Here is a 52,161-nt window from a genome sequence, read left to right on the forward strand (position 1 = left end):
CAGCACTCGAAGATGTTCGGGCAGCCGGCTTCCTCGCAGACGGTGTGCAGGCCTTCTTTTTTCACGAGGTTCTTCAGGCCCACGAATTCCGGGCCCATCTGGACCTTGGCCTTGATCCACTCGGGCTTGCGTTCGACCGGGACGGCTTTGTTGCGCTGTTCAACGCGCAGCAGCTTACGGCCTTCAGGTGCCAGGGTCATGAGGAACTCCATAATTCAGGTGGCGCGGACGCACCACGATGATTCGGCTCCTCCCCGCTCTGTATTGGACCTGAGAGTTTCCGCGTTTCCGCCTCGCGGCTTGACGCTTGCACCGTCGGTGAGTCCGGTTGCCCGGGCTGCTTTCCAGAGTTGCCTTGCCGCGGCGGTACGTGGGCCTGAGAGATTCCTGGGGAGGATTTGCTCCTACGGCGCCTGCTGAAACGTACCGGCAGGGCTCTCCCGCCGCAGATCATAAGCACGTGCCGCCTTTCGGTGACACGTCTCACATGGTATCCGGTGCCGGTGCGGCACGCAAAGGGCGGGCCGTTCCAGCCGAGGTTCCCGGGACTTGGCTGGGTGGCGTTCAGTGTTTCGCCTTGGCTTCGGCAGGGCCAATACCATACCCCCATCACGCAGTGTCAAGGGTTTTGCTCTTGCTTGAGTGGTCGATACGCAAAATTGAGTGCTCGAAAACAATAAATTGAGTGGTGTTTGGGCTGGGGATTGAGTATTGGAGAACATCTAGAGGTCAAAATTGTTGAGTTCCGATTCTAGAATTCCGCGATAAAGTCCTCCGACCTGTTTAATAAAAGGTCTTGCTTAATTTGTATTTCCTGCATAATTTAATCGTGAAGCATTTGCCTCACCGGGCGCCCCTCGCGATAACACTCGCCGGAGGGCAGTGTGAACCGAAAGTCAAGAACCTTAAGAATGTCCGGTGCAGTTGCCGCCAGTTACTGGTCGCCAGGGCCGAAACTCGCGTGTCCAGGTCCTCTGTTGTAGCGGTATCCGATCTCATAACGGGAGTAGATGACACCTCTGGCGTACTCATGCTTGATTTCCTCGGCGAACTCTTCCGCCTCGTCTTGAGATGCGAAGACGCCAAGCACGGCATTAAATGGTTCCTCTTCATCGTGTTGGACGATCCACACCGCAGCCATGCTGACAGGGTACCTGAAAACTTGAGCGCCTTGACCTTTTTATAACGCCCGGCGGTCTCCCCGGACCATTTTTCGCATAGCAAATAGCAAAGGAGCGCCATGAAGAAAATATCCGTACTTGCCACGTCAGCCCTGTTGCTGGCCTCGTTGTTCGCGGCAGGGCCGTCAACTGCCCGGTGTGGGATCAACTAGTAACTCAAGGAGCCATACAAGCTGGACGCCTTCATTGCCCCACCAAATATCTGCCGCTAGATCCTGCGATAACTAAGGTCGAAGATCATGCGTCCGGCCTCGTGGGCCTTGTTTTCAAAGCTGGTGCGGATGCGGCCATGGAAGCGCGGGGCCCATCCGCCCACATGGTCCACTCCCTCGTTGGGGCCGGTGTGCTCGGTGCTGACCGGTGCGCGGCCTTCCTTGACGGGTGCCCCGCCCACCATGGATTCGACTCCCGATTCCCACACTTGGGTGAGGGGGCTGTCTGCGCCTGTCCGCTCGCCGTCGTGCAGGTTTTCAAACTCGCTGGAGCCGGCAAGGACCTCGCGGACGTGGATAGCGTAGTTGGACCAGTCGGTGGCGATCCGCCACAAGCCACCCTTCTTGAGGGACCGCGCAGCGAGTTCGGCGAACGCGGGCTGGATGAGGCGGCGCTTGTGGTGCCGGGACTTGTGCCATGGGTCGGGGAAGAAGACCCAGAGCTCGCTCACCGAACCCGCAGGGAGCATGGTGGCTAGGACCTCGGGGGCGTTGGCTTCCACGACGCGTACGTTGCTGAGCCCGCGGCTGTTGATCTTGATCATGGTGTTGGCCAGGCCGGGGGTGTAGACCTCCACTGCGAGGAAATCCTTGTCCGGGTTTTCCTCCGCCGCGTGGCACACGGCGTCCCCGAGTCCCGAACCGATTTCGACGATCAGGGGTGCCTTGCGCCCGAACTCCGCTTCGGCGTCGAACACATAGTCCGGGTGCACGGAGGTGTTGGCAACATGCCGAGGAACCTGGATGGCCCAGCGGTCCGAGTGCTCTTCCCACGCCGCCTGGCGGCGGCCCTGAAGGCGCGTCCCGCGGCGCACGAAACTGACCGGCCGGCCGCCATAGGTGCCGAAGGAGGCCTGGCTGCCGGGGGTCACGGGGCGCGAAGACTGCGGGGTTTCAGGGGAATCTGGGGTTTCACTCATCTCCTCCAGAATACCGTTGCGCCGTCAAAGCCCCGCGGCGGAGTCGGCGTATGTGGACAAACTGCCAGAATGGGTTGGTGACCCCCGCTTCAAGCGCCTCCAAGAACACCAAGCCACACTCCGGCATCGCCGAGATCCTCGTAGACGCCGAGATCGACGAGCTTCCCGCCGCCGAGCCCACCCAGGTCAGGACGCGCGGCGGACTCGTCTTCCTGGGGATCTGTCTGGTGCTTATCGGCCTGAACCTGCGGACGGTCTTCTCGAGCTTTTCGGCGGTTCTTCCGGAAGTCATAGCCGACGCCGGCCTGCCGGGCTGGGCGGTAGTTGTCCTGACCACTGTGCCGGTGACCTTACTGGGTGTCTTCGCTCCGCTGGCGCCGATCCTGGCCCGCCGATTCGGTGCCGAGAGAGTATTGCTCGGCGCGATGGCAGTGCTGACAGCGGGGCTGCTGATCCGACCCGTGGACCTCGCCGGAGCGGGGCACTTGCCCGCACTGCTCACTGGAACCGCGGCCTGCGGCGCCGCGATCGCCCTGTGCAACGTGCTGCTGCCCGGCGTGGTCAAGCGCGACTTCCCGCATCGACTCGGACTCATGGGCGGCCTGTATACGACGGCGATTTGCGCGTCTGCCGCGCTTGGCGCCGGTTTCACCTACCCCGTCTTCACGGCGGCCGGGCACTGGACCTCGGCGCTGTGGTTCTGGGTGCTGCCCGCCGCCGTCGTACTTTTGCTCTTCTTGCCGCTGGCGGTCCGCCAGCACCCTGTCCGCCACAACCCGGCTGACGGCGGTGCGAATGTCTGGCGTTCCGCCGTCGCCTGGCAGGTCACCATTTTTATGGTGTTGCAGGCGATGATGTCCTTCAGCGTATTCGCCTGGTTGGCGCCGATCCTGCGTGATCGCGGAATCGACGGCGGGACGGCCGGCTTGATCGTGTCCGTGTCGATTGTGCTGCAGATGCTGGGTTCGTTCGTCGCCCCGGGGCTTGCAGCCCGATTCAGGGACCAGCGCGTCATCAACACCACGGTGGCGCTCATGACCGGCGGCGGCTTCGCCTTGAGTATTTTCGGCCCCACGAATTTGATTTGGGTGTGGACCGGGCTGTTGGGCCTGGGCCAGGGGAGCCTCACGGCCGTGGCGTTGACCATGATCATGCTGCGTACCCGTGATTCGCATACGGCCGCGCACCTTTCCGGCATGATGCAGGGCGTCGGCTATGGCTTGGGCTCCACGGGAACCCTGATGGTGGGCCAGTTGCACCAAGCGACGGGCGGCTTCGCGGCTGCCGGCATCCTGTTCCTCGTCGTGGGATCCCTGGCGGCCTTCTTCGGTTTCCGGGCCGGCCGGAACCGTTACGTGGACTAGCCAACTGACTCGCATTTGTTGTCGTTATGCGAGCTCAAAACGACAACAAATGCGAGTCAGTTGGGTCCAGGCAGGGGCGCTTAGTGGGTCAGGTCCTTGCCCTTGGTCTCCGGGATCATGAAGGCGAACGCGATTCCAATGGCCAGCAGGATCACGGCGTAGACGTTGAACATGTTGGCCTGGCCGATGCTGCCGAGCCAGGTCTGCAGGTACGGAGCCGTGCCGCCGAAGACCGCAACGCAGATGGAATACGGGACGCCGACGCCCACGGTGCGGATCTTGGTCGGAAACAGCTCGGCGTACACGGCAGGGACAATCGAGGCGCTGCCGGCAATGAAGAACAACATCACAGACATCGAAACGGCCAGCTGCCACGGGGAATCCTTCAGGAGCCACGTCATGGGGAAGTGCAGCAACGCCGCCCCTGCAGAGCTCACGATCAGCACGGGCTTGCGGCCGATACGGTCGGACAGCTTGCCCCAGAACGGCAGCGACGCGATGAACGCAATGTTGCCGATGACGCCGGCCCACAGGGCGGCCCCGCGGTCCATCTTGAGGGTGGTTGCCGCATAACTCGGCGCCACGACGCCCCAAATGTAGTAAACAACGGTGAGGCCGACGGTCAGTCCGATCACCTGCAGGGCCTGCTTGCGGTACTTGACGATCTGCGGCCACATCGGCTCACGCTTTTCTTTCGGAGCTTCGGCTTCGAACGCCTCGGTTTCCTTCATCTTGGCCCGCATGACCAAGGCGTAGATGCCCAAGGCGCCGCCCACCAGGAAGGGGATACGCCAGCCCCAGGCGTTCATGTCGGCCTTGCTCAGCACACCGGTCAGGATGGCACCCAGCAAAGTTCCTGCGAGGATGCCGGCGGTGCCGGAAGTGTAGATCAGGGTCGCCCAGAAGCCGCGCCTTTCCTTGGGTGCCATTTCGGACAGGTACGTTTGCGACGACGGCAGCTCGCCACCGTGGGCGAGGCCCTGGATGAGGCGGGCCACCAGGAGCATCACGGAGGCAAGGGCTCCAACAGCCTGGAATGTCGGGGCGATACCGATCAGCAGGCTGCCGACAGCCGCGAGGCCGACGGCGAACGTCATGGACGTCTTGCGGCCGATCCTGTCGCCGATCCATCCGAAGACAAAACCGGCGAACGGTCGGGCCACGAATCCGACGGCGAAGATCGCCAGAGTGGAGAGGACCGCGGAGGTAGGGTCGGCACTGCTGAAGAGCGCGCTGGCAATGAAAGGTGAGAACGTGGCGTAGATTGCCCAGTCGTACCATTCGACGGCGTTGCCGATGCCGGTGCCGATGAGGGTTCGCAGATGGGACTTGTGAACCTGGACTGTGGCGGAAGAGCCTACGGTGGCGGTCATGTCTTGCTCCAAGGTTTGGGGTGGTGGTTAGTTGCCGGCGGCGAGGGTGGCGATGCGGGAGACCGCGAGCTCTGCATAGAGCGCCGCACCGTCGGACAGGACGCCGTCGTCGAACGTGGCGTAAGGGGAGTGGTTGAACGGCGAGTTGGTGTGGTCCACGCCCCGCGGCACGGCGCTGAGGCCCACGAAAGTTCCCGGAACTTCGGCCAGGACCCTGGAGAAATCTTCCGAGCCACTGATCGGCGTGGCCCAGCGGGAGAGCCGGGAATCGCCGAACATGTCCGAGATGACGTTCTCGGCAGTGTGCGTCTCGTCCTCGTCAGTGACAGTCATGGGGTATTCGCCGCGGTAGTCGACGTCCACCTCCAGGCGGTGCGCTGAGGCGATGCCCTTGAGGAGCTGGGGAATCGCGGTCATCATCCGGTCGCGGGAGGCTTCCGAGAACGTGCGGATGGTGGCTTCGAAACGCGCGGATTCGGGGATGACGTTGCGCTTCGTACCGGCTTGCAGCACGCCCACGGTCAGGACGACGGGATCGAAGATGTTGAACTGCCGCGTGATCATGACCTGCAGGGCCGTCACCATTTCCGCGGCCGCAGTCACGGGGTCCTTGGCCGCATGCGGCGCCGAGCCGTGACCGCCGGCACCGAGGACCGTGACGAAGAGTCCGTCGGAGGCGCTCATCATGACGCCCGGCTTGGTGCAGAACTGGCCATACGGCTCCAAGGAGGAGAAGACATGCATGCCGTAGGCGGCATCAACACGGCGGCCTGCGGCATCCAGGACTCCTTCGCGGATCATGTGGCCCGCGCCGTCGAAGCCTTCTTCGCCCGGCTGGAACATGAGGACGACGTCGCCCGCCAGCTGATCGCGTCGCTCGGCCAGCAGGGTTGCGGCCCCGGCGAGCATGGACGTGTGGAGGTCGTGGCCGCACGCGTGCATGGCGCCGTCGATCTTCGAGGAGAACTCGACGCCGGTGCGCTCCTGGACGGGAAGGCCGTCCATGTCGGCCCGGAGCAACACAGCCGGTTTCCGGGCTGGTTCCGCGCCAAGCGCACCGGGAGCGCGGCCGCGCAAGACCGCGGTGACCGACGTCGTGCTTTCGCCCAGGGTGATTTCGTACGGGAGTCCGTCGAGCGCCTTGAGCACCTTTTCCTGGGTGCGCGGGAGGTCCAGGCCGATTTCCGGTTCCTGGTGGAGCTCGTGACGGAACCGGGCGATTTCTCCCTGCATCTCTTTGGCGTCTGCGGCGATCGACATCTGTTCTCCTGTTTCCTGAACGTTTGGTAGGTATCCATAGCCATTGTGGAGTGATTAGCCTCACAATCTTCCAAAGCCATGAAAAAATTCAGGATCATGCCAAAATTAACAAGAATCATGCATCACCCAGGAGAGGATCGCTGATGGAACTCAGTGAAGAGGACCTTCGGCTGATCAATGCCCTCCAGATCTCGCCGCGGATCAGTTGGTCCGACGCCGCCGAGGTCCTGGACGTCCACGCCACCACGTTGGCCTCCCGATGGGAGCGCCTGCGCGAGTCCGGAGCCGCCTGGACCACGGCGCACCTCATGGGCGACCCCAAGCATGCCTGCCTTGCCCTGTTGGATGTGGACTGCGAAATGCACCTCAGGCCCGAGGTCACGGCCGCGCTCGCGGCGATTCCGGAGATCATCACGGTTGAGGAGGCGGCCAGCAACCGGGACCTCATGCTCACCGTGATCACCCAGGACCTGGGCGAGTTCAGCAGCCGGCTATTGCCCCAGCTCAAGGAAATCCGGGGGCTCACCAAGTACCGGACATCGCTCTGCACCCGGATCCACACAAGCGGCTATGCGTGGCGGCTCAACGTCCTGAGCCGGGCGGAGCAGCAGGCGCTGCGCGCCCTCGCCGGACCGGAAGCGCTCAATCCGTCCGCCCCCTACGCGCAGGTCACCCCGCTGCCGGAGAGCCATATGGCACTCTTTCCTTTCCTCGCCCGGGATGGGAGGGCCTCCGCCGCGGAGATCGCCCGCGCCCTGGGACGACACCCTGCCACGGTGCAGCGGCAGCTCGGCCGGGTGCTCGCGAGCCGGATGCTGTCTTTCCGCTGCGAAATCGCCCAGCAATTCTCCGGCTATCCCATGACGTGCCAGTGGTTCGCAAATGTTCCAGCAGGCCAGCATGAAGCCGCAGCCGCCGAACTGCGGGCGGTCAGGAACGTCAGGTTCACGGCCTCCACCACCGGCAGCACCAACTTTGTGATCATCATGTGGCTGCGCTCGCTGGCCGAGGTGCTGGAGATGGAACTTGCCATCCAGCAACGCATTCCCGGGATCGAACTCGTCGAAAGCGTCGTGATGCTGAGCACGGCCAAGCGGGTCGGCTGGATGCTGAACCCGGACTCGACGGCGACTGGCGCCGTCGTACCGACCGCCGCCGTCGGCTTGGCTTAGAGGCCGGCGTTGTAGACGTCTAGTCCGAAGCGGTTCAGCCCAGGGGTGCCTGCGTAGCCGAGAAACGGGAGGCCGAAGGTGTCTTCAATGCTGGCCAGCAGACTGTAGTGGTTGTAGGGCGTGGTGGACGAGGTGCCGCCCTTGGTGAAGGGGGAGATGACCAAAGCGCCGACCCGGCCGCCGCCCTGTCCGACAATCCCGGGAAGCGGGGAGCTGGGCCCGGGGCCCTCGCCGCAACACGCGGAAGCGTCTGATTGGGGGCTGTCGGATTCGTCGAAGGTGATCACCAGGACGCCGTCCTGGCGGAAGGCGGGAGACGAGGTGACCAGCGGAACGTACTGCTTCAGCCAGGCATCGGCGCTGGTCAGGCCGCCCGGCTGTCCGTCAACGCAGGGAGAGTCGTGTCCGTCATGGCAAAGGTTCGGCGTGATCATGGACAGGCTGGGCGTGGTGGAAACCGAAGCGAGATCGGTCTTCAGGGCTCCGAGGTCCACGTTGTTCTTCGCACAGTCCGGCGACCCCGTGATCCCCGCGAAGTAGACAAAGGGGTTGTGGCGGGCCGCGTACTGGTCCCCGACCCTTGCTTTCTGGGTGTCATCGGGTGCGCCGAGGGCCGGGTGGCGGCACGGCGTGCCCATGTCCTCCATGTAGCCCTTCCAGGTCTTGCCCGCTGCCGTCAATTGGCCTGCCACCGTGGGCACATCGGCGGGGAAGACGCAGCCGTCCCCAACGGCCTGGCCGGGATCTGCTGTTCCGGTCTTCGCGAACGGGGAGTACGTCTGGCAATCGGCCTGCATCTGCGGGTTGGGTCCTTGACCGGAAATCTGGGCGACGTAGTTCGGCTGCGAGTTGTGTGCCGTGCCGAAATACTGGTTCAGCAGGACGCCTTGGTTGCGCAGTGTGGTGGAAAGGTACGGTGCCGCCGAACCCGGTCCCCACGTGGTGTCGTACCCCTTGTTCTCGAGGTTGATCACGAACACGTGCTTCGCTCCCGGGAGGTACCCGGAGCTCTGGACGGTTTGGGGTTCGCTCGCTTGTGCCTCCGTCTGCTGCAATCCAAAGGCGATGCAGGAGGCGCCCAGCAGGACGACCAGCAGCACAGCGAATCCGAGCCGCATCCTGGAAATGGCGAAGTTCTTGAAGGTCATGGCAGGGTCCATCCGTCCGCAAGTGCTTTTTGTTTCAGGCCGGCCCACTCTTCCTCCGCCGGCGGCCCGACACGCGAACAGGCCGGTCCGGCGGCATAAGGCGGCACGAGGTACGTGGGAGCGGTCAAATTGGGTCCTGATTGGAAATCAAGCACTTCGGCGATGTTGCGCGCGGCATTGTCCCGAGGCGTCAGGGCTTGAAGCCCCCAGCGCCACTCGATGGCCTTCAGGATTGAGGTGTGGTCGTAGGTATCGTGCGCCACGAATTGCCTGCGGGCGCGCGGAGAAATGACCATGGACGGGACGCGGAAGCCGCGCCGGGCGGTATCCGGATTGCTGTCCGGTGCCGTTTCCGGTGGCACGTGGTCGTAGAACCCGCCCCATTCGTCGTAGTTGACCACCAGCATGGTGTTCGCCCAGTTGGGGCTTTTGGTCACGGCGTTGTAGACCTCCGCCAGGAAGAGCTCGCCCGAGCGGATGTCGGCGTGCGGGTGGTCGTCGCCGGAGGTTCCGCTGGACTCATCCGTGAAGCGCGGATCCACGAAGGACACCGAGGGGAGCTTGCCGGAACTGCAGTCGCTGAGGAACTCGGCGTAGGGCCTGGAGATGCCGAGGTACTTTGTTCCCCAGAGGGCGGTAAAGGGAACGTCGCCGTAGTAGTACTTTCCCTGAACGCCGGCGGCTGCCAAGCGGTCCCAGATCGTGGGCAGGGTGCTGGTGACGGTCGAGTTATGGAGCCTGTCCGTGGCCGCAGAGTGCTGGTAGAAGCGGTTCGGATACGTTTCGGCGAGGGTGGCTGCGAAATAGCGGTCGCAGACGGTCCAGTCGGGACCCGCTTGACGCCAGAAGTCGAGGTCGCTCGAATCGTAGTATCCCACGGCGAATTCATCGTTCTCGCCTGCCCGCAGCCAGCCGTCGTTCTTGCCGTTGTTGAACTGGATCCGGCCGCCCTCGTAGGAATGGTCAGGGTCCGGATGCCCACAGCCCTGGAAATCCGTCAGGTGGTGGGTTGTATGCGGAATGCCGTAGCGGTCAACGAACGTCAGTCCGGCCTGTTTTCCGTCCGCGCCAGGCATCCAGCCAAGGAAATGGTCGAACGAGCGGTTTTCCATCATCACCACGATGATGTGGTCGATGCCTGAGGAACCGGGCTGTGGGAGTGCGGTTGCGGCGGGCACGGTCCTCACGGTGGCGCCGCTGACAAGCGTCGCAGCCGTGGCAGATCCGGCAACGGACAGGAAGTTGCGTCTTGTGAAGTTCACGCCAAGCAGTGCATCACGGAATGATTACGGGAACAACCGATAGTCGGCTATTTAGTACAGAGTTTGCCCAGAGTTAATTTCAGGTGAATATTAATCACTTGAATGGATTTTGAAGGTGGCCCCAAACTCGTTTGGGCTTCTAGGCTGGGATGATGACAAGCCACGACGCAACAGCCGGCATACTGCAACGCCCCTATCTCTTGGCGACGGCGGGTGCCTGTGCGTTGGTCTTCCTGGCAGCGTTCGAATCCATGGCCGTCACTACCATCATGCCGCTCGTGAGCCGCGATCTGGACGGTGCCGGACTCTATGCGTTGGCCTTCGCCGGTCCGCTCGCCACGGGCGTGATCGGCATGGTGGCCGCAGGAAACTGGGCGGACAGGCGTGGGCCGGCCGCCCCGCTGTACGCATCCGTTGCGCTGTTCGCGGCCGGGCTGCTCATCGCCGGTACCGCGCTTTCCATGCAGATGCTCGTGGCCGGCAGGCTGGTCCAAGGCCTCGGCGGAGGCGCCATGACCGTGGCGCTGTATGTGGTGATCGCCCGGGTCTACCCCGCCAGGTTGCATGCCCAAGTCTTTGCCGCGTTCTCGGCGGCCTGGGTCATTCCCTCGATGATCGGTCCCTTCGCCGCCGGCGTGGTTGCCGAGTTGAGCAGTTGGCACTGGGTGTTCCTCGGGGTCGTGGGTTTGGTGGTTCCGGCCTTGGCAATGATCCTTCCCGCCATGCGGGGGGTGCGGTCCACGCCGGACGCGCGGGAGGCGGGCTCCTCGGAGCCAGGCTCCCCCAAGGCGGGCGCCGGAGAGGCGAAGCCTGGAGGCGCCGATGTTCCTTGGGCCTTCGGCCGCATGGGGTGGGCCGCGCTCGCTGCCCTTGCGGTTCTCGGCCTGAACCTCTCCGGACAGCTGCCCGGCGTCGGATGGGTGATTGCCGCCGTCGCGCTCGTCATCGCCATGCTGGCAGTGCGGCCGCTGGTCCCGCGCGGCACGCTCGGCGCGCACCGCGGATTGCCAAGCGTCATCCTCATGCGCGGAGTTGCCTCAGCAGCCTTCTTCGGTACCGAGGTTTACGTGCCGTACCTCCTCACGGAGCGGTACTCGTTCTCCCCGGCATTCGCCGGACTTGCGCTGACGGGATCGGCGATTGCCTGGGCAGCGGCGTCCGCAGTCCAGGGCCGCATGGGTTCCCGGCTCGGCAACGCCCTTGCAGTCAAGATCGGGTCTGCGCTGGTGCTCGGTTCGGTGGTCATCGTCCTCGTGACCACGGTGCTCGCGTGGCCCGCCGGAGTGGCGATTGCGGGCTGGCTGTTCGCGGGCGCCGGGATGGGCCTGATGTACCCGCGGTTGAGTGTCATGACCCTGGCGCTCTCCAAGCCCGAGGATCAAGGCTTCAACAGTTCTGCGATGTCCATCTCCGATTCCCTCGGCGGCGCCCTCTCGCTCGCCGTGACGGGTCTCGTCTTCAGTGCGCTGACGACGACGGCGGGTTCCTTCGCGGGGGTGTTCGTCCTGACGTCGGCCATCGCCGTCGTCGGGCTCGTCATTGCGCCACGGGTCGCGGCCCGGCGGCCTTCTGGTGCTGAACATGCGGTGGACGCCGAGGCGCACCGCGCAGCCGAAGCGGACGACGTGCGGGCCTAGGACGTGTGAGCCCCGGATGTCCGGGTGGCCCGGAGCACGCTGTCGATGGTGGTGGCGTGTTGGCCGTCAGGGCCCGTCACCGCGCGTTCGCGGGAATCGGCAACGTTGATCCGCCACGTCCCCGGACCGTTTGTGAGCGCCTCGACCAAGTCCTCGGGAGTGAAGAACTTGTCTTTCATGTCCTTGTGCCCGCTCCACGGAGTCAGGCCATCCGGATGATGCCCGACAACCAACAAAGTGCCGCCGGGAGCCACGGCCGCCGCAGCCGAGGCCAGGAAATCGCGCCACGGAAGAAGCGGAGAATGCAGGAATTGGGAGGACACCAGATCGAAGCCCGCTTCCGGGTGCCACGAGCCGAAATTCCGTTGCAGCCACGTGATCCGGTCCGGTAGCCCGACGTCGACGGCATGGGCTTCTGCCCGTTCGAGCGCGACGGCGGAGACGTCCACCGCGGTCACCGTCCAGCCATGCTGGGCGAGCCAGATGGCGTCCGCACCCTCCCCGCAGCCGAGATCCAGGGCGGTGCCGGGAGCCAGTCCCTTGGCTTCCGCGATGAGTTGCGGATTGGGATTCCCGCTCCACCTCTTCGCCTTCTCCCGGTAGACCTCGTCCCAAAACTGCGCCGGGTCGGCGTCCTGGTCAGGGTTGCTGTGAAGGTGGGCTCCGCTGTCGTGGATTTCGCCGTGAAGGTGGGCTCCGCCGTCGTGCTGGTGCGTCATGGCTCAAGCCTGCCCCGAGGTGCCCCCGCGAGGCAACGCCTGTACCCACCCAACTGACTCGCAGTTGTTGTCGTGATAAGCCCTCAAAACGACAACAACTGCGAGCTAGTTGGGGGACGGGGCCCGCGTGAAGGACCCCGTGGAAAGGCCGGCTGTCCGCGGATGCTAGAATAGATCTACTTGATGTGCAGTGATGCCCGCTTAGTCCCCGAATTTGGCTTGGTTCCAGACTTGGGAAGTGGGCTTTTTTCATGTGAGAGGCACATCCTGCGTCGATGAACGCGTTTTCTCTGGTCCCGGCCACGGCTTATTGCCTACCGGTCGATCACTGACTTTTTCCTCGGCGAACCCTTGGCCCAACCGGCGTCGGGGGACGATGTCCGTTGGACACCGCCAGAAAGACCCTTGAAACACATGACTACTTTTGCTGCCCTTGGCACGCCCAAGGCCATCGCCGAGTCCCTCGCTGCAGATGGCATCGAAGAAGCTTTCCCCATCCAGGTCAAGACCCTCCCGGATACGCTCGCAGGCCGCGACGTCCTGGGCCGTGGCCGCACCGGCTCCGGCAAGACCATCGCTTTCGCTATCCCGCTCGTGGCACGTCTCGCCGAGCGCGAAGCCAAGCACTTCCGCAAGCCCGGCCGCCCGATGGGACTGGTCCTCGCACCGACCCGCGAGCTGGCCACCCAGATCAACGCCACCATCGAGCCGCTGGCCAAGGCCATGGGCCTGAACACCACGGTCATCTATGGCGGTATCTCCCAGGCCCGCCAGGAAAAGGCGCTGCGCGCCGGCGTCGACATTGTCATCGCCTGCCCGGGCCGCCTCGAGGACCTCATCCGCCAGCGCATCCTGACCCTCGAAGCCGTCGAGATCACGGTCTTGGACGAGGCCGACCACATGGCCGACCTCGGCTTCCTCCCGGTGGTCAAGAAGCTCATGGACATGACCCCTACCCAGGGTCAGCGCCTGCTCTTCTCCGCGACGTTGGACAACGGTGTTGACAAGCTGGTCAACCGTTACCTGTCCAACCCGCTGACCCACTCGGTGGATGACCCCCAGGCCGCCGTCACCACCATGGAGCACCACGTCCTGGTGGTCAACGACCAGACCGTCAAGAAGCAGCTGATCGTGGAGCTGGCGTCCGGCGCCGGCCGCCGCCTTCTCTTCATGCGGACCAAGCACCACGCACGCAAGTTGGCCAAGACCCTGACCGATTGCGGCATCCCCGCCGTCGATCTCCACGGCAACCTGTCGCAGAATGCCCGTGACCGTAACCTCGCCGAGTTTGCCAGCGGCGAGGTCCGGGTCCTGGTGGCCACCGACGTCGCTGCCCGCGGCGTCCACGTCGACGACGTCGAACTCGTCATCCACGTCGACCCGCCCACAGAACACAAGGCTTACCTGCACCGCTCCGGCCGTACGGCCCGCGCAGGTTCCGACGGCACCGTGGTCACGCTGACGCTTCCCGAGCAGCAGTCCGACGTCAAGAAGCTCATGAAGGCTGCCGGCGTCGACGTCTCGTTCGAGCGCGTCACGGCCAACTCCCCGTTGATAGCCGAGCTGGTGGGCCAGGTTGCCGACAAGGTTGACCCGCGCACTCGTGCGGCATTGCTTGCGGCGAAGACCCAGCAGCCGGGCGGCGGTGCCTCCACCGGTGCCAACGCCCAGCGCAAGCGCAACCGCCGTTCCACCCAGGCTGCACCCACTGCGGGTGGCCGTGGCGGTCGCGGTGGCCGTGGCAAGGTTGCGGCTGAGCCCGTGCGCACCGACATCAACCGCGCTGATCGCCGCGCAGCAGCGAACGACGACGTCGCCCGCAGCTCGCGTGGACGCGGCAACGCTGCTTCCGGTCACCGCAACGACGTTCCAGGCGCACAGGGCCAGGGTGGTCGCAGCGGACGTCCGGCAACCGGTCAGCGTGCATCTGGCGGTAACCGCTCGGCGTCGGCTCCGCGCACGGAATCCGCTACTTCCACGCGTACCAGCGGCAACAAGTCCGTATGGTCCTCGAACACGGGTGGCAACTCCGGTGGCTCCTACGGCTCTGGCTCAGGCAACTCGGGTTCCGGCCGTCCGGCCCGCAGCGGCCCGCGCCGTGCCTCGGCTCCCGCGTCGAACGAACGCCGCGGCCGCTAAGCAGCGCGGGGTCCAAGGCAGTCCTAGGGACTACCAGCCGCGCTCGCGCCATTCCGCAAGGTGTGGCCGCTCTGCACCGAGCGTGGTCGGATCTCCATGGCCAGGATGCACCACGGTGTCGTCCGGGTAGGCCTCGAACAGCCGTTCGCTCACGTCGTTCAACAGCGACGTGAAGCGCGCGGCATCGTTCTGCGTGTTGCCGACACCCCCGGGGAACAATGAGTCGCCGCTGAAAATGTGCGCGGGCCCTTCCGGGTCCATGTACACGTAGGCGATCGAACCGGGGGTGTGGCCGCGCAAGTGCACCGCGGTGATGTCGAAACCGTCGAAGTTTCCCACATCGCCATGGTGCAGCAGCACGTCCACGGGCACGGGCAGCGCGTCGGCGTCGTCCACTCCGGCCGAGGTCTTCGCGCCCGTAGCTTCCACCAACCCGGGGAGCGCGCGGACGTGGTCCCAATGCTGGTGCGTCGTGGCGATAAGGGCCAGTTTCGGCGTGGCCGTGGTGTCCGCGGCCGAGTCTTCGATCATCTGTTTGATGGCCGGAAGGTCGTCCGCGGCGTCGATCAGGAGTTGCGCGCCGCTTGCCTTGGCAGTGAGCAGATACACGTTGTTGTTCATCTCGCTGACCGAGATTCTCCGGATGGTGATGTCAGGCAGTGAATGAATGAGTGAGTCCATTCGTCCACTCTACGGAAGCCGCCTGTGGCTTACCTCCTATTCGCGGCCCTGCGAAACCCAGGTGGGATCCGCGGACCGTGAGCCGACGACGGCGTCCGCGGCGCCGTCGAGCACGTCCAGTTGGGCGGCACTCAACTCGAGCGACAGGGCGCCCAGATTCTCATTGATCCGGTGCGCTTTGCGCGTACCGGGGATGGGTACCACGCTGAGCTGGAGGCGGCGGCCCTGGGCGAAAAGCCAGGCCAACGCAACCTGGGCGGGGGTTGCATCCCGGCCGGTGCTTTCGGACAGCTCGGCGGCCACGGCACGCACCGCGGCTACAACCGCCTGATTGGCGTCGAGCGCGCCGTCGGCAAAACGGGGGATGCGGTGCCGGAAATCGTTCTCGCCGAGTTGATCGGCGCTGACGGTTCCCGTGAGGAAACCCCGGCCAAGCGGCGAATAAGGCACGAAGCCCACACCCAACTCTGCCGCAGTCGGGACGACGTTGCGCTCAACGTCCCGGCTCCAGATGGACCACTCGCTCTGCACGGCGGCGATCGGGTGCACGGCGTTGGATTCCCTCAGCTCCTCGGCTGTCACTTCAGACAGGCCAAGGTGCCGGACCTTGCCCGCGCGGACAAGCTCCGCCATGGCCTCCACGGTTTCCACAATCGGAACGCGGAGGTCGCGGCGGTGCATGTAGTACAGGTCGATGACGTCGGTGCCCAGGCGGCGGAGGCTCGCTTCCGCCGCCTGGGCGACGTACGCGGTATCTCCCCGGACATCGGTGTAGCCCTCGCGCGGGTTGCCTACGATTCCGAACTTGGTGGCCAACTGGACCTCGTCGCGGCGGTCCTTCAGCAGCTTCGCGATCAGTTCCTCGTTGTCGCCCGCGCCGTAAATGTCAGCGGTGTCAATGAAGCTGATGCCGGCATCCACGGCATGGTGCAACGTCTTGAGGGACTCGGCGGGATCCACTTCGCCGTATACGGGCGTGAGTGCCATTCCGCCGAAACCGAGGGGGCTGACGGTCAGGCCATCGCCGAGCTGTACATTCGTGGTTTCCGGGTTCATGGTAGTTCTCCTTCGCCGAGTGTTTGTCTCATTGCTGGCAACTTCGTGGGCCGGGGGAGTATTCCGGTGCCTTTGTCAAAGCTCAGCTGGTTCGGCCACTTCCACCGCTTCAGTGGGAAGGGCCTTCAACTCGGCCGCGCAACCCACGATTCCGGCAATGAACAGCAGCTTGCGCGGACTGGCCGGTTCGACGCCGGTAGCCATCGCCCAGCCGACCGTCAGTGCGGCCCCAATCCCCACCCAGACGGCGTAGGCCGTACCCAGGGGAATCCGCTTCACCGCGATGCCGAGGCCGATCATGCTGAGGCTTGCAGTGACGGTGAAGACCACGGTGGGGAGGGCTTGGCTGAAGCCGTCGGACAGTCCAAGGGCCGTCGCCCACACAGCTTCGAGCACGGCGGAGGCGAGCAATATGGCCCATGCGAACTTGGCGGACATGGCTACGCCACCACCTTCAAGCCGACCACGCACACACCGATCCCGGCGAGCAGGAGCAGCCGGGCCGCCGTCGGGCGCTCAACTTTGGTGATCATCGCGTAAGCGGCCGTGAGGACGACGCCGACTCCCACCCACACGGCATACGCGGTTCCGGTGGGAATGGATTGCATCGCGAAGGCCAGTCCGGCGGTACTCGCAACAACAGTGACGAGGAAGACGGCGGAGGGCAGCAGTTTGCGGAAGCCGTTGGAACGGTGGAGCGCTGCGGCCCAGACGGCCTCGAGCGCGCCGGACAGAATGAGGATTAACCACGACATGACAGATCCTTTGGCCAGTCTTGTCGCGTGCCGGGTACTGAACCGTCGTCCGGAGGTCCCTGTGCGGGCCTTCCCTCGAGGCTAGCAAAGCCCGGCGCCGGGTGGCCAGCTTTGGTGGCGAGCCTCACCATGGGACATGCGCAGTCGCGAGCTTAAGCGAGGGACATGTCCAGCGTTGGGCTCAGCGAACGCGCATGTTGGCATTATGTCCAGTGCAGGGACTTAGGAGTGCGCATGCTCCACGCGGTCGATGGAGATGACGGCGAGGAATCCACGGCCCAGGATTTCCGGGCTCCGCGTGTCGGAACCTACTACGGCGTCGTAGCGGGCGAGTTCGACGGGCTCGGCGGTCGGCGCGGCAGCCTCCCCGACTGAGCCGTCCGCGGGTGCCGGTTCCGCTGGCTCCGCCGTTTCCCCGGGCTCCGCGCCGGGACTAACTGAAGCCTTGCCTTCCAGAAGGACTGCCAACTGGCCTTCGAACACAGGGTGTGCGCGCTTTTTGGAGAGCTCGATGATGGACGTGTAGCCCTTGAATTCGCCGGCCCGGGCGATCACGTTGAGGTCCCGGATGTCGCCGGTCGGGAGTGCGCTGGCCGAAGCCGCCTCGCCCGAAAACCGGAAGGGCCGGTACTTTTCCAATGGGTGCTCTTCGCCGTCCACCGTGAGCAGCAGCAATTCGCCGTCGATCACCGTGATGACGCGCTCCATCCCCGGGAACGTCGAGAAATCGCCGGCCGATCCGACGTCGGCGATGCTGACCCGCCAGTCCCACGCTCCGTCTTGAGCCGACGCCGCTTTCGGATGGCTGGCGAGTTCGCGGGTCACCCCGCCTCCGTTGCGCCATGGTTCGGGTTTGAGCTCGGCAAAGCGGATGATCTCCATGCGCTCCAGCCTAGCCCGAGCCAACCTTTGGCCGGCTGAACGCTCGCGTAACATCGGTGCAATCTTGGTACGGTTCAACAATCCCGGGGGCCCTTGCTAACGTCGTAGGAAGGTAAACGGTTGGAGGCGCGGAATGTTCGTCAAAGTGTGCGGTTTGAGCACGCCTGAATCCGTGCTGGCCGCCGTCGAGTCCGGCGCAGACGCTGTGGGTTTCGTGCTGACGAAGAGTCCGCGCGAGGTATCCCCTGACCGTGCCCGAGACTTGCTGGTCCATGTCCCGGAAGGTGTCGCCGCCGTCGGGGTCTTCCGCCGCGAGGCGGCCGCCGACGCCGTCGCAACCGCCAGTGAAGCCGGTCTCAAATGGGTCCAGCTGCACGGAAGCCGCTCGCCGGAAGACGTTAAGACCGTGCACGACGCCGGCATGCAGCTCATCCGGGCCGTCACCATGGGTGCCGCTCCGGACGAGTTCGAGGAGTGGGGCGAGGAACTGCTCCTGATCGACGCCGCAGTGCCGGGTTCGGGCGAGGCGTGGGACTATTCCTCGGTCCGGAAACTGGGCCTTGGTGCGCGCCACTGGTTGTTGGCTGGCGGGTTGACCCCTTCCAATGTCGGAGCCGCGGCGCTCGAAGCCGAGGCCTGGGGCGTCGACGTGTCCAGCGGCGTCGAGTCCTCGCGTGGGGTGAAGGACCTCGACCTCGTTCGCGCCTTCGTCCGAGCCGCAAAAGCCTGACGTCCCAAAAGTGAGCGGGCGTCCCAAGAGACCCTTGACAGCCGCCGCTCGCCGTCGCATATTTAACACGTCGACTAATTAACCGATGTGTTAAATATTAAGGCGCCAGTGATGTCCGCAGACCGGCTCAGTCTCATCTTCTCGGCTCTTGCCGACCCCACCCGAAGGGCCATTCTGGCCCGGCTTTCGGAGGGTGAGGCCACCGTGAATGAGCTTGCCGAACCGTTCGACATCAGCCTTCCTGCCGTCTCGCGGCATCTCAAGGTCCTGGAAAATGCAGGGCTGATCAGCCGGAGCCGGAATGCGCAATGGAGGTCTTCCAAATTGGAAGCGGAACCACTGCGCGAAGCCACCGAATGGATGGACAAATACAGGCGTTTCTGGGATGCCAGCTTTATCCGCCTCGACGCCCACCTACGCAAGATTCAGAACGATTCAAAGGATCCAGGAGTCAAGCAATGAACACGGAACAGCACGTCCTTACCATGACCCGCGAATTCGATGCCCCACGCGAGCTCGTCTTCCAAGCCTTCGTTGACCCCGACCAGCTCGCGGCATGGTTCGGGCCGGTGGGCGTGGATTCGCCGCGCGACCGGATAGCCGTCGACCCCCGGGTGGGCGGAATCTGGCAGCTCGTCATGACCTGGGACGAGAACGGCGTTGCCAAGGAATCACCTATCGACGCAGTCATCACCGCGTATGATCCGCCCGCCCTGCTGGTCGCCACCCAGAAAGCAGAGCCCGACGCCGGGATCACACTTTTGCTGGAAATGCGCCTTGAGTTCGAGGTACTGGACGGCGGCCGCACACGGCTTCATCTCACACAGGGTCCCTTCGACTCGGACGAATGGGTGGAAATGACCCGCGAAGGATGGGGCACCTCGTTCACCAAACTGGACACCTTGCTGGTGCGGGAAGAGGGAGCGGCCTAAAAGGGGTCCGAAGTCAACTTGGAAGGTCCGGGCCCATTCGGGCTACACTCCACGGCGGGGACAGAATGCCATTGCTCTGGAGACCGAACGGTTCCGGAGACAGACGATCAAGCAGAATGCGACCTTTGAAAATCCTTTCCAAAACTCTTAACGGTCCTATCCGATACCTGACAGTCGCCCTCTTCGCCGCACTGGCGCTGTCCGGCTGCTCCACACAGGGCGGGGGCTCCGCCGCGGCGGGCACGCCGTCGTCCTCTTCTGCGGGCGACTCCGCAACCGCAAGCGCAAGCCCAACTCCTTCATCGGGGCCATTCGGGGGCTTCGCCTCGGCAGCCGAAATGTGCTCCACCATCTCTAAAGAAGCGACGGGAGCTTCGTTGCTGCCAATGTCTGCGGCGCAGGGAAAGACCGCCGAGCTGGAGCAATACAAGGCAGAGCTGGCCGCCACGGCGGATCGTGTCCCGGACGCGCTCAAGGCTGATTTCACTGATCTCAAGGACACTGCGATCGCAGGCCTGAAAGACCAGACCGTCTACTCGAGCGGCAAGTTCGAAAAGGCGATGGCTCCCGTTACCACGTGGCTGAGCGCCAACTGCAAGTAGTCCTTTATCCACTTAATCGAACGAACAGGTAGCGCGGTCCCGGTGCCGCGGCAAGAATGGCTTCATGCAGCTGCCAGTCATGCCCCCTGTCGCGCCCATGCTTGCCAAGGCGGTTGGCGCCATCCCTGACGGCGCCATGAGCTACGAGCCTAAATGGGATGGTTTCCGCTCTATCGTTTTTCGTGACGGTGACGACGTCGAAATCGGTAGTCGCAACGAGAAGCCCATGAACCGGTACTTCCCGGAGCTCATCGAGGCGTTGAAGGCAAACCTGCCGGAACGCTGCGTCCTCGACGGCGAGATCATCCTGGTCGGCAGCTCCGGTGACCGCTTGGACTTTGAAGCCCTCCAGCAACGCATCCATCCGGCAGCCAGCAGGGTCAAGCTGTTGTCCGAGCAGACGCCGGCGAAATTCGTGGCCTTCGACCTGCTCGCCCTTGGCGATGAGGACTTCACGGGACGGCCCTTCGCCGAACGGCGGGCAGCGCTTGAACAAGCACTCGCAGACGCCGCCGCGCCCATCCACCTCACCGCGGCAACCCGGGACAAGGGAACGGCGGAGCAGTGGTTCAACCAGTTCGAGGGTGCAGGCCTGGACGGCCTGCTCGCCAAGCCGCTGGATGGTACCTACCAACCGGACAAGCGCGTGATGTTCAAGGTCAAACACCAACGGACCGCCGACTGCGTTGTGGCCGGCTACCGGGTTCATAAGACCGGTGACGACCTTGTTGGCTCGCTATTGTTGGGGCTTTATGACGACGGCGGCCGGCTTTCCAACGTGGGCGTGGTGGGTTCTTTCTCGATGCACAGACGCAAGGAACTGTTCGACGAACTCCAACCCCACGTGACTGGGTTCGATGGGCATCCCTGGGCATGGGCCGAGCAGGAGGAAGGCAGCCGGACACCCCGCAACGCCGAAGGCAGCCGCTGGAGCGCAGGGAAGGACCTGTCGTTCACGCCCCTGCGGCCAGAACTCGTTGTGGAAGTGGCTTACGACCATATGGAAGGGGAGCGGTTCAGGCACACCACGCAGTTCGTGCGGTGGCGGCCGGACAGGGATCCGGAGTCGTGCACTTATGAGCAGCTTGAGGAACCCGTGAAGTTCGATTTGTCAGCGGTCCTGGACACCGGGAAACGATAAATCAGGGGGATTTCAGGGCGAACCCCTAGGCCCAGGCCGCGTCCCGCAAGGGACAATGGGAGATATGAAAACGCTGCTCAACATCATCTGGCTCGTCTTCGGCGGCTTCGTCCTGGCCTTGGGTTATTTCATGGCCGGAATTGTCTGCTGCTTGTTGATCGTCACCATCCCGTGGGGCATCGCGTCGTTCCGGATTGCCTCGTACACGCTGTGGCCGTTTGGTCGCATGGTGGTGGACAAACCCGGAGGCGGCGGAGTCTTCCCCCTCATCGGCAATGTCATCTGGTTGCTGGTTGCGGGCATTTGGATCGCGATCGGCCACGTGGTCACAGCCTTCGCCATGGCCATCACCATCGTCGGGATCCCGCTGGCCATCGCAAACCTGAAGCTCATTCCGGTATCGCTCATGCCGCTGGGCAAGCAGATCGTGCCTAGCAACCGCCCGTTCGTCAGCACCTACCGCTAGCGCGCTGGCGCCGGGCACCGACACCCGGCGTCGGGCGCCATGGACTGTTCCGGAGTAGCGTAGACCGTGTCTGCACTGCCTCCCCTCGAAAGGAACAGTCCATGTCCGCCGCCCGGAACACCGTTGCCAAGAACATCGTCGCCACCCTCAAAGCCAACAACGTCCAGCGCGTCTACGGGATCCCCGGAGATTCGCTGAACGGATTCACGGACGCCCTGAGGGAGGAAGAGAGCATCCGCTGGGTCCATGTCCGGCACGAGGAAGCCGCGGCGTTGGCAGCCGCGGCCGAGGCGGGTCTCACAGATGAACTGGCGGTGTGCGCCGGATCCTGCGGCCCCGGCAACCTGCACCTGATCAACGGCCTCTACGATGCCAACAAGTCCAGGGTTCCCGTGTTGGCCATCGCCGCCCACATTCCCAGCGAAGAGATCGGCAGCCAGTACTTCCAGGAGACGCACCCCCAGGAGTTGTTCCGGGAATGCAGCGTTTACGTCGAGCACGTCGCCCATGCTTCCCAGATGCCCCGGGTCTTGGAGATCGCCATGCGGACGGCGGTCGAGAAGCGGGGTGTCGCCGTCGTCGTGATTCCCGGCGATGTCGCCCTCGCGGAGGCGCAGAGCGAGCGGACGGCGGTGATCCGGGCTGCCCGGCCGGAGATCCGGCCGAACCCCCAGGAGCTTGCCGAGGCAGCGGATATTCTCAACGCGGCCGGCAAAGTCACCATCCTGGCCGGTGCCGGCACCGCGGGTGCGCACGCCGAGGTCATGGCCCTGGCGGACGCGTTGGGGGCTCCGATCGTCCACGCAATGCGCGGCAAGGAACACATCGAATACGACAACCCGTTCGACGTCGGCATGACCGGCCTTTTGGGGTTCAGTTCCGGCTATCGCGCGATGGAGAGCTGCGAGGCCTTGATCATGCTGGGCACCGATTTTCCGTACCAGCAGTTCTACCCGGAGAAGGCCAAGATCATCCAGGTGGACATCAGGGGCGAGCAACTCGGCCGTAGGTCCCGGATCGATCTTGGCCTTGTGGGCACGGTCAAGGACACTGCGGCCTCGCTCCTCCCCCTGATCGAGCGCAAGGCCAAGCGAACACACCTCCAAGCCTCGCTCAAGCACTATGCCAAGTCGCGCTCCAAACTCGACGACCTGGCCTCTCCGGCCAAGGACGGGCAGCCCATCCATCCGCAGTTCGTGGGCAGGCTGGTGGATGAGTTGGCAGCCCCGGATGCTGTTTTCACGTGTGACGTCGGGTCCCCCACAGTGTGGGCCGCCCGCTACTTGACGATGAACGGACGACGCAGGCTTCTTGGCTCGTTCAACCACGGAACCATGGCCAACGCCCTGTCCCACGGCATTGGTGCGGCGGCGGCGTACCCCGGGCGCGAAGTGGTGGCCCTGGCCGGCGATGGCGGCCTGACCATGCTGCTCGGCGAGCTGATCACCTTGGTGCAGAACAAGCTCCCGGTCAAGGTGGTGGTCTTCAACAACTCTTCCCTGAACTTCGTGGAACTTGAGATGAAGGCCGCGGGATTCGTCAATTACGGCACGGAGCTCGAGAATCCGGACTTCGCCAAACTGGCAGAATCGCTCGGCATCCGGGGAATCCGCGTGGACAACTCCTCCGGCCTGAAGGCGGGACTGGCTGAAGCCTTCGCGCACGACGGTCCGGCCCTCATCGACGTCCGCACGGCCCGGCAGGAACTGTCCATTCCGCCGGCAATCAGCGCCGAACAGGTCAAGGGCTTCACGCTCTACGCGATCCGGACGGTCCTCTCGGGCCGCGGCGACCAGCTCATCGACCTCGCGAAGACCAACATCCGCCAGATCTTCTAGTCCGGACCGCTACCGGGCGGGGCCAGCCGTCACGGCTCCGGTTCGCAGATCGAAACTGAAGGTGCGCTCGACTACCCGGGCGCCGCAGTCGTACGCCACCGCAAAAGCCAGCTCGAGCGAGTCCCGCGCCAGATCCTCCTCGGTGACGGTGTACACCGGAGTGAAGTACAGCGCTTGCGCGCCCGGCGCCAGATCGGCGGGCGGGAAGTCCGCCGGATTGGCGTGCGGTCCCAGGAATACGACGCCGGTGGCCGGCTGGGTGCCCAGGTTGCGGGCTCGTCCAGTGAAGGCGAGGATGTCGCCGGCTTTGTAGCCCGGAATGACGGGTCCGTAGTTGTGGTCCTGGGTTTCGCGGGTTCCGAGGATTTGCGCCTGCTCCGCTGAGTAGCCTTGGCCGGTTTCTTTCCATGTCTGCACGTCCCAATCACGATCGTTGTCCGGGGAAATCACGTGGAATTCGCCAGCATTCTGCCACGCAGAGGGCCGGCAGGGAGTGATGTAGCGCAGTTCCATGTGGGCATACCCCACCTATGAGCTTCAACTGGTGGGCAAAAGCCCGCCGCGTCGTTCAGCGCGATGCAAGCACCCACACGCGGTCGCGCCCTGTCCTACGGGAGGGGGTGCCGCGAAGACTCGACCACGGACACGTGACGAGCCTTGGAGTTACCTGAGTTTCGTAGTGGACGTCGTCCGCCTTGTGTGGAAGATCGTTCGCGACTTGCTCATCAAACCCGAAAAGGGTGTCGGCGGTCGCGGGCTTCGGCCCGGGGCCGTCGTTCTCGTTGTAACAGACCCTCCCTGACAGGCTTTCTCTTCGAGGGCAGAAGTCCTGGTCTAGCGGTCTTCAGCGCTTACTTTGTGTGTTGGTGCAACCGGGTAGCTCTCTACTCGTGGGTCGTCGATGATCTCTTGGATGCAGGTGCCTGACCCGCCAACGTAGACGCTTCTGGCGTAGATGTCGTTGCCCATGCACCATGAGCCATCTTCGGGGACCCACCACAGTGGTGCACCGTTGAATCCGGCTGCCTCGGTTGAGCTAGCGTCTTCCAGGGAGCCCTGGAGGTAGTGCATTTTTCTTCCGTAGGAGGCGTCAACGGTCTCGGATGCGGAGTAAGAAGTTGTGATGCCTGCATACCCTTCCCAAACCAGATAGTAGACACGCTCTGTATTTCGAGTGTGCCTGCCCAGGATCGATATGAGGACATCGGCTACACCTCGGTCCAAGCTGCCCATGGCTGGGTCAAGGCGCGGAAAGCTCGTCTCCGCGAGCAAATCAGTCAGATCGTTCCACTGGGTTCGACCTGACAAGGTCGCAGCACCGCTGACGGCTTCCGACCATGTCTTTCTCATGCCGGCGCCGGAAACCGCAGGGTTGAATACCCTGCAGTAGGAATCGAATTTTCGCGGCAAAAAGTCTGCAACTGTGAGTTCGGGCGGGGCTTCGTGTCCCGGCATGGCGCTTAGCCAAAAAGGAAGTGTTGAACGTAGCGGGCTATCCATCTGACCATGATATCCGCGAGAAGCGTCCGTGGTTGGCAATTTCCGCCTTCTGAGCGATAGCGACCTATCCATTACAATTCCACATAGTCCATGCAAGACTGCCCTTCCATCATTGGCTAGAACAATCCTTGGGCGATAAGTTGAAACTACGAAAAGCCTTTGGAATTTTGGGTGCAACTGCGGTTCTCGTTACTAGTTTTGCCGCGACAGCATCAGCCGCACCGGCTACTGATAACCCCGAGAAATCTGGCATCGTCAAGCAGGGCGGCAGTTCAAAGAAGGACCCCAGATCGGGCGACTGGCACTATGACCCTTCAGTCCCCGCGCCGCCGGCGCAGACCAATCTGGGTAAAGCACCGACCACCACAGGGGGCATCGCACCGTTGCTCCAAACGTTCAGTCCGGCTGGCTGTTACGGGCAAACCGACTGGGCACACAACACGGGCGTCGGGTGGGCAGAAGCATCAGTTCACGGCCGCACCAACTGCGCTGCTGGGGTCAACCAAGTGGGAGTCACCACTTCATTACAAAAGCAGGGATGGCTCTGGTGGGAAACGATGCTTTCCGGATCTTCGTCCAGGGTTAACAGCAGCACCTCGTACGATGCCACCCCGCACTGGAACTGCGTCGGGTGGGGTTCCCAGAACTACCGAGGCATTTCGTATCACTGGTCCCAGGAACCCAGCGGATCATATGGCGGGGAAACGACAGGAATGGAAAACCGGTTCGGCTGCTGAAGCCCTTCAATGCTTCGTCTCAGTCGGCCGTCGTCGCGATTCCAACGGCACCCATTGGCACCCCTGATGGCCGGTCTCATCTTGACCGGCCTGACGGCGTGTTCGCCGCCTGACACCTCGAAAGGTCTACCCTCCGATAGGGCGGAGAGCTCAGCCGTCCCCATGAGGAGACTGGACTTGCCGCCTTCGTCACCGCCCGTCATCACCATCGACGGAAAGACCATTCCTCCGGCCAGTTTTGACTGGTGGAGCGATGGCAAACCAATGACCTTCCGCGCAGCCAGCAATCAGGATGATGTCGTGCTGGTAACCGCCAACATCGACGACGCGGTTTCCATCAAGACGAGCACCAGCGTCAGACCATCCCAGGCAGTCGTCTCCGTCTTTACCAGCGACATGCTCGATGGAAATGGAATCCCGCTAGGGGCCATATCCCATGAAGCGAACTGCCTGGATCCAAATAATGAATCCTGTGTGATTCGGTCGGACGAGGGTTCTATTGCGTTTATTGTCAGGCCAAACAAGGATGCAAAAATACTAGTGCTTCATCTCAACTATTTCTTGCTCGAAAACGGCAAAGATTCAACCGAGGGACACATCCTAACCGGCTCGTGGGGCGTTCGAGCAAATAAATAGATTGCGGTTGTTATGGCCACTTGATTTCTGATGCCGACGGTTGGTAATCGACACTGCGGTAGGCGGCTTTGGCTACGGGTAGCCATCCCAGTGTGTGGTGTACCTGGGGGGAGACACGTTCGCGTTTCGTCGTCCAGTCGGGCCCGTCCTTGATGCCGGCGTAGCCAAGCCCGATTGTTCCGCGCCCGTACTCCATGACATGAGCTGTCTTGTTGATGGAGAGCTGCGACCTTAGCTGATCCTGCGCCGGTAGGCCGCCGTGGCGAAGAAGTACGCGAGAACGAGGATGCCCAGGCACCATGCGAGTGCGACCCATATGTCGCTGCCGATCGGCCGTTGTTCAAACAGATCCTGGATCGTGTTGACGATCGAAGTGACCGGCTGGTTCTCTGCGAAAGCGCGCACGGGACCCGGCATGGTGGCCGTGGGGACGAAAGCCGAGCTGATGAACGGCAGGAAGATCAGCGGGTAGGAGAACCCGCCGGCACCGTCCACGGACTTCGCTGTCAGGCCCGCGATGATGGCGAGCCAGGTGAGTGCCAGGGTGAACAGCGCCAGGATCCCGATGACGGCAAGCCATGACAGCAGGCTTGCCGATGTGCGGAATCCCATGAGGAGGGCCACCGCCACGATGATCACGAGCGAGAGCCCGTTGGCGACGAGGGAAGTCAGCACATGCGCCCACAGCACGGACGATCGTGCGATCGGCATGGAGTGGAACCGCTCGAAGATCCCGCTCTTCATGTCGGTGAACAAGCGAACGGCTGTGTACGCGATGCCCGATGCGATCGCGATCAGCATGATTCCAGGCAGCAGGTAATTGACGTAATTCTCCGTGCCTGTCTTGATGGCGCCGCCGAACACGTAGACGAACAGCAGCATGAGGGCGATCGGCGTGATTGCGGTGGTGATGATGGTGTCCGCGCTGCGGAAGATGTGACGCATGGAGCGGCCCAGCAAGACGGCCGTGTCTCCGAAGAAATGTGTGCTCATGACTGGTCCTTACTTGACGCGACCTTGCCCTCGTTCCCCACAAGTGCGAGGAAGATATCCTCCAGGGTGGGCTGCTTTTCGACGTATTCGACCTTCGCTGGCGGGAGGAGTTGCTTGAGCTCGGCGAGAGTGCCGTTCGCGATGATGCGCCCCTGATGAAGGATGGCGATCCGGTCCGCGAGTTGTTCGGCCTCGTCGAGATACTGCGTGGTGAGCAGAACGGTAGTGCCCTGATTGGCGAGCTCCTGGACTACCTGCCACACCTCGATGCGTGCTTCGGGGTCGAGCCCGGTGGTCGGCTCATCGAGGAATATCACCTCGGGCTGCCCTATCAGGCTCATGGCGATGTCAAGGCGACGGCGCATGCCTCCTGAATACGCGGACACTTTTCGGGATGCCGCCTCGGTGAGGTTGAAACGCGCCAGAAGATCATCCGCCGCTTGGCCGGGGTCCTTCAGGTGCCGCAACTTGGCAACCAGCACCAGGTTTTCCCTGCCGGACAGGATTTCATCGACTGCTGCGAATTGTCCGGTGAGGCTGATGGATTCCCGAACCCGCAGCGGTTGAGTCACGACGTCGAATCCATTGACGGTGGCCGTGCCGGCGTCCGGACGCAGCAACGTGGACAGGATTTTCACCATCGTGGTCTTTCCTGCTCCGTTGGAGCCGAGAAGGGCGAAAATGGTGCCCGGTGCCACGTCGAAGTCCACGCCGCGCAGCACGTGCAACTCCTTGTAGGACTTTTCCATGCCCTGCACCCGGATCGCGGGTTCGCGGGTGGTGGATGCATTGGTCATGATTCCCTCTCCTTCCCATCGTCTCCGGCAGCGGCGTCGATCGCCTTGACCAGGCGTTCACGCTCCTTGTTGATCCACTGACCGCCCGTGTAGTTGCGCATGAATGTTTCGGCGAATTCCACCGGGTCGTCACCGACGATCGACCGGATCGGCGTTTCGTCCGCAGCGCTCTCTTCGAAGAGATCGGTAAGATCGCCGAGCATCCGCAGCAGCACGTCGCCCTTGGTGATGGCCCCGAAGTACATCAGGTACCGTTCCAGCGCGGTCGCCGCCGCGCGATAGTCCGCGGGAAGCTGCTCCACGCGTGCCTTGTTTTGCCGGTATTGCTTCTTCTGTTCGAGCGATCCCGTGAGCTGCTCGATCCACCCTGCGGCCATGTTCACTTTCCTCCCTTTCGGAGCTGTTCCAGTCGCTCGGACAGGAAACTCCACGTATTCCAGAATTCGTCCAGTTCCTTCTCGCCCTGCTTGTTGAGCGAATAGACCTTGCGCGGCGGGCCCTTCTCGGACGGCCGCTTCTCGACATCGACAAGGCCTTTTTGCTCGATCCTGACGAGCAGCGCATACACGGTGCCCTCGGCGATCTCGGTGAAGCCCCGTCCCCGGAGCAGCGTCGTGATTTCGTATCCGTACGCGGGATTCCCGGTCAGGAGAGCGAGAACGATGCCCTCCAGTGTCCCTTTGAGCATCTCCGTCATCTGCCTGCCCATCGGACACCTCCTTTCACTACTCAGTGTTACTAGCTACTAGTACATAGTATCGCTAAGTAGTGGAAGCGCAAGCCCTTATGGCAACTGCACCGAAGCGCACTCAGGGCCGCTGGAACGCGCCGTCCCTCAAGAGGGCCGCAGCTGTCCCGGCGTCAAGTTCGGCGGCGATCTCGACGTCGTCGGCGTACCCTGCGCCGATCAACTCCCGGCCGCTGGAGCAGCCTCGAAGGGCGTCATGGAGCCGGGGTTCGGCTGCGTTGAACACGGCCATCGCGGCATCAGCCTCCGGCGCGAAACCTTCCCTGCCGTCTTCCGGAGTGAAGCCGCCCCGCCCTGCGGCGGCGAGCCCGGCAATGAAGGCGCCGGCCCCGATCTGATCCTCCACAGCGGGCCGGAGCGAACCTCCGGACCATAGCTCGCCGGCCGCGATCACAGCCACCACCGCATCCGCGGGGAGTTCGGCCGCCACCCAATCCGCGGTGGCGGCTGCATTACGCAGTGACACGGCCGCGATAAGCGGGACTTCCCGGGCGAGTTTGTGAGCGATGGAAGAACCGTTGGGCGAAGGCAGCACCACGCGGTTCAGCGTCCGCGCGTCCCGCAAGCTCGACGGCGAAAGGCTCAGTCCGCCTCCACCCCGCGGACCAGCCACTTGCGCATCATGGTGGGCGGCGAAATCCTCGGCCCCGGCGTCCTTCCACGGGTAGGGGAACACGATGGCACCCCGGTCAACGGCGACACTGACGCAGGTGGTGAAAGAGAGGACGTCAACCACGACGGCGAGGTCCGCTCCGGACGCAACCGCACGGGCGCCGTCGAGCCCCCATTCAAATCTCACCGTGAACGGAAGCTGCCGGCGCACCGTCCCCGCCGTGGTCATGACAGTTCGGCCCCCAGGTTGCGGCGGGCGGCATCGAGCCACAGGCCCTTTGCGCGTTCGCTGTGGAAGAGCGGATCCAAGGCGAGTAGTTGACGGACGACGGCGGCCCGGCCCGCGGCGAAGTCTGCATCGCTGACGTGGGCGTAGTCCTCGCGCACAGCAGCCAGGTAGCGGGCGTAAGCCGCGGGTTCCGCGCCGAGGATGGACAGATCGGCGTCGCACAAGAGGGCGCCCGTGTGGTCTTCCGGTTCGGGGCTGTGGGTGGAGGTCAGCCGGACCAGCCGGGCGACTTCGTCGATCACGGGCCCGGGAAGTCCCGCAGTGGCAAGTCGGTCCTCGGCCAGCCTGGCCGACTGCTCCTCGTCCTGCCCGGCGATTCCCTCGTAGACGGCGTCGTGGAACCACGCGGCCAACGTTACTGAGCGCACGGGCGGCCCGGGTTCGGTGAGGAGATCCAGGGCTTCCAGGACCGCCAGCAAATGCGTGCGGCTGTGGTACTTCCGATGGTCCTCGCCCCAGCGTTCGAGAAGCTCGAAACCCAGCTCCTCATGTCCCGGAAGTGTCGAATTCCAGCGCTCCAGCAAGGGCACGGTGAGGGCCTTGCTCCGTTGGCGCGCGGGGATCCGCAAGCCGCTCGCGATCAGTTTCCGCACCAAGATCCGGGCCTCCACGGGGATGGCGCCTGCGGACAGGAGATCCTGGTATCGGCGTTCCGGGACGTCGTAGTGGTCGCCGTCGAAGGCGCGCTCGGGGATCCCCGCGGCCTCGGCGAACGCATGCAGCTCCTGGAGCGAGGTGTCCGAGACGAGGTGGGAAAACACGGTCCCGTGCGCGGGCCACAGCGGCGGATCGACGTAGACGGCCATGGCCTGCGCCCGGGAAACTAGGAGTTTTTCCGGGTGGCTACGGCTGAGAGTGCGGTCAGGCCCTTTTCGAAGTCGCCGCCCACCATCTTCTCCATGTTCATGAACAAGGCGAAGATCTTGCCGAGGCCCTTGTTCTCACCGGACATCGTCCAGGTGACGCGGGTGCCGTCCCCCTCGGGTACGAACGTGAACCCCGTGGGGTTGACGGCCTTCATCGGCTTGGTGAATTCGAGGCGGATGTCGATCTTGCCGGGCTCATCCGAGCCGACGATTTCCATGGTTCCGGTGCCAGCCTTGTTGTTGCCACTCCAGGCATACTTAGCTCCGACGCCGGATTCGTTGCCCGAGTAGCTCCGGCTCAGCTTGGGGTCGACGGCTTCCCATGGAGACCATTTGGTCCACTCGTGGAAGTTGTTGACGAAGGGGAAGATGTCGGAGGGCGCGGCGGGGATCAACGCATTGCGAGTGACTGTGAAGGGTGCCATGTGCATATCGTACGACGGCGGGTGGAACGGCGGGTGCCGCGTTAAGCGGGCAGGGCTATAGACAGCAGTTTCGCCGTCGGCAAACATGGAGCAGAGGGATAATTGGTCAAAGTTGAGCATAGTAGACTCAACTTTGAAAACAGTCTACTCCCGAAAGGAGCTCTTCCATGGACGTCAAATTCACCACCAAGAGCCAGGAGGCTCTTTCCGCGGCGGCCATGAACGCCTCCACCGCCGGAAATCCGCAGCTGGAGCCGGCCCACCTGCTCAAGGCGCTCATGGACCAGCGCGAAGGCGTCGCCGTGGCGCTTTTGCGCGCCACTGGAGCGGACCCGGATGCCGTGAGCGTGCAGGCGAGTTCGGCCATCAAGGCCCTGCCGTCGTCGTCGGGCAGCTCCGTGCAACAAGCGCAGCTTTCCCGTCCTTCCATGCAGGCCATCCAGGCCGCCCAGAACGAGGCCGAGAAACTCGGCGACTCCTTCGTCTCCACTGAGCACCTTCTTTTGGGGCTCTCCGCCGGTAGCGACGCCGTAGGGAAGCTACTGCGCGACGCCGGCGCCTCCCACGAAGCGCTCCTCGCCGCCCTGCCGGGTGTCCGTGGCGACCGGAAAGTCACCTCGCAAGACCCGGAAAACACCTTCCAGGCGCTCGAGAAATACGGTACGGACCTCACAGCCGTCGCGCGCTCCGGCAAGCTGGATCCCGTGATCGGGCGGGACAGCGAAATCCGGCGGGTCGTCCAGGTCCTGAGCCGCCGCACCAAGAACAACCCCGTGCTGATCGGGGAACCCGGGGTCGGCAAGACCGCCGTCGTTGAAGGTCTTGCCCAGCGCATGGTGGCCGGCGACGTCCCGGAGAGCCTGCGGGGCAAGACCCTGATCGCGCTGGACCTCGCCTCCATGGTGGCCGGTGCGAAGTACCGCGGCGAATTCGAGGAACGGCTCAAGGCCGTTCTGGAGGAGATCAAGAACTCCAACGGGCAGATCGTCACATTCATCGACGAAATCCACACGGTGGTGGGCGCCGGTGCCACCGGCGAAAGCGCCATGGACGCGGGCAACATGCTCAAGCCGATGCTGGCCCGCGGCGAGCTGCGGCTCATCGGCGCCACCACCCTGGACGAGTACCGCGAGAATGTCGAGAAGGATCCTGCCCTGGAACGCCGCTTCCAGCAGGTCTACGTGGGCGAGCCGAGCGTGGAGGACACCATCGGTATCCTCCGCGGCCTCAAGGAGCGCTACGAGGCCCACCACAAGGTAGCGATAGCAGACTCCGCCCTCGTGGCTGCCGCTACACTCTCCAACCGCTACATCTCGGGCCGCCAGTTGCCGGACAAGGCGATCGACCTCGTGGACGAGTCCGCGTCCCGCCTGCGCATGGAAATCGACTCGGCTCCAGAGGAAATCGACCAGCTTCGCCGTGCCGTGGACCGTCTCACCATGGAGGAACTGGCCCTCGCCCGTGAGACCGATGCGGCGTCCATTGAACGTCTCGCTGCGCTCCGTGCGGACAAGGCGGACAAGAAGGAAGCCCTGGCGGCGCTGAACGCGCGCTGGGAGGCCGAAAAGGCCGGTCTCAACCGTGTCGGCGACCTCAAGGCGAAAATCGACGAATTGCGTTCCGCCGCCGAAAAGTACCAGCGCGAGGGCGACCTTGAAGCTGCCTCGCGCATTCTCTATGGCGAACTTCCTGCCTTGGAGCGCGAGCTCAGCGCGGCAGCCGAGGAAGAGGCCGCCCGGGAAGCCCGGGGTGAGGCGAAGCCCGCCCTCATGGTCGCGGAGGAAGTCACGGCGGACGATATCGCCGAGGTCATTTCGGCCTGGACCGGAATCCCCGCCGGCCGCATGCTGCAGGGAGAATCCCAGAAGCTGCTGCACATGGAAGAGGAGATCGGCAAGCGGCTGATCGGCCAGTCCAAGGCCGTGGCCGCCGTTTCCGACGCCGTCCGCCGCGCCCGTGCGGGCATCAGCGACCCCAACCGCCCCACGGGTTCATTCCTGTTCCTCGGTCCCACCGGCGTCGGTAAAACCGAGCTCGCCAAGGCACTCGCTGACTTCCTCTTCGACGACGAACGTGCCATGGTGCGGATCGACATGTCCGAATACGGGGAGAAGCACTCCGTGGCCCGGCTGGTCGGCGCCCCTCCCGGATACGTGGGCTACGAGGAGGGCGGCCAGCTCACCGAAGCGGTCCGCCGTCGCCCGTACTCCGTGATCCTGCTCGACGAGGTGGAGAAGGCCCACCCGGAGGTGTTTGACATCCTCCTGCAAGTACTCGACGACGGTCGCCTCACCGACGGGCAGGGCCGCACCGTGGACTTCCGGAACACCATCCTGGTGCTGACCTCCAACTCGGGCAGCCAGTTCCTGGTGGATCCAACCCTGGACGCGACGGCAAAACGAAATGCGGTCATGGCCGTGGTCAACGCCTCCTTCAAGCCCGAGTTCCTCAACCGGCTCGATGAGATTGTGCTGTTCGATCCGCTCAGCGTGGACGAACTCGCCAGGATCGTCGAGCTGCACGTGGCCGAGCTGACCAAGCGGCTGCACGACCGCCGGCTCACCCTTGAGGTCAGTGACGGCGCCCGGGCCTGGCTCGCGATGTCCGGTTACGATCCCGCCTACGGCGCCCGTCCATTGCGACGGCTGGTTCAACGCGAGATCGGCGACCGCTTGGCGAAGGAGATTCTCGCAGGACAGATCGCGGACGGCGACACGGTACTGGTGGATACCGCGGCCGACGTCGACGAACTCACTATCGAGGGGCTGGAAGCTTTGACGGGTCCCGACGGCGGAGCTCCGGCGGGTAGCGGTCTGACGGTGAGGCGGAAGGACTGACTGAAGCCGGCTGGGTGGACCCTGCCGCGGGACTGCGGCCGGCTGAACTACTTTTGCAGCACGGATTCCTTGAGCGTGTTTCCCGAGTTCACCACGATGAAGCAGTCCACGCGGCGGTCGCCGTTGTCCCAGCTGGTGGCGCTCGGGTACACGTTCTGCTGCAGGAGTGCGTACTTCGTGGAGGCCTCGTTGAGCGCCAGATCACGGCAGATTTCGCGGCCTTTGTCACGCAAGGCAGTGGCGCCGGGGAAGGTGTCGTTAGCCTGGTACCGGAAGATGGAGCCCAGCTGGGCCGAGTGGTCGGTGGTGCAGTCCACCACCTTGGACTTGGTGGCGTTGGAATCGAAATCCGCGAAGCAATCGCCCAGCTGGTAGTCCCTTGCCTCGACATCCGCCGGGAGCGGGCCGCGGCTGGTGGACGTGGCCGGCGCGGGGGTGGGCGCGGCCACGGGATGCTTGGCCAAGGCTCCAACGAGGACCCAGATCACTACCCCGATGAGGATCAATACAGCCAGCACAATGCCGCCAATGATGAGCCGATACCGCGTTATGGCGTCCAGGGCAGTCCGCAGGGGGGAACCAGGGTCTACCGGCGACTCGTTCTCGCCTGTACCGTTGTTGCCCGGGATCGTGTTGTCCTGGCCCATGTCTGAGTTTGCTGCCTTTCATGCGTGCGGCCCGATATTAGGGCGACTCTACCCAAGTTTTTCATGCCAATGAATGGAGATACTGCCAGGTGGAACTGTGACGCCGCTTTCGCGAAGGTCGTGGCACGCAGTTGCTCCAGAAAGCATGTAATCTAGACATACGACAAATTGACCAAACATTCCGGGGCCTCACCGATCGCCAAGGTGACCACCTCCGGTCCAAGTACAAAAGGGGGTCACGCCATGGGGCGCGGCCGTCAAAAGGCAAAAGCTACCAAGCAGGCTCGGGACATCAAGTACTACTCCCCGAACACTGACTATTCGGCCCTTCAGCGGGAGCTGACTGGGCCATCAAGTCGTGCGACGAGCCGATTCGCGGACGATCCGCCGGAGCCGGACTACTCGGCTTACGAGGACAAGTACGCACAGGACTTGGAAGACGATGACGACGAGGTAGACACCCGCCGTATCGGATAGCTGTAGCAACAATCAGGTGCCTTTCGGCATCGAGTTGCGTACCGCCGTCGTAGACGAAGTCATGTGGCATCCCCAGATGCCTCCCGAAACACAGGGCCCGTAGGGCGCGCCATGATCGGCGTGCGCTACGGGCCTTTTTCGTCCCTCTTACGATCGACTGCTCCATAACAGTCGTCTTGAGGCTGGCGGATTCATATGAGTTCCGGTCAGTCCTTCTCGTGGCACAGATCCAGCAAGGGGATCAGTGTTTCGAGGTCGTTGGCGCGGGCTGCAGCCAGGATCTTCCGGTGAGCGTCTGCCACGCGCTCAAGCTTGGCGTCGTCCAAGGGATACGAACGGCTGATGAGCCGTTGAACAGGGTTGTCCCAGACGGATTCGAGCGTTTTCAGCAGGAATCCGTTGGGTGCCGGCGCCGCCAAGCCCAAATGGAACGCCCGCGTGGCGGTAAAGAGTTCCTCCGGGTCCGCGCTTGCCGCACCTTCGGCGATGAGCAGCTCGAGCCGGGCAAGCTGAAGGTTGGTGTACTTGGCCCCGCACTGCCTGATAGCCATGATCTCAAGGGCCTTGCGTACCTCATAGACTTCCTCGACAGCTGAGCGGGTCAGCGTCGTCGCAAAATACCCGGAGCCCGGGACCAAAGTGGCGAGTCCTTCGTGCACCAGGCGGTTCAGTGCGTCGCGGACCGGTGTCCGGGAGACGCCGTATTCTTCGGCCAACTGTTCCTGGACCAGGGGAGCGCCAGGTTCGACCACTCCGTTGACGATCTCATTGCTGATCCTGTCGTAGACGTGCTCGCTCAGCGGCCTCATCCCTTTGGCAGCTTGCGTGGCCATTCGCCTCATCCCTCTTTCGGTATCAAAACTCGCTCAATCCTACGTGCTTTACATCACAGGATTCACTGTATACAGTGAATCCAATTCTACCAACACTTTTGAAAGTTGCCCTATGAGCCTGCACATTCCACGCGTACACGGCATCGATTTCGCTGCCGTCGGCAAGCAGTTGGGTTACCTGGAGATCGAACACTCGGACAACGAGAATGACGCCGCTGTCATCCCCTCGCCGATCGCGGTCCTGAGCGGTGGGGACGGCCCCACGGTCCTCCTGACCGCCGGCACGCACGGTGACGAATACGAAGGCCAGATTCTGCTCCAGGAGCTCATCCGCACATTGAACCCGGATGAGGTGACCGGGAGGTTGATCATCCTCCCTGCCCTCAACATCGCTGCTGTCCGCGAGGGAAGACGCGTTTCCAGCGTGGACCGGGTCAATCTGAACCGGGCCCTCCCGGGCCGCGCCGACGGCGGGCCGGCCCTGCAGATCGCCTCGATTGTGGCCGGAGAACTCATCCCCATGTCTGACTTCGTCATGGACATCCACTCCGGGGGAATCGCCTCGGAGTATGTTCCATCCGCGTTCGTCTACCAAGGACCGACGCCGGAACTATGGGCCGAGAAGGCGGCGGCCGTGGCCGCGTTCAACGCCCCGTATTCCGTCGTGGTGAAGCCCATGCTGAAGTCGGGCTCCATCAGCGGCGCTGCCGATCGGGCGGGCGTACCGATGATCTCGACCGAACTTGGTGGCAGGGGAACCGTATCGCTGCCGATCCTCAACAGGGCCAGGGCCGGACTTCGTTCGCTGCTTGGCCACTGGGGCGTGCTCAAGGACGCCGCTGCCAGCGGCGAGGCGGCCTCCGCCGGCGGGGCGCGTGACGCCGGGCCGGCCGCCGGAGCCCCGATCCAGTGGATCGAACTCACTGCCCAGTCCCCGGTCCATTCCACGATGGCAGGCATCCTTGAGCCGGTCGTGGAACTTGGCCAGAAGGTCGCGGCCGGAGACCTCGTGGCCCGGGTTCACTCAGTGGAAGAGCTCGACCGTCCTCCAAAAGACTTTTTTGCACCTATTGACGGGGTGGTCGCAATCGTCCGGCATCCCGCCCTCGTCAATGTCGGCACCACCGTGGTCAACATCGCCGTTGACCACGGAACAAGCTATGAGAAAGGCAATCATGAACCGTCCTAGGTACATCTCCACAGGCGCCCTGCTGCTGGCAGCCGCCGTCGGGCTTAGTGGCTGCACCACTGCTTCACTCGACGCCGGCAAGGAAGCCGCGGCCAGTTCCATTCCCGGCAACGACGCCGCGATTCCGACGGCACCCTTCAACCAGTCCGCCGCGAATCTCTTGCCCCCGGACGTTAAGGCCAAAGGGACGCTGGTGGTTGGAACCGACCCCACCTTCGCGCCTTATGAGTTTTACGCCGCTGACAGCAAGACGGTTGTCGGTTGGGACGCAGACTTTGCTAAAGCCGTCGGCGAGACGCTGGGGCTCGAAGTTAAGATGGTACCTGCGACCTTCGACACCATCCTGCCGGGCGTGAGCTCGAACAAGTACGACGTCGGCATCTCGGGTTTCAACGTCACGGCGGAGCGCAAGATGAATGCCGATTTCGCCTCCTACCAAAGCAGCGGCTCAGGCCTTGCCGTCAAGGCGGGCAACCCCAGGAAATTGTCCCTCAACGCGATGACGCTGTGCGGCACAAAGGTGGGTGGCGAGAAGGGAACCACGCAGGGCATCGAGACCCTTCCGGCGTTTTCGAAGCAGTGCGTCGACGCTGGCAAGGCGCCGATCGACATTCAGCTGTTTCCCTCACAGAACGAAGCCAACCTGGCACTCATTTCCGGCCGAGTGGACAGCGTCCTCTCAGGTCTTGTCGGGATGGGCTACGCAAGCAAGCTTTCAGGGGGCGCTTTCGAGCTCGCCAGCAACCAGGACTTCGAACCGACGCCAGTAGGTATCGCCATGCCCAAGGGTTCGGCACTGACCAAGTCGATCGTCGCAGCGGTCAGGGCGCTGGTCGCGGGCGACACGTACAAGGCGATCAACGCGAAGTACGGAATCCCGGACTCGGTGACCATCAGCGCCGATGCTGTGGACGCGAGTGGTGCCAAATGAGCGGCGTGATCACCGTCCCTGAGATTGGAACAACGGACCGCGGACAGTTCACTGTGGTCTCAGCCAGGCACCCCTGGCGGTGGGTGGCTGGTACTGCGGTGGCCGCCGTCGTGATCTTGCTGCTTGTTTCCGCGGTGAGCAATCCCCGTTTCGGCTGGGACAAGGTGGCCCTGTATTTCCGCGACGTCGCCATCGTCAACGGGATCGGCATCACCCTGTTCCTGACGGTTGTTTGCATGGCTCTCGGGGTGGGGCTCGGCGTGGTGCTTGCGGTCATGCAGCTTTCGGCAAACCCAGTCGTCAAGGCCTCGGCAAGCGCCTACGTGACGATCTTCCGTGGCACGCCGGTCCTGGTCCAACTGTTGTTCTGGTTCAACTTGTCGGCGCTGTATCCCGAGATCACTTTCGGTATCCCGGGGGTCAGCTTGGACGCCAACCAGATCATCACGCCCCTTGCCGCGGCGATCCTTGGCCTGGGGCTTAACGAGGCCGCGTACATGTCGGAGATAGTCAGGGCAGGCATCCAGTCCATCGATCAAGGCCAAGGCGAAGCTGCGGGTGCCCTCGGCATGTCCCGTATCCAGGCCCTCACCAGGGTGATCCTGCCGCAGGCCATGCGCGTCATCATTCCACCCACGGGCAACGAGTTCATCGGCATGCTCAAGATGACGTCGCTGGTCAGCGTCCTGGCTGTCCCCGAGCTCCTGTACTCCGCCCAGATCATCTACTCGAAGAACCTGCAGGTTGTCCCTCTGCTCTTGGTGGCCAGCATCTGGTACATCATCGTCACCACGGTGTTCACGGTAGGTCAGGGTTACCTGGAACGGCACTTCGCGCGGGGAACCTCCCGTTCCGTCCCGCCGACCGCTGCCGAGCGGTTGCGGAAATTCTTCAGGGTTCACTCTGTGCAGGGCTCAGGAAAACAAAGCTCAGGAAAGGGCGGGCAGTCATGACCATCGAAATGACGGAAAGCCGGACCGCGCCGGAGGCGCTTCCGCTGGTACGCGCGGAAGGCGTGCGCAAGAGTTTCGGCGACAACGAGGTCCTCAAAGGCATTGACCTCCGCGTCCGAAGCGGTGAAGTGGTCTGCTTGATCGGGGCCTCCGGCTCGGGGAAAAGCACCTTCTTGCGGTGCGTGAATCACTTGGAGAAGATCGACGGCGGTCTGCTGTGGGTTGGGGACAGGGCCGTGGGCTACCGGATCAAGGGGGATAAGCTCCACGAACAGTCCCACAACGAAATCTGCGCCGACCGCACCGATATCGGGATGGTCTTCCAGCACTTCAACCTCTTCCCGCACATGACCGTGCTGGAGAACCTGATGGAAGCCCCGCTCAGGGTGCTCAAACAGCGCAAGGTGGATGTCCGCCGTCGGGCATTGGATTTGCTGGAGAAGGTGGGCCTCTCGGAGAAGGCGGATGCTTATCCGCGGCACCTCTCGGGCGGACAGCAGCAGCGGGTGGCGATCGCCCGGGCGTTGTGCATGCAGCCGAAGCTGATGCTGTTTGACGAGCCGACGTCGGCGCTCGATCCGGAGCTCGTGGGCGAGGTCCTCAGGGTGATGAAGGACCTGGCCCGGACGGGAATGACCATGATTGTTGTGACACACGAAATCGGCTTCGCCCGCGACGTGGCGGATCGCGTGGTGTTCATGCACGGCGGCCGGATCATTGAGGAAGGTGCCGCCGGAGAGGTCATTGGCAACCCGCAGCATGAGCGGACCAAGGCGTTTTTGTCGGCAGTTCTGTAGCGCCACTCTTTCTGGATCGATTGCTCCGTAACTGTCGCATTCAGCGCTCTAAACGACGCTCATGGAGCAATCGATGAGGGAAGGGTCCACCCGCGCTGGCTGTTGTCAGGGTCGGACCCCCGTACTACGTTGAACGTGGTATCCGCTGGCGTAAGCGGGCTACTCAACGAAGGGATAGCAATGCCGCAGGTTGATAGCTACAAACAGGGAACTCCGTGTTGGGTGGACCTGTCGTCGTCGGACATTGAGGCTTCCAAGGCCTTCTATGGCGATCTGTTCGGCTGGGAATTGGACGCAATGGATGCCGGCAACGGCGGCACTTACTACATGGCCAAGCTGCAGGACCGCTATGTAGCGGGCATGATGCAGCAGATGCCGGACATGGCTGCGGCCGGGGCACCGTCCTTCTGGGCCAACTACCTCGCCGTCGATTCGGTCGATGAGGCCGCTGAGCGCGCGGCGGCGGCCGGCGGCAACATCCTCTTCCCGCCGGACAGCGTCCCCAACGGGAGCGGACGGATGTTCTTCGCCGCCGATCCGACGGGTGCGCAGATTGGTTTTTGGGAGGCCGGAAACCACCACGGCGCCGGCTTGGTCAATGAACCGGGCACGGTGGTCTGGAGCGAGTTGCAGACAAGCGACGTCCCGAAGGCCGTGGCCTTCTACGAATCAGTGACGGGATGCTCCAGTGAGACGGCCGCGGCCGGCGACCTGCAGGAATACACCCAGTTCGTGGTGGACGGGACGTCCGTGGCCGGCGCCATGAAGCAGCCCGTGGAGGGTATGCCGCCGTTCTGGATGACCTACTTCAATGTCGCCGACGTCAATGAATCCGTGGCGAAGGCCCTGGAACTCGGGGCCCAGGTCTTCGCGCCGGCCTTCGATGTCCCCGGCGTCGGCCGCATGGCAGTCCTCGGCGACCCCGCCGGAGCAGCCTTCAGCGTGATGGCCGGCGAAAGCTCTTAAGCAAATCGAGTGCCCACCCAACTGCCGGATCGGCAATTGGGCGGGCACTCGTTTGCGTTAAGAACCCTTAGGCGTAGGCGTTCACGAGGCGCACGGCGCCGCCGTCGACGCCCTTGGCACCCTGGACGTAGTCCGGGCCGCTCTTGATGATCGAGTCGGAGTCCGCAGCCACGGTACCCATGACCCACGACGGGAGGCCGCGTTCGTTGAGGCGGGCCACTGCGGCGTCGGCGATTTCGGGCGACACGATGGCCACCATGCCGACGCCGAGGTTGAGCGTGCGCTCAAGGTCGGCCAGCGGCACATTCCCGAGCTCGGAAACAAGCTTGAAGATCGCCGGCAGTTCCCACGTGGCGCGGTCAACCGTGGCCACGAGGCCCTGCGGCAGGACGCGGGCCAGGTTGGCTGCGAGGCCGCCGCCGGTGACGTGGCTGAAGCCGTGCACGGCGCCGGGCGCGGCACCCAGGCCGCTGACCGGGAAGGCGCGGGCGAGGTCCAGGCAGTCGGCGGCGTAGACGCGGGTGGGCTCCAGCAGTTCTTCGCCGAGGGTGCGGCCGAGTTCGGAGACCTGGCGGTCCAGGGCCCAGCCTGCGTGGTTGATCACGCGGCGAACCAGGGAGTACCCGTTGGAGTGCAGGCCCGAGGAGGCCATACCGATCACGACGTCGCCGGCGCGGACGCGGTCCGGGCCAAGCAGGGCGTCGGCTTCGACAACACCGGTAGCTGCACCGGCGACGTCGTACTCGTGCTCACCCAGCAGGCCCGGGTGCTCAGCGGTTTCGCCACCCACCAGGGCGGTGCCCGCCACGGAGCAAGCGGCCGCGATGCCGCGGACGATGTCCGCGATGCGCTCGGGCACAACCTTGCCGCACGCGATGTAGTCGGTCATGAAGAGCGGCTCCGCGCCGACCACCACGATGTCGTCCACCACCATGCCGACGAGGTCGAAGCCGATGGTGTCGTGGATGTCCATGGCCTGGGCGATGGCCACCTTGGTGCCGACGCCATCCGTGGAGGTGGCCAGCAGCGGCCTCTTGTACGTGAGCAGCTTGGAGACATCGTACAGGCCGGCGAAACCGCCGACGCCGCCGAGGACCGAGCTGTTGTGGGTCGCCTTGACGGCGTCCTTCATGAGTTCGACGGCGCGGTCGCCCGCTTCGACGTCGACGCCGGCGGACGCGTAGGTGATGCCGGTTGAGTTCTCAGCGGCGGAGGATGCGGAGGTCATACAGACTCTTTCTTATCGGCGTCGGTCAGCAGGTTCTCAAACTCGGCGTCGGGTCCGGGATCGCAGCCCGTGGCCCCGGGCTTGTTGGCCGGGTCGTCCGAGTCCGCGGTCGCGGCTTCGGCGGAGATGCCCGACGTCGGCAGCCCGCCGAGGTCGGTGCGCTCCAGGAGGTTCTTGCCCAGTTTGTCCGAACCCGGAAGTGCGATGGGGTACTGGCCGGTGAAGCAGGCGGTACAGAGGCGTTCGCGCGGCTGCTGGGTGGCGCCGATCATGCCGTCTTCGGAAATGTAGGCCAGCGAATCTGCTCCAATGGCCTGGGAGATTTCCTCGATGGTGGCACCGTTGGCGATCAGTTCAGCGCGGGACGCGAAGTCGATGCCGTAGAAGCAGGGCCACTGGACGGGTGGGGAGGAGATCTTGATGTGGACGGCTGCGGCGCCGGCCTCGCGGAGCATCCGGACGATGGCACGCTGGGTGTTGCCGCGGACGATCGAGTCATCGACTACCACCACGCGCTTGCCGCGGATCACGGATTCGAGCGCGTTGAGCTTGAGCCGGATTCCGAGTTGGCGCAGGGTCTGCGAGGGCTGGATGAACGTACGGCCCACGTAGGAGTTCTTGACGAAGCCGTGTGCGAACGGGATGCCGGATTCCTCGGCGTAGCCGACTGCTGCCGGGGTTCCGGATTCGGGAACCGGGATGACGATGTCCGCTACCTGGGTGTTTTCGCGGGCCAACTGGCGGCCCATCTCCACACGGGACTCGTACACGGAGCGTCCGGCAATCGAAGCGTCGGGGCGTGCAAGGTAGACGTACTCGAAAACGCAACCCGCCGGCGTCGCTTCCGCGAAACGCTGGGAACGGACGCCGCTCTCGTCAATGGCGATGAATTCGCCGGGCTCGATCTCGCGGATGAAGCTCGCGCCGACGGTAGCCAGGGCGGACTGCTCCGAGGCGACAACCCAGCCGCGCTCAAGGCGGCCAAGGCAGAGGGGGCGGATACCGAAGGTATCGCGGGCGGCGTAGAGGGTGCCTTCGTCCATGAACACGAAGCAGAAGCCGCCTCGGATCTTGGGAAGCAGCTCAAGCGCGGTCTGTTCGAGGGTCTTGCCCTCTTCGCCTTCGAGGAGCGCGGTGACCAGGGCGGTATCCGAGGTGTTGCCCTGCTTCATTTCGCCGGTCAACTGACCGCCGTTGAGCTCGAGGATCATTTCCCGGAGCTCAGCAGTGTTGGTCAGGTTGCCGTTGTGCGCGAGGGCAACGGTGCCGGTGGCGGTTGCGCCCAGGGTGGGCTGTGCGTTGGCCCAGTGGCTTGCTCCGGTGGTGGAGTAGCGGCAGTGGCCGACGGCAAGGTGCCCTGTGAGGGTGTTCAGGGTTGTCTCGTCGAAGACCTGGGACACGAGGCCCATGTCCTTGTAGACATTGATGCGCTTGCCGTCACTGGTAGCAATACCAGCCGATTCTTGTCCGCGGTGCTGCAGCGCATACAGCCCGTAATAGGTGAGTTTTGCTACTTCTTCGCCCGGCGCCCAGACCCCGAAGACGCCACAAGCGTCCTGAGGTCCTTTTTCGTCGGGGAGAAGATCATGAGAAAGTTTTCCGTCGCCACGTGCCACTGGTCAATTGTCGCATGATGTTGGCGTGGTACTTTCCCTCACGCGACATTGTGACCGGGATCCTATGCCTCGGCGTCGTCCTCTGTCGGGCTGGGTACGGACTCGACGACGGCACGCCGGGAGCGCCGCACGCTGACCTTGTCCAGGATGAGGGCAGCGATGGCGCCGAGGAGCACGCCGCCAGCGGCGAAGGTCACAAGGAAGAAACCGAAGACCGCGCCGGTGTCGAAACTCTCGTCGCCGGGGATCCCGTACGCCACGAACGCGGCAACGATGATGCCGAGCACCCCGCCCAGGCCCATGAATGGAACGAACTTCGGCGCACGGCGGACCATGATCCCGCGGCGTTCGGGAGCGCCGTCCGCTGACCTGGCGTTGTGCGCCGTGCTGTTATGTGCCGTGCCGCTTTGTGACGTGCCGTCGACGTTCGAGTCCTCAGAAACCATGCCTTCCAGCCTACCGTTTCGAGGAGATTGGCTTGTGGTCTGAAGTCAGACCATTGACAGAATGGTGTGAAGTGGGTCACTATCGATGCGAGCGGTGTCGGCCCGTTCCCCCCTTCCGTTTAGAAAGAGAATAATCATGAGTGATCGTTCTACGGCAGCGAAGGTGCAGGCTGTGCAAGACGCAGATGCTGCGGCCCTCGCCGAGCTTGGCTACAAGCAAGAGCTACATCGCGGCATGTCCGGCTTCTCCAACTTCGCAGTCTCGTTTTCCATCATTTCAATCTTGGCTGGCTGCATTACCTCCTTCAGCATTGCGCTCAAGTCCGGCGGCCCGGCTGCCATCAACGTGGGTTGGCCCATCGTTGGCCTCTTGGTCCTGTGCGTGGCCCTCTCCATGGCCGAAGTTTGTTCGCGATACCCCACAGCCGGTGGCCTGTATTTCTGGGCCGGCAGGCTCGCTAAACGCAACAAGCGGGCCTGGGCCTGGTACGTCGGCTGGTTCAACTTCCTCGGTGAAGTGGCCGTCACGGCAGCAATCGACTTTGGCTGCGCCACAACAATGATGGCTTTCGCGGCGCTGACTTTCGGCGTCGAGCCCACCGCTGGCGGCACTTTCGTGCTGTTCGTCGTCCTGATGATCATCCACGCCCTGCTCAACAGTTTCGGCGTCAAGATTGTCAGTTTCCTGTCCAACGTCTCCGCCTGGTGGCACATTGTGGGCGTCGCGATCATCGTCGCGGCGCTGTGGATCATGCCTACGAGCCACCAGTCCTTCGACTGGACGATGACGGCGTGGCACAACGAAACCGGATTCACCTTCGGGCCGTACGTCTTCCTCATGGGCCTGCTCATGTCGCAGTACACCTACACCGGCTACGATGCTTCGGCCCACGTTGCCGAAGAGACCAAGAACGCCGCCATCGCGGCCCCCAAGGGAATCGTCATGAGCGTCGTGGTCTCCATCATCGGCGGCTGGATTCTGCTCTACTCACTTGTCGCCGCGATCCCGAATGGCTCAGAGGACGGCCTGACCGCCCTTGCTGCAACATCAACCGGTTTGCCGCCGGCACAGATTTTCCTGGATGCACTGGGCAACCCCGGCGTAGCGAAGTTCCTGCTCGCTATCGTGGTTGGCGCACAGTTCTTCTGCGGCATGGCGTCAGTGACCGCCAACTCACGCATGACCTACGCGTTCTCCCGCGACAATGCATTGCCAGGCTCCCGCATCTGGGCCAAAGTCAACGCCCGGAGCGGCACCCCCACAAATTCCATCTGGCTCTGCGTGGGCTGCGCGATTGTGCTCGCCTCACCCGCCCTGTTCAACACAACCGCGTATTTTGCCGTGACGAGCGTCGCCGTCATTGGCCTCTACATCGCGTACATCACCCCGGTGTTGCTCCGCAGGCTCAACAAGAACTTCGTACCGGGCCCGTGGCACCTGGGGAAATGGAGTCCCATCATCAACTGGGTAGCGATTGTGTGGGTTGCCATCATCGTGATTCTCTTCGTTCTTCCGCCCGTCGCAGACATCACCATCGACACCTTCAACTACGCGCCAATCGCCGTCGTGGTCGTCTTCCTCCTCGCCACAGTGCTTTGGTACACCACGGGGCGTCGGACGTTCATGACGAGTGCTGAACAGGAGCATCTGACGATCGACGCGGATAAGCTGCTCAACTAGCACAACCATGGGCCGCCGGCGGTTCTTCGCCGGCGGCCTCCCAGCCAGGAAGGTCGCCATGTTCCTCGTTGAACCGATTGAATCCCCCCTGCTCGAGACGGTATTGCTTCCCGTGCGTGGACACATGGCCTTCGAGTCGTGCGTAGAGCACTTGGGATCGGCAATTCAGTTGGGGATCTTCAAGACTGGGGAACGCCTCCCACCCGAGCGCGACTTGGCCGAGCGCATGCAGGTCTCCCGGGCGACGCTCCGGGAAGCGATCAGCGCATTGCGCGCAGCCGGGTTCGTCACGACCGTCCGGGGGAGGGGCGGCGGAACCATCGTGGAACCGGTCGGCAACGCCCGTCCGCCGGAGCGTCTAGGCAACAAAGACCGGCAGGAGGAAATCAGCGACATCCTCATCTTCCGTTCGGTCATTGAACCCGGGGCCTGCCAGCGGGCAGCCTCGATGCGGCTCAGCGAGGATCAGCGCCGGCTTTTGACAGATTCCCTGGCCGAGGTTGAAAACGCGGGTTCACCGGTGGAATACAGGCAAGCGGACGCCCGCCTTCACCTGGCTTTCTCCGCTGTTGCGGGATCATCTGAACTCAACAAAGCAAGCACCACCATCCAGACCAAGATCCACGAATTCCTCGCGGAAATCCCCTTTCTGCAACGGAACATCGAACATTCAAACCAAGAACATCGATTGATAGTGCAGGCCATCCTCGACGGCGAGCCTGCAGCGGCCCGAAGCGTCATGGAATTGCACTGCGAGTCCACCGCCGCACTACTCAAGGGACTACTGAAATGAGCAGCACCATGAACGACATTTCGAACACCGTTCACCCTCGCAATGACCGTATGCTCACCGTTGAGCAACTCAAAGCGCAGATTGACGAGGGCGCCATAGACACCGTGATTCTCGGCTTCACCGACATGCAGGGCAGGCTTCAGGGGAAGCTCCTCCACGCGCAATTCTTCCTGGATTCCGTCCTGGAGCACGGCACCGAAGGCTGCAATTACCTCCTCGCCGTTGACACCGAAATGAACACCGTGGATGGCTATGACATTTCCTCGTGGGAAAAGGGCTACGGAGACATGCTCTTCGACATGGATCTGGACACCATCCGCGTCCTTCCCTATCGTGAGGGGAGTGCGCTGATCCAGTGCGACCTGTCCATGACCGACGGTACTCCGGTCTCCGTTTCACCCCGCGCCATGCTCAAGCGCCAGACGGCCAAGGCGGCAGAGCACGGTTGGAAGGCACTTGCCGGAACCGAGCTTGAGTTTGTGGTCTACAACGACTCCTACGAGCAGGCATGGGACCTGGACTACAAGCACCTCACACCTGCCAACCAATACAACGTGGACTACTCGCTCCTGGGATCCGGCCGTGTGGAACCACTGCTTCGCCGGATCCGGAACGAGATGTACGCAGCCGGCATGACCGTGGAATCCGCCAAAGGTGAATGCAACTTCGGCCAACACGAGATCGCGTTCAAGTACGACGAGGTGGTCACGACGGCGGACAACCATTCCGTCTACAAGACCGCGGCCAAGGACATCGCCCATGACATGGGCCAATCCATTACCTTCATGGCCAAGCCCAACGAGCGCGAGGGCAGTTCCTGCCACATCCACCTGTCCCTTCGCGGACTCGACGATGAGCTGGTCTTCTGGGACAAGGCCACCGGCGCCCGCACCAAAACCTACGATCACTTCATAGCCGGAGTGCTTGCCACGATGCGGGAATTCACGCTCTTTTACGCTCCCAACATCAACTCGTACAAGCGGTTCGTCAAAGGCTCTTTCGCTCCGACGGCGGTGGCCTGGGGCCTCGACAACCGCACCTGCTCGGTGCGGCTCGTGGGGCATGGCCAGAGCGCCCGGCTGGAAAACAGGCTACCGGGTGGCGATGTCAACCCGTACTTGGCACTGTCGGCCATGCTTGCCGGGGGGCTTTACGGAATCGAAAATGAGCTCCAACTCGAACCGGCAACCCTCGGCAACGCTTATACGTCGGGCGCTCCCACCGTGCCGACGACGATGCGGGAAGCGCGGGACCTGTTCGCCAACTCCGTGATCGCCAAGGAAGTCTTCGGTGAGGAAGTGGTTCGGCACTACGTGAACTACGCCGACGTCGAGCTGGCAGCTTTTGAGTCCGCCATCACGGACTGGGAGCTCCGCCGCGGGTTTGAAAGGCTGTAGGGGATGACCCAGATCCCGGTTCCGGATCCAGTCCGTCGGCCTCGGATCGCCCTGACCACCTACCTGCAAGACGCCAAATGGGGGGTTTGGGACGCGCGGGCAGCGGTGCTGCCGGCAGCATATTTGGAAGCCGTCGTCGCGGCCGGCGGCACCCCCCTGCTGCTGCCGCCTATCGGCACGGATACTTCCGTCCTTGACCTCGTGGATGGGCTCATTGTGGTCGGAGGAGCCGACGTCGACCCCGGAAATTACGACGCCGAGCCTCACCCGAGCACCCGCAGCCAGCCGGCGCGGGACGAGCATGACATCGCCTTGACGCTGGCCGCGTTGGAGAAGGGTGTTCCGCTCTTCGCCATCTGCCGCGGCGCGCAAATCCTGAACGTCGCCCTGGGCGGAAACCTCATCCAGCACGTGCCGGATGTGCTTCCCGACGCCAACTACCAACCCGCTTCCGGGGTTTATGGCGAAGTGGAGTTCGGTACCCGGCCCGGGAGCATCATCGCGGAGCAACTGGGCGAGCGGGCATCGGCACCGGTCTATCACCACCAGATTCTGGACCGGGTTGCCGAAGGCCTGTGCGTCACGGCGTACGCGGCGGACGGCACGGTCGAGGCCGTCGAATCGACCCAAGGAAGCTGGGTGTTGGGCGTTCAGTTCCACCCTGAACAAAATCGTTCCGACGTGCGCCTCTTCGAAGGATTCGTTGAGGCCGCCAGAAGGTACCGGGACGGCGAACTTTATGCTGAGCGCCTCGACCCATCGACGGACTTCAAACCGACAGAAAAGAGCTGGACGTGAGTGCCACGACTTTTGACATCATCAATCCGGCCACCGAGGAATTCCTTCAAACCGTCGAACTGGCATCCCTCGCCGAGACCGACGCGCTGATCGCCCGCGCGGCTGCCGCCTTTGAATCCTGGCGGAAGGTCTCGCCGTCGGACCGGGCACTGCTCTTGCGCCGGTTCGCGGCCGCCGTCGACGCCGATCTGGAGAACCTCGCGCAACTGGAAGTCCGCAATGCGGGACACACGATCGGCAACGCCCGCTGGGAAGCGGGCAATGCGCGCGACGTCATTAGCTACTACTCGGCGGCTCCTGAGCGGCACTTCGGGCGGCAGATCCCCGTTGCTGGAGGCCTCGATGTGACGTTCCACGAGCCGCTGGGTGTCGTTGGCATTATTGTGCCGTGGAACTTTCCGATGCCGATCGCGGCGTGGGGCTTCGCTCCGGCGCTCGCGGCAGGCAACACGGTGGTCCTCAAGCCTGCGGAACTTACGCCCCTGACGGCGATGAGGCTGGGCGAGCTGGCGCGCGAGGCCGGCCTGCCCGACGGCGTGCTGACCATCATCCCGGGGAAGGGCTCCGTGGTGGGGGCGCGCTTCGTGACCCACCCCGCGGTGCGAAAGGTCGTCTTTACCGGGTCTACCGTGGTTGGCAAGCAGATCATGGCCGGTTGTGCTGACCAAGTGAAGCGGGTGACGCTCGAGTTGGGAGGCAAGAGCGCAAACATTGTGTTCGCCGACGCCGACCTTCAGGCCGCCGCTGCAGCAGCTCCCGGTGGTGGGTTCGACAACGCGGGCCAGGACTGCTGTGCACGGTCCCGGATTTTGGTGGAAAAATCCGCCTACGATAGCTTCTTGGAGCTCTTGGGACCCGCTGTTCGGGCCGTCAAAGTTGGCGATCCGGCGGACGAAAGTACCGTGATGGGGCCCTTGATTTCCGCCCGGCAAAGGGAAACCGTCGCGGGCTTTGTGCCCTCGGGAGCGCCCATAGCTTTCCAGGGCGAGGTGCCCGAAGGGCCGGGCTTCTGGTTCCCGCCCACTGTCCTGGCCCCCGACTCCTTCGACGACCCGGCGGTGCGTGAGGAGATCTTCGGACCTGTCGTCGTCGTCGTACCCTTCAACGACGAGGCGGACGCTGTGCGGATCGCCAATGACACCGAATACGGCCTCTCCGGATCCATCTGGACCCAAGACATTGGCAGGGCCTTGCGCGTGGCCCGCGGGGTGGACGCCGGAAACCTCTCGGTGAACTCGCACTCTTCAGTCCGGTATTCGACGCCGTTCGGCGGCTTCAAGCAGTCGGGCCTGGGCCGCGAGCTGGGTCCTGACGCGCTCGATTCCTTCAGCGAAGTAAAGAACGTCTTCATCGCACACTGAACCCACCAAACTTTGGAAGCCCCATCATTCAAGGAGAGAACACCATGACCGAATTCATTTCAAACCGACTCAAGGACCGCACTGCCGTCATCACCGGCGGCGGCAGCGGGATCGGCCTCGCCACGGCAAAGCGTTTCGCCTCGGAGGGTGCCAATGTGGTCATCGCCGATATCGATCCGGCAGCCGGAGGGGCAGCCGCGGCCGCCGTCGATGGCATCTTCGTGAAGGTCAATGTCACTGACGAGCAGGAAGTCATCGACCTCTTCGCCGCCGCCAAGAGCCACTATGGCAGCGTGGATATCGCGTTCAACAACGCCGGCATCTCGCCGCCGGACGATGCTTCGATCCTCGACACCGGAATTGAGGCCTGGCGCCGGGTCCAGGAGGTAAACCTGACGAGCGTCTATTACTGCTGCAAATACGCGCTGCCGTACATGTTGGAACAGGGCAAGGGCTCGATCATCAACACCGCGTCCTTCGTCGCCGTGATGGGTGCGGCGACATCGCAGATCTCCTACAGCGCTTCCAAGGGCGGCGTGCTGGCCATGACCCGCGAGCTCGGCGTTGAATTCGCGCGCAAGGGTGTGCGAATCAACGCACTGTGCCCCGGACCGGTCAACACTCCGTTGCTGAAGGAACTCTTCGCTTCCGATCCGGAGCGGGCAGCGCGCCGCCTGGTCCACGTGCCCTTGGGACGTTTCGCCGAGCCTGAGGAACTGGCCGCTGCGGTCGCCTTCCTGGCGAGCGACGACGCCTCGTTCATTACCGCGTCGACCTTCATGGTTGACGGCGGCATCTCGGGAGCCTACGTCACCCCGATCGACTAGTAGAGCAGTCCACTTCCATCGATTGCTCCGCCGGTTCCTGGCCGGCGGGGCAATCGACGGAAGGGTTAGCTGCCCCGGTACGTGGAGAACGCGAAGGGGCTGAGCAGCAGCGGCACGTGGTAGTGCTCGCCGGCGTCGGACACCGTGAAGCTCAAGTCCACTTCCGGGAAAAAGGTGTCCACGCCTTGAGCCTTGTAATAGGGGCCGGTCGCAAAGTTGAGGCGGTAACTGCCGCCGTCGACCCTTTCAGGGCCCAGGTCCTTGATCCGGCCGTCCGCATCGGTGGTGCCGCTAGCGACGCGCTTCCAGTTGTCGCCGTCGCGCACGGAGAGAACGACGGCGACACCGGCCGCCGGGCGTCCGGATCCGGTGTCCAGGATGTGGGTCGTAATCTGGGAAACGCTCATTTGTTGGACACTCCTTCGTTGCTCGCGCTGGTTTCGCTGATGACGCCAGCGAGGCGCAGCAACGCGATTTCGCGCAACTGGCCCGCCACGATGACGTCTTCTTCTGCCGCGGTGTGGCTCAGGCGCTCTTGGAGGGAGGCCAGGATTTCCTTGGCTGTCCGGCCCGCGGCGCGGATCAGGAAGACGCGGCCGAACTTTGCCTCGTACTCACGGTTGCCTTCGGCCAAAGCGGTGACGACGCCGTCATCGCCGCGGTCGACGCCGGCCTGTTCGGAGCGGGACATCGCGGCTTCGGTGGTCTGGGCCTTGGGCCGTTCGCCGATCCGCGGGTGGTGGGCCATCGCGGCCGCCACTTCGTCCGACGTGAACGGCTCGGCGGTTTCCCGGGCGAAATCGAGCAAGGAGTCCAAGCCGCTGAAGGGGCGCGCATCTGCGACGTGCTCCACCCAACGCTGGATGTCGAGGCATGGGCGGAGGACGCCGATGGCGTCCGCACGGTCCACGCTGTTGAATACTTCAAGCTGCATGCTTGTTCATTCCTCGTGCGAGTGCTGGCATCCATGGTGTTGGCTATGCGGAACTCCGGCGACTCCCGCCGGATGGACCTGCGTGCGTCCGCACTTCAAGTCTTCCACATCATGGAACTGTTATTTCAGCATACGTAATAGTGAATCCAATGACTGCCGTGGTGTCAAGAGAATACCGCACCCCGGTCCTCCCGCCCCTGCGACGCTCGCTCACATATGTTGCTCTTTCCCCCGACGCCCGGAAATTGTCAAGCTGTGTGGAGTCACTGGGCTAGTTTTTGGGGTGTTTTGGTCTGGGGGAGGTTGATCCCGGCGTGTGTGGCGGGGGCCGGTGTGGTGGGTCGTTGGCGGAATCTTCCTGGGTGTCGTTCGTAGTA

At 63.5% G+C, this 52,161-nt stretch carries 53 protein-coding genes, 1 pseudogene and 3 riboswitches; of the genes and pseudogenes, 25 read left to right on the plus strand and 29 right to left on the minus strand.

Going from position 1 to position 52,161, the window contains the following annotated elements:
- The 3 genes and pseudogenes from AB4Z38_RS20065 to trmB all read right to left on the minus strand — a co-directional run.
- Window positions 1-200: pseudogene (locus tag AB4Z38_RS20065) on the minus strand (lipoyl synthase); the annotation flags it as partial.
- Window positions 201-249: 49 nt separating this feature from the next.
- Window positions 250-353: riboswitch (glycine riboswitch) on the minus strand.
- 1 nt (window position 354) lies between these two features.
- Window positions 355-453: riboswitch (glycine riboswitch) on the minus strand.
- A 481-nt stretch (window positions 454-934) separates the two neighbouring features.
- Window positions 935-1,141, minus strand: coding sequence for a DUF7336 domain-containing protein (locus tag AB4Z38_RS20070; protein ID WP_441431334.1), 207 nt, complete (start codon window positions 1,139-1,141; stop codon window positions 935-937).
- A 248-nt stretch (window positions 1,142-1,389) separates the two neighbouring features.
- Window positions 1,390-2,313: a tRNA (guanosine(46)-N7)-methyltransferase TrmB gene (gene trmB, locus AB4Z38_RS20075; protein ID WP_441431335.1), complete on the minus strand. Its 924-nt coding sequence runs from the start codon at window positions 2,311-2,313 to the stop codon at window positions 1,390-1,392.
- 77 nt (window positions 2,314-2,390) lie between these two features.
- Between trmB and AB4Z38_RS20080 the strand changes: the two genes are divergently transcribed.
- A complete protein-coding gene (locus AB4Z38_RS20080) occupies window positions 2,391-3,677 on the plus strand; it encodes an MFS transporter (RefSeq protein ID WP_441431336.1) in 1,287 nt (428 codons plus the stop codon).
- Between the two features lie 80 nt (window positions 3,678-3,757).
- Here AB4Z38_RS20080 and AB4Z38_RS20085 read toward each other — a convergent pair whose 3' ends face one another.
- Together AB4Z38_RS20085 and AB4Z38_RS20090 are read right to left on the minus strand one after the other, a co-directional pair.
- Window positions 3,758-5,050: an MFS transporter gene (locus tag AB4Z38_RS20085; protein WP_441431337.1), complete on the minus strand. Its 1,293-nt coding sequence runs from the start codon at window positions 5,048-5,050 to the stop codon at window positions 3,758-3,760.
- Between the two features lie 27 nt (window positions 5,051-5,077).
- Entirely contained in the window at window positions 5,078-6,310 is a 1,233-nt protein-coding gene (locus tag AB4Z38_RS20090) for a M20 metallopeptidase family protein (RefSeq protein WP_441431338.1), read from the minus strand.
- A gap of 143 nt (window positions 6,311-6,453) precedes the next feature.
- On the opposite strand from AB4Z38_RS20090, the gene AB4Z38_RS20095 reads away from it, so the two are divergent.
- Window positions 6,454-7,482 carry an Lrp/AsnC family transcriptional regulator gene (locus AB4Z38_RS20095; protein ID WP_441431339.1) on the plus strand — a complete coding sequence of 343 codons (1,029 nt, stop codon included), beginning with the start codon at window positions 6,454-6,456 and terminating at the stop codon, window positions 7,480-7,482.
- Here the strand turns inward: AB4Z38_RS20095 and AB4Z38_RS20100 are convergent.
- Both AB4Z38_RS20100 and AB4Z38_RS20105 read right to left on the minus strand, forming a co-directional pair.
- Window positions 7,479-8,630 (minus strand): alkaline phosphatase family protein, encoded by a 1,152-nt coding sequence (locus AB4Z38_RS20100; RefSeq protein WP_441431340.1) that lies wholly within the window; start codon window positions 8,628-8,630, stop codon window positions 7,479-7,481. The two genes, AB4Z38_RS20095 and AB4Z38_RS20100, sit on opposite strands and share 4 nt — an antisense overlap.
- Window positions 8,627-9,892, minus strand: coding sequence for an alkaline phosphatase family protein (locus tag AB4Z38_RS20105; protein ID WP_441431341.1), 1,266 nt, complete (start codon window positions 9,890-9,892; stop codon window positions 8,627-8,629). The genes AB4Z38_RS20100 and AB4Z38_RS20105 overlap by 4 nt, the downstream gene beginning before the upstream one ends.
- Window positions 9,893-10,044: 152 nt before the next feature.
- On the opposite strand from AB4Z38_RS20105, the gene AB4Z38_RS20110 reads away from it, so the two are divergent.
- Window positions 10,045-11,529, plus strand: coding sequence for an MFS transporter (locus tag AB4Z38_RS20110; protein ID WP_441431342.1), 1,485 nt, complete (start codon window positions 10,045-10,047; stop codon window positions 11,527-11,529).
- Here the strand turns inward: AB4Z38_RS20110 and AB4Z38_RS20115 are convergent.
- A complete protein-coding gene (locus AB4Z38_RS20115) occupies window positions 11,526-12,248 on the minus strand; it encodes an SAM-dependent methyltransferase (protein WP_441431343.1) in 723 nt (240 codons plus the stop codon). The two genes, AB4Z38_RS20110 and AB4Z38_RS20115, sit on opposite strands and share 4 nt — an antisense overlap.
- Window positions 12,249-12,662: 414 nt before the next feature.
- Here AB4Z38_RS20115 and AB4Z38_RS20120 point away from each other — a divergent pair, with 414 nt between their 5' ends.
- Window positions 12,663-14,387: a DEAD/DEAH box helicase gene (locus AB4Z38_RS20120; RefSeq protein ID WP_441431344.1), complete on the plus strand. Its 1,725-nt coding sequence runs from the start codon at window positions 12,663-12,665 to the stop codon at window positions 14,385-14,387.
- Between the two features lie 30 nt (window positions 14,388-14,417).
- On the opposite strand, the gene AB4Z38_RS20125 is transcribed toward AB4Z38_RS20120, so the two are convergent.
- The 5 genes from AB4Z38_RS20125 to AB4Z38_RS20145 form a co-directional block, all read right to left on the minus strand.
- Complete coding sequence (locus AB4Z38_RS20125; protein WP_441431345.1) at window positions 14,418-15,068, minus strand: MBL fold metallo-hydrolase; 651 nt, start codon at window positions 15,066-15,068, stop codon at window positions 14,418-14,420.
- Between the two features lie 36 nt (window positions 15,069-15,104).
- Window positions 15,105-16,124 carry an aldo/keto reductase gene (locus AB4Z38_RS20130; protein WP_441431346.1) on the minus strand — a complete coding sequence of 340 codons (1,020 nt, stop codon included), beginning with the start codon at window positions 16,122-16,124 and terminating at the stop codon, window positions 15,105-15,107.
- Between the two features lie 75 nt (window positions 16,125-16,199).
- Complete coding sequence (locus AB4Z38_RS20135; protein WP_441431347.1) at window positions 16,200-16,562, minus strand: DMT family transporter; 363 nt, start codon at window positions 16,560-16,562, stop codon at window positions 16,200-16,202.
- 2 nt (window positions 16,563-16,564) lie between these two features.
- Entirely contained in the window at window positions 16,565-16,879 is a 315-nt protein-coding gene (locus AB4Z38_RS20140; RefSeq protein ID WP_441431348.1) for a DMT family transporter, read from the minus strand.
- 9 nt (window positions 16,880-16,888) lie between these two features.
- A riboswitch (guanidine-III (ykkC-III) riboswitch) is annotated at window positions 16,889-16,954 on the minus strand.
- 147 nt (window positions 16,955-17,101) lie between these two features.
- Complete coding sequence (locus AB4Z38_RS20145) at window positions 17,102-17,761, minus strand: HutD/Ves family protein (RefSeq protein ID WP_441431349.1); 660 nt, start codon at window positions 17,759-17,761, stop codon at window positions 17,102-17,104.
- Window positions 17,762-17,894: 133 nt separating this feature from the next.
- On the opposite strand from AB4Z38_RS20145, the gene AB4Z38_RS20150 reads away from it, so the two are divergent.
- From AB4Z38_RS20150 to poxB, 7 genes are all read left to right on the plus strand, one after another.
- Window positions 17,895-18,491, plus strand: a complete 597-nt coding sequence (locus tag AB4Z38_RS20150; RefSeq protein ID WP_441431350.1) for a phosphoribosylanthranilate isomerase — start codon at window positions 17,895-17,897, stop codon at window positions 18,489-18,491.
- A gap of 111 nt (window positions 18,492-18,602) precedes the next feature.
- On the plus strand, window positions 18,603-18,953 hold the full coding sequence (locus AB4Z38_RS20155; protein ID WP_441431351.1) for an ArsR/SmtB family transcription factor: 351 nt from the start codon (window positions 18,603-18,605) through the stop codon (window positions 18,951-18,953).
- The gene (locus AB4Z38_RS20160) at window positions 18,950-19,423 is read left to right on the plus strand and encodes an SRPBCC family protein (RefSeq protein WP_441431352.1); all 474 of its coding nucleotides are present in this window, start codon (window positions 18,950-18,952) and stop codon (window positions 19,421-19,423) included. The genes AB4Z38_RS20155 and AB4Z38_RS20160 overlap by 4 nt, the downstream gene beginning before the upstream one ends.
- Before the next feature lie 125 nt (window positions 19,424-19,548).
- Window positions 19,549-20,025, plus strand: a complete 477-nt coding sequence (locus tag AB4Z38_RS20165) for a hypothetical protein (RefSeq protein ID WP_441431353.1) — start codon at window positions 19,549-19,551, stop codon at window positions 20,023-20,025.
- A 64-nt stretch (window positions 20,026-20,089) separates the two neighbouring features.
- Entirely contained in the window at window positions 20,090-21,166 is a 1,077-nt protein-coding gene (locus tag AB4Z38_RS20170; protein ID WP_441431354.1) for an ATP-dependent DNA ligase, read from the plus strand.
- A 64-nt stretch (window positions 21,167-21,230) separates the two neighbouring features.
- The gene (locus AB4Z38_RS20175) at window positions 21,231-21,632 is read left to right on the plus strand and encodes a YccF domain-containing protein (protein ID WP_284983125.1); all 402 of its coding nucleotides are present in this window, start codon (window positions 21,231-21,233) and stop codon (window positions 21,630-21,632) included.
- A 101-nt stretch (window positions 21,633-21,733) separates the two neighbouring features.
- Window positions 21,734-23,470, plus strand: a complete 1,737-nt coding sequence (gene poxB, locus AB4Z38_RS20180; protein ID WP_441431355.1) for a ubiquinone-dependent pyruvate dehydrogenase — start codon at window positions 21,734-21,736, stop codon at window positions 23,468-23,470.
- Between the two features lie 9 nt (window positions 23,471-23,479).
- Here poxB and AB4Z38_RS20185 read toward each other — a convergent pair whose 3' ends face one another.
- Window positions 23,480-23,983, minus strand: a complete 504-nt coding sequence (locus AB4Z38_RS20185; protein WP_441431356.1) for a hypothetical protein — start codon at window positions 23,981-23,983, stop codon at window positions 23,480-23,482.
- 321 nt (window positions 23,984-24,304) lie between these two features.
- Window positions 24,305-24,820, minus strand: a complete 516-nt coding sequence (locus tag AB4Z38_RS20190; RefSeq protein ID WP_441431357.1) for a hypothetical protein — start codon at window positions 24,818-24,820, stop codon at window positions 24,305-24,307.
- 1,064 nt (window positions 24,821-25,884) lie between these two features.
- On the opposite strand from AB4Z38_RS20190, the gene AB4Z38_RS20195 reads away from it, so the two are divergent.
- On the plus strand, window positions 25,885-26,343 hold the full coding sequence (locus tag AB4Z38_RS20195) for a hypothetical protein (RefSeq protein WP_441431358.1): 459 nt from the start codon (window positions 25,885-25,887) through the stop codon (window positions 26,341-26,343).
- 231 nt (window positions 26,344-26,574) lie between these two features.
- Here the strand turns inward: AB4Z38_RS20195 and AB4Z38_RS20200 are convergent, their stop codons facing one another.
- The 7 genes from AB4Z38_RS20200 to AB4Z38_RS20230 all read right to left on the minus strand — a co-directional run bounded on the left by AB4Z38_RS20200 (window position 26,575) and on the right by AB4Z38_RS20230 (window position 31,073).
- The gene (locus AB4Z38_RS20200; protein WP_441431359.1) at window positions 26,575-27,336 is read right to left on the minus strand and encodes an ABC transporter permease; all 762 of its coding nucleotides are present in this window, start codon (window positions 27,334-27,336) and stop codon (window positions 26,575-26,577) included.
- Window positions 27,333-28,133: an ABC transporter ATP-binding protein gene (locus tag AB4Z38_RS20205; RefSeq protein ID WP_441431360.1), complete on the minus strand. Its 801-nt coding sequence runs from the start codon at window positions 28,131-28,133 to the stop codon at window positions 27,333-27,335. The genes AB4Z38_RS20200 and AB4Z38_RS20205 overlap by 4 nt, the downstream gene beginning before the upstream one ends.
- Window positions 28,130-28,510 carry a DUF1048 domain-containing protein gene (locus tag AB4Z38_RS20210; protein WP_441431381.1) on the minus strand — a complete coding sequence of 127 codons (381 nt, stop codon included), beginning with the start codon at window positions 28,508-28,510 and terminating at the stop codon, window positions 28,130-28,132. Before AB4Z38_RS20210 ends, AB4Z38_RS20205 begins: the two co-directional genes overlap by 4 nt.
- Before the next feature lie 2 nt (window positions 28,511-28,512).
- A complete protein-coding gene (locus tag AB4Z38_RS20215) occupies window positions 28,513-28,842 on the minus strand; it encodes a PadR family transcriptional regulator (protein ID WP_441431361.1) in 330 nt (109 codons plus the stop codon).
- Window positions 28,843-28,942: 100 nt separating this feature from the next.
- A complete protein-coding gene (locus AB4Z38_RS20220; RefSeq protein ID WP_441431362.1) occupies window positions 28,943-29,722 on the minus strand; it encodes a 2-phosphosulfolactate phosphatase in 780 nt (259 codons plus the stop codon).
- Window positions 29,719-30,588 (minus strand): DUF4031 domain-containing protein, encoded by an 870-nt coding sequence (locus AB4Z38_RS20225; RefSeq protein ID WP_441431363.1) that lies wholly within the window; start codon window positions 30,586-30,588, stop codon window positions 29,719-29,721. The genes AB4Z38_RS20220 and AB4Z38_RS20225 overlap by 4 nt, the downstream gene beginning before the upstream one ends.
- A gap of 17 nt (window positions 30,589-30,605) precedes the next feature.
- The gene (locus AB4Z38_RS20230; RefSeq protein ID WP_441431364.1) at window positions 30,606-31,073 is read right to left on the minus strand and encodes an SRPBCC family protein; all 468 of its coding nucleotides are present in this window, start codon (window positions 31,071-31,073) and stop codon (window positions 30,606-30,608) included.
- Between the two features lie 167 nt (window positions 31,074-31,240).
- Between AB4Z38_RS20230 and clpB the strand changes: the two genes are divergently transcribed.
- Entirely contained in the window at window positions 31,241-33,910 is a 2,670-nt protein-coding gene (gene clpB / locus AB4Z38_RS20235) for an ATP-dependent chaperone ClpB (RefSeq protein WP_441431365.1), read from the plus strand.
- Window positions 33,911-33,957: 47 nt separating this feature from the next.
- Here clpB and AB4Z38_RS20240 read toward each other — a convergent pair whose 3' ends face one another.
- The gene (locus AB4Z38_RS20240; protein WP_441431366.1) at window positions 33,958-34,557 is read right to left on the minus strand and encodes a septum formation family protein; all 600 of its coding nucleotides are present in this window, start codon (window positions 34,555-34,557) and stop codon (window positions 33,958-33,960) included.
- A gap of 243 nt (window positions 34,558-34,800) precedes the next feature.
- Here AB4Z38_RS20240 and AB4Z38_RS20245 point away from each other — a divergent pair, with 243 nt between their 5' ends.
- A complete protein-coding gene (locus tag AB4Z38_RS20245; protein ID WP_028265518.1) occupies window positions 34,801-35,034 on the plus strand; it encodes a DUF3073 domain-containing protein in 234 nt (77 codons plus the stop codon).
- A gap of 206 nt (window positions 35,035-35,240) precedes the next feature.
- On the opposite strand, the gene AB4Z38_RS20250 is transcribed toward AB4Z38_RS20245, so the two are convergent.
- On the minus strand, window positions 35,241-35,867 hold the full coding sequence (locus tag AB4Z38_RS20250) for a GntR family transcriptional regulator (protein ID WP_059389925.1): 627 nt from the start codon (window positions 35,865-35,867) through the stop codon (window positions 35,241-35,243).
- A gap of 112 nt (window positions 35,868-35,979) precedes the next feature.
- On the opposite strand from AB4Z38_RS20250, the gene AB4Z38_RS20255 reads away from it, so the two are divergent.
- The 5 genes from AB4Z38_RS20255 to AB4Z38_RS20275 all read left to right on the plus strand — a co-directional run bounded on the left by AB4Z38_RS20255 (window position 35,980) and on the right by AB4Z38_RS20275 (window position 40,703).
- Window positions 35,980-37,056, plus strand: coding sequence for a succinylglutamate desuccinylase (locus AB4Z38_RS20255; RefSeq protein WP_441431367.1), 1,077 nt, complete (start codon window positions 35,980-35,982; stop codon window positions 37,054-37,056).
- Window positions 37,043-37,987, plus strand: a complete 945-nt coding sequence (locus AB4Z38_RS20260; RefSeq protein WP_441431368.1) for an ABC transporter substrate-binding protein — start codon at window positions 37,043-37,045, stop codon at window positions 37,985-37,987. The genes AB4Z38_RS20255 and AB4Z38_RS20260 overlap by 14 nt, the downstream gene beginning before the upstream one ends.
- Window positions 37,984-38,940 carry an amino acid ABC transporter permease gene (locus AB4Z38_RS20265; RefSeq protein ID WP_441431369.1) on the plus strand — a complete coding sequence of 319 codons (957 nt, stop codon included), beginning with the start codon at window positions 37,984-37,986 and terminating at the stop codon, window positions 38,938-38,940. The genes AB4Z38_RS20260 and AB4Z38_RS20265 overlap by 4 nt, the downstream gene beginning before the upstream one ends.
- Complete coding sequence (locus AB4Z38_RS20270; protein ID WP_441431370.1) at window positions 38,937-39,737, plus strand: amino acid ABC transporter ATP-binding protein; 801 nt, start codon at window positions 38,937-38,939, stop codon at window positions 39,735-39,737. The genes AB4Z38_RS20265 and AB4Z38_RS20270 overlap by 4 nt, the downstream gene beginning before the upstream one ends.
- A gap of 180 nt (window positions 39,738-39,917) precedes the next feature.
- Complete coding sequence (locus tag AB4Z38_RS20275) at window positions 39,918-40,703, plus strand: VOC family protein (protein ID WP_441431371.1); 786 nt, start codon at window positions 39,918-39,920, stop codon at window positions 40,701-40,703.
- Window positions 40,704-40,770: 67 nt separating this feature from the next.
- Here AB4Z38_RS20275 and purM read toward each other — a convergent pair whose 3' ends face one another.
- The 3 genes from purM to AB4Z38_RS20290 form a co-directional block, all read right to left on the minus strand.
- Complete coding sequence (gene purM / locus AB4Z38_RS20280) at window positions 40,771-41,931, minus strand: phosphoribosylformylglycinamidine cyclo-ligase (RefSeq protein ID WP_441431372.1); 1,161 nt, start codon at window positions 41,929-41,931, stop codon at window positions 40,771-40,773.
- Complete coding sequence (purF, locus tag AB4Z38_RS20285) at window positions 41,928-43,547, minus strand: amidophosphoribosyltransferase (RefSeq protein ID WP_441431373.1); 1,620 nt, start codon at window positions 43,545-43,547, stop codon at window positions 41,928-41,930. Before purF ends, purM begins: the two co-directional genes overlap by 4 nt.
- Before the next feature lie 62 nt (window positions 43,548-43,609).
- Complete coding sequence (locus AB4Z38_RS20290; RefSeq protein WP_441431382.1) at window positions 43,610-43,882, minus strand: hypothetical protein; 273 nt, start codon at window positions 43,880-43,882, stop codon at window positions 43,610-43,612.
- A 247-nt stretch (window positions 43,883-44,129) separates the two neighbouring features.
- Between AB4Z38_RS20290 and AB4Z38_RS20295 the strand changes: the two genes are divergently transcribed.
- The 6 genes from AB4Z38_RS20295 to AB4Z38_RS20320 are packed head-to-tail and all read left to right on the plus strand — an operon-like array spanning window position 44,130 to window position 50,850.
- Window positions 44,130-45,674 (plus strand): amino acid permease, encoded by a 1,545-nt coding sequence (locus AB4Z38_RS20295; protein WP_441431374.1) that lies wholly within the window; start codon window positions 44,130-44,132, stop codon window positions 45,672-45,674.
- 58 nt (window positions 45,675-45,732) lie between these two features.
- Window positions 45,733-46,467 carry a FadR/GntR family transcriptional regulator gene (locus tag AB4Z38_RS20300; protein ID WP_441431375.1) on the plus strand — a complete coding sequence of 245 codons (735 nt, stop codon included), beginning with the start codon at window positions 45,733-45,735 and terminating at the stop codon, window positions 46,465-46,467.
- Window positions 46,464-47,864: a glutamine synthetase family protein gene (locus tag AB4Z38_RS20305; RefSeq protein WP_441431376.1), complete on the plus strand. Its 1,401-nt coding sequence runs from the start codon at window positions 46,464-46,466 to the stop codon at window positions 47,862-47,864. Before AB4Z38_RS20300 ends, AB4Z38_RS20305 begins: the two co-directional genes overlap by 4 nt.
- 3 nt (window positions 47,865-47,867) lie before the next feature.
- On the plus strand, window positions 47,868-48,662 hold the full coding sequence (locus AB4Z38_RS20310; RefSeq protein ID WP_441431377.1) for a gamma-glutamyl-gamma-aminobutyrate hydrolase family protein: 795 nt from the start codon (window positions 47,868-47,870) through the stop codon (window positions 48,660-48,662).
- Window positions 48,659-50,023, plus strand: coding sequence for an aldehyde dehydrogenase family protein (locus AB4Z38_RS20315; protein WP_441431378.1), 1,365 nt, complete (start codon window positions 48,659-48,661; stop codon window positions 50,021-50,023). The genes AB4Z38_RS20310 and AB4Z38_RS20315 overlap by 4 nt, the downstream gene beginning before the upstream one ends.
- 44 nt (window positions 50,024-50,067) lie before the next feature.
- Complete coding sequence (locus AB4Z38_RS20320; RefSeq protein WP_441431379.1) at window positions 50,068-50,850, plus strand: 3-oxoacyl-ACP reductase; 783 nt, start codon at window positions 50,068-50,070, stop codon at window positions 50,848-50,850.
- A gap of 65 nt (window positions 50,851-50,915) precedes the next feature.
- Here AB4Z38_RS20320 and uraH read toward each other — a convergent pair whose 3' ends face one another.
- Both uraH and uraD read right to left on the minus strand, forming a co-directional pair.
- Window positions 50,916-51,257, minus strand: a complete 342-nt coding sequence (gene uraH / locus AB4Z38_RS20325; RefSeq protein ID WP_441414070.1) for a hydroxyisourate hydrolase — start codon at window positions 51,255-51,257, stop codon at window positions 50,916-50,918.
- Entirely contained in the window at window positions 51,254-51,784 is a 531-nt protein-coding gene (gene uraD, locus AB4Z38_RS20330; RefSeq protein WP_441431380.1) for a 2-oxo-4-hydroxy-4-carboxy-5-ureidoimidazoline decarboxylase, read from the minus strand. Before uraD ends, uraH begins: the two co-directional genes overlap by 4 nt.
- Window positions 51,785-52,161 lie beyond the last annotated feature (377 nt).

The sequence above is a fragment of the Arthrobacter sp. 2RAF6 genome, assembly GCF_052115205.1.
In the GTDB taxonomy this organism is placed as follows: Bacteria; Actinomycetota; Actinomycetes; order Actinomycetales; family Micrococcaceae; genus Arthrobacter.

Excerpts from the sequence above, each read along its gene's own strand:
- AB4Z38_RS20070 (WP_441431334.1), bottom strand. The coding sequence starts at position 1,141 with ATGGCTGCGGTGTGGATCGTCCAACACGATGAAGAGGAACCATTTAAT.
- trmB (WP_441431335.1), bottom strand. The coding sequence starts at position 2,313 with ATGAGTGAAACCCCAGATTCCCCTGAAACCCCGCAGTCTTCGCGCCCC.
- AB4Z38_RS20085 (WP_441431337.1), bottom strand. The coding sequence starts at position 5,050 with ATGACCGCCACCGTAGGCTCTTCCGCCACAGTCCAGGTTCACAAGTCC.
- AB4Z38_RS20090 (WP_441431338.1), bottom strand. The coding sequence starts at position 6,310 with ATGTCGATCGCCGCAGACGCCAAAGAGATGCAGGGAGAAATCGCCCGG.
- AB4Z38_RS20095 (WP_441431339.1), top strand. The coding sequence starts at position 6,454 with ATGGAACTCAGTGAAGAGGACCTTCGGCTGATCAATGCCCTCCAGATC.
- AB4Z38_RS20100 (WP_441431340.1), bottom strand. The coding sequence starts at position 8,630 with ATGACCTTCAAGAACTTCGCCATTTCCAGGATGCGGCTCGGATTCGCT.
- AB4Z38_RS20110 (WP_441431342.1), top strand. The coding sequence starts at position 10,045 with ATGACAAGCCACGACGCAACAGCCGGCATACTGCAACGCCCCTATCTC.
- AB4Z38_RS20115 (WP_441431343.1), bottom strand. The coding sequence starts at position 12,248 with ATGACGCACCAGCACGACGGCGGAGCCCACCTTCACGGCGAAATCCAC.
- AB4Z38_RS20120 (WP_441431344.1), top strand. The coding sequence starts at position 12,663 with ATGACTACTTTTGCTGCCCTTGGCACGCCCAAGGCCATCGCCGAGTCC.
- AB4Z38_RS20125 (WP_441431345.1), bottom strand. The coding sequence starts at position 15,068 with ATGGACTCACTCATTCATTCACTGCCTGACATCACCATCCGGAGAATC.
- AB4Z38_RS20130 (WP_441431346.1), bottom strand. The coding sequence starts at position 16,124 with ATGAACCCGGAAACCACGAATGTACAGCTCGGCGATGGCCTGACCGTC.
- AB4Z38_RS20135 (WP_441431347.1), bottom strand. The coding sequence starts at position 16,562 with ATGTCCGCCAAGTTCGCATGGGCCATATTGCTCGCCTCCGCCGTGCTC.
- AB4Z38_RS20140 (WP_441431348.1), bottom strand. The coding sequence starts at position 16,879 with ATGTCGTGGTTAATCCTCATTCTGTCCGGCGCGCTCGAGGCCGTCTGG.
- AB4Z38_RS20145 (WP_441431349.1), bottom strand. The coding sequence starts at position 17,761 with ATGGAGATCATCCGCTTTGCCGAGCTCAAACCCGAACCATGGCGCAAC.
- AB4Z38_RS20150 (WP_441431350.1), top strand. The coding sequence starts at position 17,895 with ATGTTCGTCAAAGTGTGCGGTTTGAGCACGCCTGAATCCGTGCTGGCC.
- AB4Z38_RS20155 (WP_441431351.1), top strand. The coding sequence starts at position 18,603 with ATGTCCGCAGACCGGCTCAGTCTCATCTTCTCGGCTCTTGCCGACCCC.
- AB4Z38_RS20160 (WP_441431352.1), top strand. The coding sequence starts at position 18,950 with ATGAACACGGAACAGCACGTCCTTACCATGACCCGCGAATTCGATGCC.
- AB4Z38_RS20170 (WP_441431354.1), top strand. The coding sequence starts at position 20,090 with ATGCAGCTGCCAGTCATGCCCCCTGTCGCGCCCATGCTTGCCAAGGCG.
- AB4Z38_RS20175 (WP_284983125.1), top strand. The coding sequence starts at position 21,231 with ATGAAAACGCTGCTCAACATCATCTGGCTCGTCTTCGGCGGCTTCGTC.
- poxB (WP_441431355.1), top strand. The coding sequence starts at position 21,734 with ATGTCCGCCGCCCGGAACACCGTTGCCAAGAACATCGTCGCCACCCTC.
- AB4Z38_RS20185 (WP_441431356.1), bottom strand. The coding sequence starts at position 23,983 with ATGGAACTGCGCTACATCACTCCCTGCCGGCCCTCTGCGTGGCAGAAT.
- AB4Z38_RS20190 (WP_441431357.1), bottom strand. The coding sequence starts at position 24,820 with ATGAGAAAGACATGGTCGGAAGCCGTCAGCGGTGCTGCGACCTTGTCA.
- AB4Z38_RS20200 (WP_441431359.1), bottom strand. The coding sequence starts at position 27,336 with ATGAGCACACATTTCTTCGGAGACACGGCCGTCTTGCTGGGCCGCTCC.
- AB4Z38_RS20205 (WP_441431360.1), bottom strand. The coding sequence starts at position 28,133 with ATGACCAATGCATCCACCACCCGCGAACCCGCGATCCGGGTGCAGGGC.
- AB4Z38_RS20210 (WP_441431381.1), bottom strand. The coding sequence starts at position 28,510 with ATGGCCGCAGGGTGGATCGAGCAGCTCACGGGATCGCTCGAACAGAAG.
- AB4Z38_RS20215 (WP_441431361.1), bottom strand. The coding sequence starts at position 28,842 with ATGGGCAGGCAGATGACGGAGATGCTCAAAGGGACACTGGAGGGCATC.
- AB4Z38_RS20220 (WP_441431362.1), bottom strand. The coding sequence starts at position 29,722 with ATGACCACGGCGGGGACGGTGCGCCGGCAGCTTCCGTTCACGGTGAGA.
- AB4Z38_RS20225 (WP_441431363.1), bottom strand. The coding sequence starts at position 30,588 with ATGGCCGTCTACGTCGATCCGCCGCTGTGGCCCGCGCACGGGACCGTG.
- AB4Z38_RS20230 (WP_441431364.1), bottom strand. The coding sequence starts at position 31,073 with ATGGCACCCTTCACAGTCACTCGCAATGCGTTGATCCCCGCCGCGCCC.
- clpB (WP_441431365.1), top strand. The coding sequence starts at position 31,241 with ATGGACGTCAAATTCACCACCAAGAGCCAGGAGGCTCTTTCCGCGGCG.
- AB4Z38_RS20240 (WP_441431366.1), bottom strand. The coding sequence starts at position 34,557 with ATGGGCCAGGACAACACGATCCCGGGCAACAACGGTACAGGCGAGAAC.
- AB4Z38_RS20245 (WP_028265518.1), top strand. The coding sequence starts at position 34,801 with ATGGGGCGCGGCCGTCAAAAGGCAAAAGCTACCAAGCAGGCTCGGGAC.
- AB4Z38_RS20250 (WP_059389925.1), bottom strand. The coding sequence starts at position 35,867 with ATGGCCACGCAAGCTGCCAAAGGGATGAGGCCGCTGAGCGAGCACGTC.
- AB4Z38_RS20255 (WP_441431367.1), top strand. The coding sequence starts at position 35,980 with ATGAGCCTGCACATTCCACGCGTACACGGCATCGATTTCGCTGCCGTC.
- AB4Z38_RS20260 (WP_441431368.1), top strand. The coding sequence starts at position 37,043 with ATGAACCGTCCTAGGTACATCTCCACAGGCGCCCTGCTGCTGGCAGCC.
- AB4Z38_RS20265 (WP_441431369.1), top strand. The coding sequence starts at position 37,984 with ATGAGCGGCGTGATCACCGTCCCTGAGATTGGAACAACGGACCGCGGA.
- AB4Z38_RS20270 (WP_441431370.1), top strand. The coding sequence starts at position 38,937 with ATGACCATCGAAATGACGGAAAGCCGGACCGCGCCGGAGGCGCTTCCG.
- AB4Z38_RS20275 (WP_441431371.1), top strand. The coding sequence starts at position 39,918 with ATGCCGCAGGTTGATAGCTACAAACAGGGAACTCCGTGTTGGGTGGAC.
- purM (WP_441431372.1), bottom strand. The coding sequence starts at position 41,931 with ATGACCTCCGCATCCTCCGCCGCTGAGAACTCAACCGGCATCACCTAC.
- AB4Z38_RS20290 (WP_441431382.1), bottom strand. The coding sequence starts at position 43,882 with ATGGTCCGCCGTGCGCCGAAGTTCGTTCCATTCATGGGCCTGGGCGGG.
- AB4Z38_RS20295 (WP_441431374.1), top strand. The coding sequence starts at position 44,130 with ATGAGTGATCGTTCTACGGCAGCGAAGGTGCAGGCTGTGCAAGACGCA.
- AB4Z38_RS20300 (WP_441431375.1), top strand. The coding sequence starts at position 45,733 with ATGTTCCTCGTTGAACCGATTGAATCCCCCCTGCTCGAGACGGTATTG.
- AB4Z38_RS20305 (WP_441431376.1), top strand. The coding sequence starts at position 46,464 with ATGAGCAGCACCATGAACGACATTTCGAACACCGTTCACCCTCGCAAT.
- AB4Z38_RS20310 (WP_441431377.1), top strand. The coding sequence starts at position 47,868 with ATGACCCAGATCCCGGTTCCGGATCCAGTCCGTCGGCCTCGGATCGCC.
- AB4Z38_RS20320 (WP_441431379.1), top strand. The coding sequence starts at position 50,068 with ATGACCGAATTCATTTCAAACCGACTCAAGGACCGCACTGCCGTCATC.
- uraH (WP_441414070.1), bottom strand. The coding sequence starts at position 51,257 with ATGAGCGTTTCCCAGATTACGACCCACATCCTGGACACCGGATCCGGA.
- uraD (WP_441431380.1), bottom strand. The coding sequence starts at position 51,784 with ATGCAGCTTGAAGTATTCAACAGCGTGGACCGTGCGGACGCCATCGGC.